Origin of the sequence: Shewanella sp. CAL98-MNA-CIBAN-0140 (assembly GCF_040309905.1) — a bacterium.
Lineage (GTDB): Bacteria > Pseudomonadota > Gammaproteobacteria > Enterobacterales > Shewanellaceae > Shewanella > Shewanella psychromarinicola.
Genome location: NZ_JBEOPI010000041.1, coordinates 1 through 40,489, shown reverse-complemented (window position 1 = coordinate 40,489; position 40,489 = coordinate 1). Strand labels below are relative to the sequence as shown.

General features: G+C 42.5%; 36 protein-coding genes and 1 pseudogene. 14 read left to right on the top strand and 23 right to left on the bottom strand.

The annotated features are described in order from the left end of the window. Positions 1-257: 257 nt before the first annotated feature. The 3 genes from rpmG to radC form a co-directional block, all read right to left on the bottom strand. Positions 258-431, bottom strand: a complete 174-nt coding sequence (gene rpmG, locus AAEY93_RS17490) for a 50S ribosomal protein L33 (protein ID WP_011494790.1) — start codon at positions 429-431, stop codon at positions 258-260. A gap of 6 nt (positions 432-437) precedes the next feature. Continuing rightward, positions 438-674 carry a 50S ribosomal protein L28 gene (gene rpmB / locus AAEY93_RS17485; RefSeq protein WP_101033266.1) on the bottom strand — a complete coding sequence of 79 codons (237 nt, stop codon included), beginning with the start codon at positions 672-674 and terminating at the stop codon, positions 438-440. Between the two features lie 121 nt (positions 675-795). Further along, positions 796-1,473 (bottom strand): RadC family protein, encoded by a 678-nt coding sequence (gene radC / locus AAEY93_RS17480; protein ID WP_101033267.1) that lies wholly within the window; start codon positions 1,471-1,473, stop codon positions 796-798. 215 nt (positions 1,474-1,688) lie between these two features. Between radC and coaBC the strand changes: the two genes are divergently transcribed. The 6 genes from coaBC to folE all read left to right on the top strand — a co-directional run bounded on the left by coaBC (position 1,689) and on the right by folE (position 9,163). Beyond that, positions 1,689-2,885: a bifunctional phosphopantothenoylcysteine decarboxylase/phosphopantothenate--cysteine ligase CoaBC gene (coaBC, locus tag AAEY93_RS17475; protein ID WP_124013006.1), complete on the top strand. Its 1,197-nt coding sequence runs from the start codon at positions 1,689-1,691 to the stop codon at positions 2,883-2,885. Beyond that, on the top strand, positions 2,882-3,340 hold the full coding sequence (gene dut, locus AAEY93_RS17470; RefSeq protein WP_124012793.1) for a dUTP diphosphatase: 459 nt from the start codon (positions 2,882-2,884) through the stop codon (positions 3,338-3,340). The genes coaBC and dut overlap by 4 nt, the downstream gene beginning before the upstream one ends. A gap of 35 nt (positions 3,341-3,375) precedes the next feature. Continuing rightward, a complete protein-coding gene (gene slmA / locus AAEY93_RS17465) occupies positions 3,376-3,969 on the top strand; it encodes a nucleoid occlusion factor SlmA (protein ID WP_124012794.1) in 594 nt (197 codons plus the stop codon). 200 nt (positions 3,970-4,169) lie between these two features. Beyond that, on the top strand, positions 4,170-6,122 hold the full coding sequence (locus tag AAEY93_RS17460) for an alpha/beta hydrolase family protein (RefSeq protein WP_351078688.1): 1,953 nt from the start codon (positions 4,170-4,172) through the stop codon (positions 6,120-6,122). A 260-nt stretch (positions 6,123-6,382) separates the two neighbouring features. Further along, positions 6,383-8,332 (top strand): alpha/beta hydrolase family protein, encoded by a 1,950-nt coding sequence (locus AAEY93_RS17455; protein WP_351078674.1) that lies wholly within the window; start codon positions 6,383-6,385, stop codon positions 8,330-8,332. A gap of 180 nt (positions 8,333-8,512) precedes the next feature. Then, a complete protein-coding gene (folE, locus tag AAEY93_RS17450; RefSeq protein ID WP_101033271.1) occupies positions 8,513-9,163 on the top strand; it encodes a GTP cyclohydrolase I FolE in 651 nt (216 codons plus the stop codon). A 107-nt stretch (positions 9,164-9,270) separates the two neighbouring features. Here folE and pyrE read toward each other — a convergent pair whose 3' ends face one another. Both pyrE and rph read right to left on the bottom strand, forming a co-directional pair. Next, the gene (pyrE, locus tag AAEY93_RS17445; RefSeq protein ID WP_351078671.1) at positions 9,271-9,912 is read right to left on the bottom strand and encodes an orotate phosphoribosyltransferase; all 642 of its coding nucleotides are present in this window, start codon (positions 9,910-9,912) and stop codon (positions 9,271-9,273) included. Positions 9,913-9,984: 72 nt separating this feature from the next. Beyond that, a complete protein-coding gene (rph, locus tag AAEY93_RS17440; RefSeq protein WP_101033273.1) occupies positions 9,985-10,698 on the bottom strand; it encodes a ribonuclease PH in 714 nt (237 codons plus the stop codon). A gap of 166 nt (positions 10,699-10,864) precedes the next feature. Here rph and AAEY93_RS17435 point away from each other — a divergent pair, with 166 nt between their 5' ends. Then, positions 10,865-11,728, top strand: a complete 864-nt coding sequence (locus AAEY93_RS17435) for a YicC/YloC family endoribonuclease (RefSeq protein ID WP_351078668.1) — start codon at positions 10,865-10,867, stop codon at positions 11,726-11,728. 318 nt (positions 11,729-12,046) lie between these two features. On the opposite strand, the gene AAEY93_RS17430 is transcribed toward AAEY93_RS17435, so the two are convergent. Genes AAEY93_RS17430 through AAEY93_RS17420 form a run of 3 tightly spaced genes read right to left on the bottom strand, consistent with a single transcriptional unit; the run spans position 12,047 to position 16,148 of the window. Further along, entirely contained in the window at positions 12,047-13,084 is a 1,038-nt protein-coding gene (locus AAEY93_RS17430) for an HlyD family secretion protein (protein ID WP_351078665.1), read from the bottom strand. Positions 13,085-13,113: 29 nt separating this feature from the next. Further along, positions 13,114-14,652 (bottom strand): MFS transporter, encoded by a 1,539-nt coding sequence (locus AAEY93_RS17425; protein ID WP_351078662.1) that lies wholly within the window; start codon positions 14,650-14,652, stop codon positions 13,114-13,116. Continuing rightward, positions 14,649-16,148 (bottom strand): efflux transporter outer membrane subunit, encoded by a 1,500-nt coding sequence (locus tag AAEY93_RS17420; protein ID WP_351078659.1) that lies wholly within the window; start codon positions 16,146-16,148, stop codon positions 14,649-14,651. The genes AAEY93_RS17425 and AAEY93_RS17420 overlap by 4 nt, the downstream gene beginning before the upstream one ends. Before the next feature lie 208 nt (positions 16,149-16,356). Here AAEY93_RS17420 and AAEY93_RS17415 point away from each other — a divergent pair, with 208 nt between their 5' ends. From AAEY93_RS17415 to AAEY93_RS17405, 3 genes are all read left to right on the top strand, one after another. After that, complete coding sequence (locus AAEY93_RS17415; RefSeq protein WP_351078656.1) at positions 16,357-16,995, top strand: TetR/AcrR family transcriptional regulator; 639 nt, start codon at positions 16,357-16,359, stop codon at positions 16,993-16,995. 177 nt (positions 16,996-17,172) lie between these two features. Further along, on the top strand, positions 17,173-18,396 hold the full coding sequence (locus tag AAEY93_RS17410) for a winged helix-turn-helix domain-containing protein (RefSeq protein ID WP_351078654.1): 1,224 nt from the start codon (positions 17,173-17,175) through the stop codon (positions 18,394-18,396). Positions 18,397-18,751: 355 nt separating this feature from the next. Then, entirely contained in the window at positions 18,752-20,068 is a 1,317-nt protein-coding gene (locus tag AAEY93_RS17405) for an anaerobic C4-dicarboxylate transporter (protein WP_351078651.1), read from the top strand. Positions 20,069-20,432: 364 nt separating this feature from the next. On the opposite strand, the gene AAEY93_RS17400 is transcribed toward AAEY93_RS17405, so the two are convergent. The 7 genes from AAEY93_RS17400 to AAEY93_RS17370 form a co-directional block, all read right to left on the bottom strand. After that, the gene (locus tag AAEY93_RS17400; protein WP_351078648.1) at positions 20,433-20,570 is read right to left on the bottom strand and encodes a hypothetical protein; all 138 of its coding nucleotides are present in this window, start codon (positions 20,568-20,570) and stop codon (positions 20,433-20,435) included. A 10-nt stretch (positions 20,571-20,580) separates the two neighbouring features. Continuing rightward, the gene (locus tag AAEY93_RS17395) at positions 20,581-20,715 is read right to left on the bottom strand and encodes a hypothetical protein (protein WP_351078645.1); all 135 of its coding nucleotides are present in this window, start codon (positions 20,713-20,715) and stop codon (positions 20,581-20,583) included. 50 nt (positions 20,716-20,765) lie between these two features. Continuing rightward, on the bottom strand, positions 20,766-20,969 hold the full coding sequence (locus AAEY93_RS17390; protein WP_351078642.1) for a hypothetical protein: 204 nt from the start codon (positions 20,967-20,969) through the stop codon (positions 20,766-20,768). Positions 20,970-21,038: 69 nt separating this feature from the next. After that, a complete protein-coding gene (locus AAEY93_RS17385) occupies positions 21,039-21,956 on the bottom strand; it encodes a viperin family antiviral radical SAM protein (protein ID WP_351078639.1) in 918 nt (305 codons plus the stop codon). Positions 21,957-22,032: 76 nt separating this feature from the next. Continuing rightward, positions 22,033-22,689, bottom strand: a complete 657-nt coding sequence (locus AAEY93_RS17380) for a hypothetical protein (RefSeq protein WP_351078636.1) — start codon at positions 22,687-22,689, stop codon at positions 22,033-22,035. Positions 22,690-22,693: 4 nt separating this feature from the next. Further along, entirely contained in the window at positions 22,694-23,083 is a 390-nt protein-coding gene (locus tag AAEY93_RS17375) for a hypothetical protein (RefSeq protein ID WP_351078633.1), read from the bottom strand. Further along, complete coding sequence (locus tag AAEY93_RS17370) at positions 23,073-23,624, bottom strand: hypothetical protein (RefSeq protein ID WP_351078630.1); 552 nt, start codon at positions 23,622-23,624, stop codon at positions 23,073-23,075. Before AAEY93_RS17370 ends, AAEY93_RS17375 begins: the two co-directional genes overlap by 11 nt. A 233-nt stretch (positions 23,625-23,857) precedes the next feature. Here AAEY93_RS17370 and AAEY93_RS17365 point away from each other — a divergent pair, with 233 nt between their 5' ends. Next, positions 23,858-24,064 (top strand): hypothetical protein, encoded by a 207-nt coding sequence (locus AAEY93_RS17365; RefSeq protein WP_351078627.1) that lies wholly within the window; start codon positions 23,858-23,860, stop codon positions 24,062-24,064. Here the strand turns inward: AAEY93_RS17365 and AAEY93_RS17360 are convergent. The 5 genes and pseudogenes from AAEY93_RS17360 to AAEY93_RS17340 all read right to left on the bottom strand — a co-directional run bounded on the left by AAEY93_RS17360 (position 24,061) and on the right by AAEY93_RS17340 (position 30,561). Then, complete coding sequence (locus AAEY93_RS17360) at positions 24,061-26,103, bottom strand: DUF2357 domain-containing protein (protein WP_351078685.1); 2,043 nt, start codon at positions 26,101-26,103, stop codon at positions 24,061-24,063. The genes AAEY93_RS17365 and AAEY93_RS17360 overlap by 4 nt on opposite strands. Positions 26,104-26,484: 381 nt before the next feature. Next, positions 26,485-28,362, bottom strand: coding sequence for an MrcB family domain-containing protein (locus AAEY93_RS17355; RefSeq protein ID WP_351078624.1), 1,878 nt, complete (start codon positions 28,360-28,362; stop codon positions 26,485-26,487). Positions 28,363-28,559: 197 nt separating this feature from the next. Beyond that, positions 28,560-28,988: pseudogene (locus AAEY93_RS17350) on the bottom strand (Fic family protein); the annotation flags it as partial. 20 nt (positions 28,989-29,008) lie between these two features. Continuing rightward, entirely contained in the window at positions 29,009-30,259 is a 1,251-nt protein-coding gene (locus AAEY93_RS17345; protein WP_351078621.1) for a type II toxin-antitoxin system HipA family toxin, read from the bottom strand. Then, positions 30,256-30,561 carry a helix-turn-helix domain-containing protein gene (locus AAEY93_RS17340; protein WP_124012805.1) on the bottom strand — a complete coding sequence of 102 codons (306 nt, stop codon included), beginning with the start codon at positions 30,559-30,561 and terminating at the stop codon, positions 30,256-30,258. Before AAEY93_RS17340 ends, AAEY93_RS17345 begins: the two co-directional genes overlap by 4 nt. 687 nt (positions 30,562-31,248) lie before the next feature. Between AAEY93_RS17340 and AAEY93_RS17335 the strand changes: the two genes are divergently transcribed. Next, on the top strand, positions 31,249-31,986 hold the full coding sequence (locus AAEY93_RS17335) for a sulfotransferase family protein (RefSeq protein ID WP_502959563.1): 738 nt from the start codon (positions 31,249-31,251) through the stop codon (positions 31,984-31,986). A gap of 86 nt (positions 31,987-32,072) precedes the next feature. Here AAEY93_RS17335 and AAEY93_RS17330 read toward each other — a convergent pair whose 3' ends face one another. Beyond that, a complete protein-coding gene (locus tag AAEY93_RS17330) occupies positions 32,073-33,503 on the bottom strand; it encodes an MFS transporter (RefSeq protein WP_351078618.1) in 1,431 nt (476 codons plus the stop codon). A gap of 431 nt (positions 33,504-33,934) precedes the next feature. Here AAEY93_RS17330 and AAEY93_RS17325 point away from each other — a divergent pair, with 431 nt between their 5' ends. Then, on the top strand, positions 33,935-34,822 hold the full coding sequence (locus AAEY93_RS17325) for a hypothetical protein (protein WP_124012807.1): 888 nt from the start codon (positions 33,935-33,937) through the stop codon (positions 34,820-34,822). Positions 34,823-35,017: 195 nt separating this feature from the next. Here AAEY93_RS17325 and AAEY93_RS17320 read toward each other — a convergent pair whose 3' ends face one another. Next, entirely contained in the window at positions 35,018-36,007 is a 990-nt protein-coding gene (locus AAEY93_RS17320) for an AraC family transcriptional regulator (RefSeq protein ID WP_350978380.1), read from the bottom strand. Between the two features lie 432 nt (positions 36,008-36,439). Between AAEY93_RS17320 and AAEY93_RS17315 the strand changes: the two genes are divergently transcribed. Next, complete coding sequence (locus tag AAEY93_RS17315) at positions 36,440-37,849, top strand: FAD-binding oxidoreductase (RefSeq protein ID WP_351078615.1); 1,410 nt, start codon at positions 36,440-36,442, stop codon at positions 37,847-37,849. Between the two features lie 393 nt (positions 37,850-38,242). Here the strand turns inward: AAEY93_RS17315 and mdoH are convergent, their stop codons facing one another. Next, positions 38,243-40,423: a glucans biosynthesis glucosyltransferase MdoH gene (mdoH, locus tag AAEY93_RS17310; protein WP_351078679.1), complete on the bottom strand. Its 2,181-nt coding sequence runs from the start codon at positions 40,421-40,423 to the stop codon at positions 38,243-38,245. Positions 40,424-40,489: the final 66 nt, after the last annotated feature.

Here is a 40,489-nt window from a genome sequence, read left to right as displayed (position 1 = left end):
AAATACCTAACAGATTGTTAAATTTGGCAATAATTCACACGCCAATACATTCTTACTGAGCCAACTGCATAGGCATGAAATAGAATGACTTTATGATGATCACATCAGATCCACGCTGTAAATTAGCACAACTTGGGATAATAAACGCTTATCAAACATTTTTGTGGCCAGTCTAAGGTGTTATTCAGTATAGACTATTTTTAAACGGCCATAAAAAAAGCCCCTATTAAGGGGCTTTTTTAAGAATCAAAAATCAATTACTTGATTTTAGCTTCTTTGTACATAACGTGCTGACGAATGACTGGATCAAATTTCTTGATTTCCATTTTTTCAGGCATGTTACGCTTGTTCTTTTCAGTAGTGTAGAAGTGACCAGTTTTAGCACTAGATACTAATTTGATCTTCTCACGATTACCTTTAGATTTAGCCATTTTCTATTATACCTTCTCGCCACTGGCACGAAGTTCAGCAACAACTACTTCAATACCTTTTTTGTCGATAATACGAATACCTTTAGTAGATACACGTAATTGCACGAAACGCTTTTCTTCTTCTAACCAAAAACGATGGTTTTGTAGGTTAGGTAAAAAACGACGACGAGTCGAATTTTTTGCGTGCGAACGGTTGTTACCAACCATTGGCTTCTTGCCAGTTACTTGGCATACTCTTGACATGTCAATCTTCTCCAAAACAATTTTTTAACGCTCGAGCATTAATGTGCCTCGTATGGCCGTCGCCCGAGGCACAAAGAGGGCGCATTTTATACACGATTGACCATATAAGATCAAGCAGTGTTTATACTATCCACCCTCGCTCAGCAAAGGAGACTATCTCCTGATCACCTACAACCATATGATCTAACAAAGAAACATCTATGGTTGCCAATGCATTTTTTATTCGCTCAGTTATTCGCCGATCAGCCTGACTTGGCTCTGCGATGCCAGACGGGTGATTGTGACACACTATTACTGCCGCTGCTTTTTTCTCCAAAACAAGGCTTACAACCTCGCGAGGATAAACAGAAGCGGAATCGATGGTGCCACGAAATAATTCTACAAATTGAATGACTCTATGTTGGGTATCCAACAATAGTAAGGCGAACACTTCATAGGATCGGTCGCCTAATTGTCTCATTAAATAGTCCCGAGTTAAATCAGGATTTGTCAAAATTTGCCCTCTTTGTAGATTTTCATGGGCAATTCGCTTAGAAATCTCGGCCGCGGCCTGTAATTGAGCGTATTTTACCGGTCCAACGCCAGCTAATTTACACACTTGGCTTTTCGATGCACTCAGCAAACTGCGCAAACCACCAAACTGACTGATCATCTCTCGGGCTAAATCCACCGCATTTTGCCCCGCCAGACCATTACGCAATAACACCGCAAGCAATTCTGCATCAGACAAATGTCCAGCGCCTTTGAGCAGTAACTTGTCTCGAGGTCCTTCTCCTTGAGGCCAATCTTTAATTCCCATGAATGTCCCTTATATTCAATGTGGCGATTTAATTGCACGCATTAACTCGACGCTATACCCGATGACCACACCCACAACGGCTGGTTATCTTTTTCAACAACAGAGTTCGAATTAATGACTACAGTATGGTTGATATTTTTGAGATTGGATCTGCGCCACTTGTCATAGGTTTGTGATATTGTTAGCCGTAATTAGATTTGAGTCGGATAATGTGCATCATGCTGACAAATAAAAAAGTATTACTCGGAATTGGTGGCGGCATTGCCGCCTATAAAAGCGCGGACCTTATTCGCCGTTTAAAAGAGCGTGGCGCGGATGTGCGAGTCATTATGACTCAAAGCGCCATGGCGTTTATCACCCCGTTAACCATACAAGCGCTTTCTGGCAACCCAGTGGCCTCTGACTTGCTTGATCCCGCAGCAGAAGCGGCTATGGGTCATATCGAACTCGCTCGTTGGGCTGAGGTGGTATTAATTGCTCCAGCAACAGCAAACATAATCGCGCGGATCAATGCCGGTATGGCTAATGACTTATTAACCACAACCTGCTTAGCCACCAGTGCGCCTGTCATTGTATGCCCAGCGATGAATCAACAGATGTACCAAAATATTGCCACCCAAGAGAACATGGCCAATTTAGTCCGTAAAGGCCTGATAATTTGGCACCCAGCATCGGGTAGCCAAGCCTGCGGTGAAGTCGGCCCCGGCAGAATGCAAGAGCCCGTGGTGATGGCAGAACAACTGGTACAATTTTTTGGTCCTAAAACACTTCAAGGTCATCAACTACTCATTACTGCCGGGCCAACGCGCGAAGCGATAGACCCTGTGCGTTATATTTCCAACCACAGCTCAGGGAAAATGGGTTTTGCCTTAGCCCAAGCCGCAGCAGAAATGGGCGCCAGCGTAACATTAGTGTCTGGTCCAGTTAACTTGGCAACCCCAGCAGGTGTGACTCGTATTAACGTTGATTCTGCACAGCAAATGCTTAACGCAGTGATGGAACAGGTTGAGCAGCATGATATTTTTATCGGCTGCGCCGCAGTAGCGGATTATCGAATTGCCGATATAGCAGAGCAGAAAATCAAAAAATCAGCCGACAAAATGCAGCTTGCACTAGTACGTAATCCTGATATCTTAGCCACGGTTGCCGAGCACACACCTCGACCTTTTACTGTCGGTTTTGCAGCAGAAACTAACGATGTGGAGCAATACGCTCGCGGTAAATTACAACGCAAAAAGCTCGATATGATTGCCGCTAACGATGTTTCTATTCAAGGCTTAGGCTTTAATGCCGATAGCAATGCACTACAGGTATTTTGGCAACACGGCAGCCAACAACTACCAGCAACAGACAAACTAACACTGGCGCGCCAATTACTCTCATTAATAGAAAAACAATTAAAAAAATCATGAAAACACCCATTGAACTAAAAATTCTCGACTCGCGTATTGGCAGTGAATTTCCATTGCCAGCCTACGCAACTCCCGGTAGCGCAGGCATGGACTTACGTGCCATGACCGACACCACTATGGTGATTGAACCTGGCCAAACGGTATTAATTCCAACGGGTATTGCCATTCATGTGGCCGACCCAAGCCTTGCCGCGGTTATCTTGCCACGCTCAGGTATGGGTCATAAACATGGCATCGTTTTGGGTAATTTAGTGGGCTTAATTGACTCCGATTACCAAGGACCATTAATGGTGTCATGTTGGAACCGAAGTGATAAACCATTCACGCTCGAAATAGGCGATCGTTTAGCCCAATTGATGTTTGTACCCGTGGTACAGGCAACATTTACCTTAGTGGATGAGTTTAATCGCTCAGATCGTGGAGAAGGCGGATTTGGTCACTCAGGAACCAAATAATCTTTTCTAGTCGTCACTGAGCCAAGGAACAGATAATGGCTGAAAGCCCTAAAATGAATCGTCGTGAGCATATTTTACAATGCTTAGCAAAAATGCTCGAAAGCAGCCCAGGCCAACGTATTACCACAGCTAAACTTGCTGCCGAAGTCGGTGTATCAGAAGCGGCACTGTATCGTCATTTCCCCAGTAAAGCGCGAATGTTCGAAGGCTTAATCGAGTTTATTGAAGACGCTATTTTGTCACGCCTCAATATCATCATGGACGAAGAAAAAGACACCATGGCCCGCTGCCAATTGGTACTGCAGCTGTTATTGGTGTTTTCTGAACGTAATCCTGGTATTTCACGCGTATTAAATGGCGATGCTCTGCTGGGTGAAAACGAACGTTTACGTAGCCGAATCGATGTGCTATTTGCCAAAATTGAAACCCAAATAAAACAAATTCTGCGCGAAAAGACCTTACGCGAAGGCGTAGGCTTTAACCTCGACGAAGCCGTTCTCGCCAATCTATTACTCGCTTTTGTAGAAGGCAGAATTTCACAGTTTGTCCGCAGCGAGTTTAAACAAAAACCAACGCTCCACTTTGATGAGCAATGGACCTTTATTCAGCAGCAATTATTAAGAAGTTAATATCGCATAGATAAAGGATCTAGTTCGGTCCTTTTTCGGCCAATGCTACTGACTCTTCCTTTACCCTTAAACCGTATCAAATCGAATATTTATACCACATAAAAACAAAGTAAGAACGAAGTAAGAACGAAGTAAGAACGAAGTAAGAACGAATGATTAAACAAGGATGTCTCATGATTTTCACCAAATACCTAACCATTATGTTACTTGTCTGTGGTGGCCTATTCACCCATGCATTTGCTGCAGAAAGTCTTTCTACTGCACAGCTATTTAGCCGAGGGGCTGAATTTAGCAATGTAAAAATATCTCCAACAGGCGAATATATTAGTGCAATAACCAAGCACGATGGCAAAGACAAACTACTGATATTAAATGCTAAAACAAAACAAATACATCACGCGATATTTTTCCCTAGCAATGCCCAAGTGGGTGATTACGCTTGGGTAAATAATGAACGAATCGTCTTGCAAAAAGAATACTTAAAAGGTTGGAGTGACGTACCGCTGTATTATGGTGAGCTAATGGCTGTTAATGCCGATGGATCAAGAGCAACTTACCTTTTTGGTTTTAATAGCGGCGAGCAACAAACTGGCTCACATCTGAAAAAAAATACCCCGATAAGAGCAACTGCTTTTATTTTAGATCCCCTCCCCGATGACGACCGCTATATGCTCGTCAATGCAATCCCATGGAATGAGTCGAATTCTTTAAACTATGAATTATCACAAACTGTATACCGTGTAAATTTATACAAAGGGTTCCGCAGAAAAGTCACCACTTCGCCTATAGGTTACTCTCGATTTTTAACCGATCATGATGGTGAAGTACGCTTTGTTGCAGGCGAAGATGAAAACAACATAACAAAAGTATTTTATCGTCAAGACCGCGAATGGCTTAACACCGATAAGCTCAAACTCAATTTAGATGATTTCTACCCAATATCTTTTGCCGAAAATAAAAACAGTATTTATGCAGCAGCTCGGGTAAAAGGCGAAACCTTAGGGATTTATGAAATAAATCTAGAAACAGGTGAAAAAACACAAATTATTAAAGATGACAAAAGTGATCCCAGTAATTACTGGATAAACCAAACGACCAAAAAACTCTATGCAGTTGAATTTGAAAATGGTTATCCGTCTTACGCTTTCGTCAATCCAGAAGACAGTCATTCAAAATTGCTAAAACAGTTGCTCGCATCATTACCTGGCCATCAAGTTCGTATCGTTAGCGAAACTCGTCATTCAGAAAAACTCATCGTGGTGGCATTTAACGATCGGAATCCTGGTGATTATTATATATTTGATACCGAGGCGCTCACACTCCAACACTTAGCCTCTGCCAAGAAATGGCTCGACCCAACGCGAATGTCAGAAGTGAAGCCAATTAGTTTTACCAGCCGAGACGGTAAAATAATTAACGGTTATTTAACATTACCTTATGGTAAAGAAGCGACAAACCTCCCTCTTGTGGTCAACCCCCATGGTGGTCCGCATGGAATAAGAGATGAATGGGGATTTAATACTCAAAACCAAATGCTAGCAAATCAAGGGATGGCGGTATTACAAGTCAATTTCCGTGGTTCAGGTGGTTTTGGACAAAATTTTGAACAAGCTGGATTCCAAAAATGGGGTTCAGAAGTACAATATGACATTCTCGACGCCACTCATTACGTCATTGAGCAAGGTTATGTAGATAAAAACCGTATCTGTATTTCTGGTGGTAGTTTTGGGGGTTATAGTGCATTGCAAAGCGCAATACTTGAACCAGATCTGTTCAAATGCGCTATCGGTTTTGCAGGGATTTATAATTTAGAGTTAATGTTCGATGAAGGAGATATTGCAAGTAGTGCTTCGGGAACTAGTTACCTTAAAAATGTTTTAGGTCAAAATAGTGAAGTACTAAGAGCGATGTCTCCCTCAGAGAATGTAGATAAGCTTAAAGCAAACTTGCTTCTAGTACATGGCGGTGACGATGAACGAGCGCCCATTGAACAGCTAGAATCATTAGAAAAAGCCCTTAAAGCACGTGATTATCCCTATGAAAAACTGGTGATGGATGATGAAGGCCATGGTTTCTACAATGATGACAATCGTGCCCAATATTATGAAAAAATGCTTCTATTCCTTAAAAAGAACCTAAACATTAAATCGTAATGAGCTAATAAATATTATTTCAACAAGCCGAGACTCAGTTAACGGGGGGTCGGCTTTTTTGTGCCTGTTTTATGACTTTCAAGCAAATTCTACTGCGCAAAGAGGCCAATAAAATGGGTATTAACATAAATTAAAAGTCGTAATACACGTTCATATTCTACCTCATTTCAATGAATAAATAGTGAGTACGTATTGCTCTGATCACTTGAATTAAATACAATACCGTTACACTTTTAACATTTATTACACGGATTGTAGTCATGCTGCGTATTTTATACCTCACTTGCTGTTTGCTTATTCTTTTTACCTCTCACACTTTTGCTAGTCCTCAGATCAAAGATTTTAGTGCTGATTCCGAATTCTCTGAAGTCAAAATATCACCCGATGGTAAACACCTTGGCGTTATTTTAATTGAAGATGAAAAGCGCACCCTATTAATCCTAAACCTTGAAACCATGAAGCCGACTAATGCAGTCAAATTTAGTGGTGATGAAGAAGTTGGTAGTTACTATTGGGTGAATGATGAGCGGATTGTATTACAAAAACTCTATAAGCACGCACAACGTGAGGTTTCTGATTATTACGGGGAGTTACTGGCGGTAAATTATGACGGCAGCAAATCTAAGTACCTGTTCGGTTATAATGGCGGTTCCTCAACTGGCACAAGCATTTCCAGTAATGAAACTATCCGAGCAAGCGCATTTGTTTTAGACACGTTAAAAGATGATGATAAATATATCTATGTTATGGCATATCCTTGGAATGGCCTTAACTATTCTTACACCCTTGTATACCGAGTCAATGTCTATTCCGGTAAACGCAAACGCCTTACCACGTCACCTATCGCCAATGCAGGTTTCCTTGTTGATAATAAAGAAGACGTTCGCTTTAGCTTTGCACGAGATAACAAAAACGATGATCAGCTCTTCTACTATGAAAATGGTGAATGGGTTGATGCTGAAAGAATAAAAGGCGGACTAACAGATTTCTACCCTATTTCGTTCACCGAAGACAACAAATCAATTTATGCTATTGCACACGGTGAAGGCGCTACTCAGGCGATTTATGAAGTAGAACTTGCAACGGCGAAACATAAAAAAATCATCCAACATGATGTTGTTGACCCATTTATGACTTGGATTAGCGGACAAACAAACACACTCTACGCGGTAGAGTTTGAAAACGGTTACCCAGAATACCAATTTGTCGATACCGAAAGTGCTAAAGCCAAAGCATTGCAGCAGCTTATGGCAGCAATTCCTGATCATCGTATTCGTATCGTAAGCGAAACCATCGACGGTAACACACTCATCGTTGCGGCAATGAATGATAAAAACTCGGGTGACTACTATCTGTTTGATCGTAAAAAACTCAAACTCAAATTCCTGTTTGCTGGAAATGCAGCACTTGACCCAAGCGAGATGTCTGAAGTACGCCCCATCAGTTTCACAAATCGTGACGGTGTAACGATCCATGGTTATTTAACCCTTCCAAGTGGCATTAAAGATCATAAAAATATGCCACTTGTAGTTAACCCTCATGGTGGCCCGCACGGTCCACGCGACTTATGGGTATTTAATCCAGAAAATCAATTACTCGCACAAAATGGAATAGCGGTATTACAAGTTAACTTCCGAGGTTCAGGTGGATACGGTAAAGCGTTTGAGGAGTCAGGCTACCTCGCATGGGGAAGTAAAATTCAATATGACATTATCGACGCAACTCAATATGTTATTGACCAAGGTTATGTAGATAAAGATAGAGTGTGTATTTCTGGTGGTAGTTTTGGCGGATATTCAGCACTAATCAGCCCGATGTTAGCACCCGATATGTTCAAATGCGCCATTGGTGTTGCCGGAGTATACGACTTAGAACAAATGTATAACACAGGCGATATTCCAGACTCTTATGGTGGGGAAGCATTTTTAAAAGAAGTGCTCGGTACAAATACCCAACAACTACAGACAATGTCGCCAACCCACAATGTCAGCAAGCTCAAGGCCAAAGTGTTATTAATTCATGGTGAAGAAGATGAACGTGCACCCATAGAGCAATTTGAAGCAATGGAAAAAGCCTTAAATCAAGCCAATTACCCATTCCAAAAAGAAATCTGGGAAAAAGAAGGTCATGGCTTCTACAATGCCGAAAATCGCGCTAAATATTATGAAATAATGCTTAAATTCATCAAAGAGAATCTAAACGTTAAATAGTCATAGCCAAAGCGTTTACACCTCAAAAAGCCGATACCCGACTAAAAGGGTCGGCTTTTTTATCGTCTACAGTGTTAATTTGCAACGAATCACGTTATTCTCCATTCCCCTTATGGCATAAGCGTCCTAAGGCTTTTTAAGATATACTTATCGCAGTATGACAGGGTTGTTGGAGGATATATGGCACTAAGTGAAGCCGCAATAAAAGTACAAGCCGCGCTGAAAGATCGTGGGCTAGAAACACCTATGTTGCCAAAAACCTCGACGCCAGAACAACGTAAGGTAAAAATTGAGCATCATATGAGAGAGATCCTGACATTAATGTCATTGGATTTATCAGATGACAGCTTAGTCGATACCCCTCGGCGTATTGCAAAAATGTATGTCGATGAAATATTCTCAGGCCTAGATTATGAAAACTTCCCCAAGATCACTGTTATCGAAAACAAAATGGGTGTCGATGAAATGGTGCGGGTGCAAGACATCAGTCTGACCAGCACCTGCGAGCATCACCTAGTGACCATTGATGGATTAGCCACAGTAGCCTACTTACCCCGCAGCAAAATTATTGGCTTATCGAAAATTAATCGTATCGTACGATTTTTTTCCCAACGCCCACAAGTGCAAGAGCGCTTAACCCAGCAAGTGTTAGTGGCACTGCAAACCCTACTTGAAACCAAAGACGTAGCGGTAAAAATGGATGCAGTACATTACTGCGTTAAATCACGTGGCGTGATGGATTCAACCAGCTCAACGACCACCACGGCATTGGGCGGCGTGTTTAAATCTAACCCTGCGACACGTGCCGAGTTTTTACATCTGGTAAAATAGGCTATGACTCAGTGTTATTGCCAATAAAAAAACGCAGCCGACTAACGCAGCCATCTAAGGCTGCGTTGTTGTTTAGGATGATAAATAGAAAAGATTAACAGAAAAGATTAAATCCCGTATTGCTCACGATAAGCGCTAACGGATGCTAACTCAGCTTCCATGCCCGGTTTTTCAGACAAGTAACAGATTAAATCAGCCAACTTAATAATCGACACAATTTGGCAGCCAAAGTCGCGCTCAACTTCTTGGATCGCCGACAACTCACCCGGGCCTTTTTCTTGACGATCTAATGCAATCAATACACCGGCAAGCTGTGCATTATGGGCATTAATAATCTCCATCGACTCACGAATAGCGGTACCTGCAGTGATCACATCATCCACCAGCATCACTTTGCCTTTGAGCTCGCTGCCCACCAAACTGCCACCTTCGCCGTGGGTTTTGGCTTCTTTGCGGTTGAAACAATAGGGAATGTCCACATCGTGATGATCGCACAAGGCAACTGCGGTGGTAGTCGCAATCGGAATACCTTTGTACGCAGGGCCAAATAACAAATCGAACTCAATACCCGAGTCCATTAACGCCGCGGCATAAAAACGGCCTAAACGTGCCAAGTCTTTACCCGTATTAAACAGTCCAGCATTAAAGAAGTACGGGCTAGTACGGCCAGATTTAAGGGTAAACTCACCAAAACGTAACACTTGGCGGGCTAAAGCAAACTCAATAAATTCGCGTTGATAGGCTTTCACGGTTAGTCCTCTATGATCAATTTTCAGGCTAAAAAAAAGGACCGTAATCGGTCCTCATTTTTCAACTGCATATTAACTTAATGCGGCTTTTTGCACATCGACAATTTCGCGAATACTGTTTTTAGCTAACACTAACAACTCAAGCAACTCTTCATGGCTGAATGGCTCGCCTTCTGCAGTACCTTGAATTTCAATAATTTTACCGGTTTCGGTCATCACTACGTTCATATCAGTTTCTGCAGCGCTGTCTTCAATGTATTCTAAATCACTGATCGTTTCGCCTTTATAAATACCCACGCTCACAGCGGCAATTAAAAACTTAAGCGGGTTAGCTTTAATAATGCCTTTGCCACGCGCCCAGTTAAGCGCATCAACCAATGCCACACACGCACCCGTAATGGCAGCAGTACGCGTACCACCATCAGCTTGAATCACATCACAATCGATAACGATAGTGTTTTCACCCAATAATTTCATATCAACCGCAGCACGTAATGCGCGGCCAATTAAACGTTGGATCTCTTGAGTACGGCCAGATTGCTTACCACGAGCGGCCTCACGGTCCATACGGCTATGAGTTGAACGCGGTAACATACCGTATTCAGCTGTTACCCAACCTTGACCCTGACCTTTAAGAAAACGCGGCACGCCTTCGGTAAAGCTCGCGGTACATAACACTTTTGTGTCGCCAAATTCGACTAAAACAGAGCCTTCAGCATGTGCAGTAAAAGAACGCGTAATAGTGATCGGGCGAGTTTGAGCAGGTGTACGGTTACTTGGGCGCATGAAAAGTCCTGTAGTCGATTTTAGATCATATTTGAGGGCGTATTATAGAGCTTCATGCCGTTAGATACTATGCCAAGCCAAAAATCTATCGACTAATCCTTTAACCTAGTCACCTAAAACGGCTATAATCAACCCACATTCGCGTAATAATATAACAGGACATTTCATGATCCAAAGCATGACAGCTTTCGCTCGTATCGAGCACAAAGCACAATGGGGTACCGCCTCATGGGAAATCCGCTCAGTCAACCAGCGCTACTTAGAAACCTACCTGCGCCTACCTGAGCAGTTTCGCAGCTTTGAACCTGTCTTACGCGATCGTCTACGTAAACGCCTAAACCGCGGCAAAGTAGAAGTTAATTTACGTTATGAACTCGTCGACAGCAGCAATAATGAATTGCAACTTAATCAAGACTTAGCCAAGCAATTGCTTAACGCTGCCAATTGGTTAAAACAAGAAGCCGGACAAGGCGAACTTAGCCTAACTGATGTGTTGCGTTGGCCTGGGGTTCTCTCCGCTGCTGAGCAAGATATGGACAGCATGGGTGCCGAGCTAATGACCGCGTTTGACAGCGCTGTCGATCAGTTTATCGAAGCCCGTGGCCGCGAAGGCGAAGCGATTAAAGACATGCTACTGACTCGCTTAGACGGCGTTATGAAGCAAGTGACGATTGTGCGTGAACACATGCCAACCGTGATGCAGTACCAACGCGAAAAACTCACTAATCGCTTAGCAGACATCGTCGGCGAATTAGACTCTACCCGTGTAGAACAGGAAATGGTACTGCTGGCGCAAAAACAAGATGTCGCCGAAGAAATGGACCGTCTTGAAGCCCACGTCACCGAAGCCCGCCGCATCCTCAAAAAGGGTGGCAGCGAAGGCCGTCGTTTAGACTTTATGATGCAAGAATTTAATCGCGAATCAAATACCTTAGCCTCAAAATCCATTAGCGCCGAAATCACCTCGGCCGCAGTAGAGTTAAAAGTATTGATTGAGCAAATGCGCGAGCAAATTCAAAACGTCGAATAACTTTTTTGGCTCCAACATTTGTAACGTAAAAACATTAAGCCCAGTATTTGCTGGGCTTAATGTTGTTAATGTTTTAAATAGGGATGAATTAAGCCAAGATATAAACGACCAATAATAACTAAGGTTGCCACCGTTAAATGACCACTAACACGCTATAGCGCGTAAAAAAAACGTCAATAATGGTCTGTCATACTCTCTTGCCAGCTCAAGCTAGATCCTAGTTATAAACTAATGTCGTGACCAAATGGCCAAGACTAAAACTCACACCCAAGTAGCAAAGATAAATATCGCTAAATCTGGCGGTTATTAATGCTAAATCTAGCCGTTATTAGTACTAATAGTGGGTACCACTGACATGCCGACACGTAGTTGAGCGGTATCAGCTTGCCCGTCATCAATGTTGATTTTAACCTGTAAACGCTGAACAATTTTGGTAAAGTTACCTGTCGCATTATGGGGTGCCACCGCAGAATAACTGACGCCACTGGCTGGTGCGATACTATCAACATGGCCTGTTAATACTGTACCCGGTAATGCATCTACCGCTATGTTCACCAATTGGCCTGCGGTTACATTCGCCAGTTGAGTTTCTCTAAAATTAGCATACACATAAACCTCATCAAGCGGCACCACAGCCAATAGCGGTACCCCAGGATTAACATAGCTGCCAACTCGTAGCGATTTTTTACCCACTATACCGTCAATTGGCGCACTAATTTGAGTATATGATAACGTCAAATTGGCCACATCTAATATCGAATTAGCTTGCTGTAGAACAGCCTTTGCTTTATCAATATCGGCATATTGAATATCTTTATCTTGCTTAGCCGCCAGTAAACCCGCCTCGTTTTTGCGTAAGTTAGCTTGCTGAATACTCACTTGCGCTTCAGCTTCTTGTCGCGCCTGCACAGTGCCAGAACCGTCTAACGCCAAGTTGCGATAACGCTCAAGATTAAAATTAGCCAATTTAAGCGCAAAAAAATTGGCATCTAACGTTGCCCGAGCTTGTTTAATGACCGATGCCTGATGGATAAGCTTAGCCTGCAGGCTGTTAATACTGGCTTGCGCACTAACCACTTGTGCGGCAGCGGTTTTCACTGCGGCAACAAAATCACGGTCGTCAATAATGGCAATAATATCGCCCTGCTTGACCACCTGATTGTCATCAACCAATACCTGGCTAATTTTACCGGCGATTTGGGGCGCCACTATGGTGAAATCGGCTTGAATATACGCGTCATCGGTCGATTGTGTTGCACTCGCTGACTCGGGTGTGTTTAGGTAAAAAATACCACCAATCGCGACCACTAATAAACTGGCTACTACGGTGACTTTCATTGATTTAGATAATGCCATTTGTAATTACTCACTTGAAAAATATAAACTTAAGATTTGCTAAGATCCGGTGCAGGCACATGAGTCATCATAAATGCCAACGGGATTAACATTAGTGCCAAAACACCCAGTACCCAATAAGCATCAATCACAGACAACACCATAGATTGCTGTGCCACTGCAGTGCCCAGTGCCGATACATCTAAGGCTTGTGGAATCGAACCATCCACAAGACCAGCATGATCAAGCAACATCTCGCTATGAAATCGACTGCGTACCGTCATTAATTGGCCAACCACCGCCCCACCAATAAGCGAACCAAATACCCTAAAGGTGTTAATAGCCCCAGAAAAATACGGGCCTTCACTGGCGTGTAAAACACTGGTCATTAAAAATAAAATCGACACCACGGCCATAGGCTGACCCAAGGCTTGGAGTAACTGAGTAAAAATAAATTGGTCGCGGTTCCACTGCGGTGTAAGCTGCGCGCCAGAAAAACAAGCCAGGGCAATAAGCACTAAACCCAACGCCAAAATAACCCGCGCATCGACCCACTTTTGATACAAAAGAAAAGCAACCACAGACCCTAACACTAACTGCGGCAGGGCAATTAATAACCCTATAGGCGCAATTTGCATCGCCCGGTAATCTTGTAACCCTGCCAAGTAGCTAGCGGGAAGTAACGATCCTGACATCAGTACTACAAGTAAAAAAGTTAACAAAATAGTGCCAATAAATAGGTTTCGACGGCCCATTAATTGAGGTTTAATAAACGGAGCATGATGATGCCACTCGGTGAACGTATAACTGCCAAACAATATAAGCCCGCCGATTAATGACACCACAATCAAAGGTGAATTAAACCAATCTAGGCGCACACCTTGATCTAGCGCGATAGTGAGCAATAACAACGATGCCACCCCGCAAACCATTCCCAACCAATTACCTTCAGAAAATCGATCATACTTGACCTTTTCATGTGGTAAGCCCCACCCGACAAATACCCCCGCCAAGGCGCACAAAGGAATGACCTGCCAATATATCCAGCGCCAGTCAGACAAACCGTCAGTCCACATACCGGTTAACCAAATCGAAAGATTAGGCGCAAAAGTCGCGGTCATCGCATACAGCGCCAAGCCATGTAAACGAATATGTGGCGGAAGAAACTTAAGTGCCGCCATCATCAGAATAGGGATCAAGGCACCACTACTAATGCCTTGTACAAAACGTAATGCAATCAGTAAATTTAGGTTTTGAATAAAAGGCAAAATGGCCGCAATTAGCGCACAAATAAACACCATCGACAGATGAAAACGCCTAACCGACAAGGTAATAGCAAACCAAGCCGCAAACGGCATAGCAATCAGTTCACCCATGGCATATGCGGTCGAAAGCCAAGAGCCATCGTCTGAGCTGACGCCCATCACACCACGCACATCAGCTAAACCGAGCGCACCAACCCGATTGTTTAAGCCCGACATCATGGCCGCAATAAAAATACCAATTAGCCCAGCAATAACCTGCTTTGGCACTCCGGCTTTGTGTGTAGGAGCTGCGGCGACTTGATCAGGAAGTACTGCAGAGTTCATTTAGCCTCCCCAAGTGCGGCGACAGATATGGCGCCATCGTGTGCTTGCATAAGGCTGTTATCCCAACCACCACCCAGTGCTTTATACAAAGTCACCACTGCCATTTCAGCTTGAGTTGTACTGTTATTAAGTTGAATCTGGCTATTGAACACATTGCTTTGTTGCTGCAACACACTTAAATAATCGCTGCTACCTTGTTGATAGTTTCGCTCAACCATACTCAGTGCTTGCTCAATGAAATGGTGGGCAATCGATAATCTTTGATGCTGACTCTGCTGTGCACGCCACGCATCAATCGAGTTATCAACCTCATGCCAAGCTCCAAGCACGGTTTGACGATAATTCAACGCCGAGCTTTTCTGTTGCTCTTTGGTTAATTCAAGTTGTTGAGTCAACTTACCACCGGAAAAAATGGGTAAATACACCTTAGGGCCAACAGAAAATGAGCGAGAATCCCACCCCAGTAAATCACTGCTATCAAAAGACTCAACCCCAAGGCTGCCAGACAAGGTAATACGAGGATAAAAATCAGCTTCTGCAACGTCAATGGCCGCTACCGACGCATGTAAACGTGCTTGCGCTTCAAGAATATCCGGACGACGTTGCGCTAAGTCCGATGGCCATTCAAGTGGCACGCCCCTGGGCAGTTGCATGCGATAATCCGAGGTTGCTAACAATTCGTCTAGCGCTCGCGGCTGTTCACCAAGTAACAATGCCAGAGCATTCATTAGTTTATTACTGCCCATGGTCAACTCAGGAAGCGTCGCCTCAAGTGTGGCTAGCTTTGTTTGCGCCGTAATGGTGTCAAAATGTGTGCCTACGCCATTGGTTTCGCGGCTTAATACCAATGCCAACGCACGCTTAGCTATCGATTGTTTTTCAAGGGTTATAGCTAATTGGGCTTGCGCATTACGCAGTAACAAATACGTTTTGGCCACTTCGGCAGATAAGCTGACACGCATCGCTTCACGTTGGTACATCGACGCCTCAAGTCTTGCGTTCGCGCCTTCGGTTGCACGCTGTGCTCGGCCCCATAAGTCAAGCTCCCAACTGGCATCAAAACCTGCAGTCCAATAATTAGTCGCCGCTGACGGTGCACCCAACCCCACCATTTTACCGTTTTCACTGTTACCTTCACGGGCATAACTCGCATTGGAAGCAACACGTATTTGCTGATCTGCCGCGGTAATACCTAATGCTGCACGGCTTTGTGCAATGCGGCTACCAGCCATTTGCAAATCCAAATTACCAGATTGAGCTTTCGACTCGAGCGACGTCAAAATGGGATCGTTAAACATTGCCCACCACTGCCAACCGACATCTTGACTGTTTTGAGACGGGTTTAAACCATAATCGGTTCTAGGCGTTAACGTCTGTGCAATTTCATGGTTTGGTATTTCAAAATCTGGCCCTACCGCACACCCTGACAGCATCGCCAACGACACCATCATGGTTATTGCATAACTTGAAGGACGAATATTTTTGCAATTAGACATCGTTTTTCACTCTCGTTAATCCACAATCAAAACTAAACTGTACCGCTCGGTTCAATGCAAAGGCAATAAAAAATCGTTGGTTAGCACTAAGGCATCACTCAACGAAACATTTAGCGTCTACTTCTTAAAATTGAATCAAGCAATTGAACTGTACCGTACGGTTTGATATGGTGTCAGTATCAGGCATTATTGTCAAGAGGACAAATCGATGAACGTTCCACAAACTGTCGCTCAACTAAATTTAGATCTGGGTCCCAAAGCACGTACCGTCATACATGCAGCCAGTAAGATTTTTTTAACCCATGGCTTTAATGGCGCTACAACCGATATGATCCAACGCGAAGCGGGGGTATCAAAGTCGACGGTATATGCTCATTTTGCCAATAAAGAAACGTTATTTTTGGCCGTCATTCAAAATGAATGCGCCATGTTTACAGCATCAATCCAAGACATTGAATTTACCCCAGGTAATATCAACCAAAGCCTACGACTGTTAGGTCACGCTTACCTCAACGTCATCTTGTCAGACTCCGCCCTAGCACTGTACCGCATCGTTGTCGCCGAAGCGCCCCGCTTTCCGTCGCTTGGCCACATGTTTTATCGGTCTGGCCCTAATGTTGTGAAATCCATGGTGGCTACCTGTTTATCTTACGCCAACAACGCCAATGAAATTAATTTAAACGATATTAACGAACAAGAAGCGGCAGAAGTATTTATTGCCTTGATGCGCAGTGAATTGCATTTGTATCGTTTAACTCACCCAGATAAGCCCGTAGAACCCAGCTTACAAGAACGTTGGACAGAAATTGCTATCATGACTTTTGTGCGCGCATATGGGGTGCATTAATTTATCAGATTGATAAGGCTCAAATACGTTAACATGACAAGCGTTACTGCCAAGTCGTCAAAAACGCCTCAAAAAATGCATCATGCAAGCAAACAAATGCACACCTTTGATACACTTATGTGTGCACTGCGGCCTAATGTCGACTATGTTATCGATTACTTATCAAAAAGGCATTTAATGACAAACCCCTACTCAGCTAAGCAGTGGCTCCAACTCAATATGCAGCAACAAGGGTTATTACAACCCGCCACCTCGTTAAGCGCATTACTGCAGCAATTAAGTTATGTGCAAATCGACTCGATTAATGTGGTCGAACGCGCGCATCATCATGTATTACACACTCGCCTGCCCGATTATTCGACCACCATGCTTGACCAGGCAATGCGCAATAAAACCGTATTTGAATATTGGTCACATGCGGCCGCATATCTGCCCATCGATGATTACCGTTTTAGCCTATATCGCAAGCAGCATTTACAACAAGGTGGCACACATTGGTTTGAACCCGAACATAAAGTCATGCGCGAAGTTAAAGCCCGTATTAGCAGCGAGGGTCCATTAAAATCCAGTCAGTTTACCCATAGATCAGATACCCCCAATGGCACTTGGTGGGACTGGAAACCGGCAAAAAAAGCCCTTGAGCAATTGTTTATGCAAGGCGAGTTAATGGTCGCTAGGCGCGACAAGTTTCAAAAGGTGTATGACTTAACCGAGCGAGTACTCCCCAAGCATATCGACACTACAGTACCTAGTGATACCGAATTTGCCCAACACTTGATCCACCGTTATTTATCCGCCCACGGCTTTGGTAATTTGCAGCAAATACAATATTTACGCAAAGGCCTTAAACCGCTACTCAGTAAAACATTGGCGCAAATGTGCGAGCAAGGTGATATCGCCAGCTTTACTGCATCCAGCTCCAACACACAACAAGTTTACTTTTACCAACCTCAGCATCAATTACCGATAAAGATACCCAATAAAGTCTGGCTGCTTAATCCGTTTGATAATTTAGTCATTCAACGCCAAAAGCTTAAGCAGTGGTTTGGGTTTAACTATCAAATCGAAGTGTATGTGCCTGAAGCAAAACGTCAATTTGGCTATTACTCACTGCCTATCCTCTGGCGCGACCGCTTTGTTGGCCGTGTTGATGTTAAAGCCGACCGTAAAAATCAGTGCTTGTTACTGCAACAAATCAGCTTTGAAGCAGATGCTTTTGATGATCACTCTACAGATATAAGCATGAGTGACACTACCGATAGAGAGGCGTTTATAGCCGCATTTGTCGATGCCATTGAACACTATGCAACATTCAACAACTGCCAGCGCTGGCAACTGGTGCAATGTAACGACGCAGCCATTCGTTATTTATTGGTTAAAGCCAGTAAGCATAGGCCGTGATTGACAGATAAAAACGGCTTGTGTGACTTATCAATCGTAATGAATCGTTGTTCAGTATTTAGCTTGTTTAACGAAAAACGTCCACTCTTACTGTAGATTTTGATTCAATCTACACGTTCCACATTGCCGTTAGATAGTGACTTTCGAATAACGTAAACCGATTAAATGCACTGCTCAAGACCTACGCGGATCGAGTACAAATAAAAGTACCCTAAGGTTTGTCATATCGTTCACATTTATAACCTTTGCAATAACATACAACTCAATTACTTGAATTAAATCACTAACGGAAAAATACATTGTGATATACCTTCTCAAGGCTAACTAATGCCTAAATCCATTGGGAGAGAACACAATGTTTTATATACACATGCTGCTGTTATTGGCGGTGATATTTGTTGGTATACGCCACGGCGGTATTGCCTTTGGTTTACTTGGTGGATTAGGCGTTTCGGTACTCGCATTTGTCTTTGGTATTGCACCAGGCACACCTCCGGTCAGCGTAATGTTAATTATTCTGGCGGTTGTAGCTGCCTCGGCGACATTAGAAGCCACCGGCGGTTTAAAGCTGTTGGTAACGTTTGCGGAAAAGCTGTTACGTAAACATCCTGAACATATCGTTTTTTTAGGCCCACTTTGTACTTATTCTTTAACAGTACTTGTTGGCACCGGCCATTCCGTTTATCCCCTTCTTCCTGTTATTTACGATGTGTCATACAAGAAAGGTATTCGACCTGAACGTCCATTAGCCATGGCAACCGTAGCTTCACAAATGGGTATTACTGCTAGCCCAATTGCAGCCGCAGCGGCTGTGGTGCTTGCCACTGCCGTTGATAATAATCTTGATATTAACTTAATTGATGTACTGATGGTGACCATTCCAGCTACCTTAACGGGTTTGCTATTGGCGTGTACTTGGAGTTTAAAGCGCGGTAAAGATTTAGATAAAGATGAACAGTTTCAGGCGCGCCTGACTGATGAAGAATTTCGTGAAGCATTAACAGATCCAACCACTGACGCAGAACAAACCCCACAAGCTAAGTCGACGGCAAAGAAAGGCTTAATCGTGTTCTTACTCGGTATTCTTGCCGTTATCATGGTGGCGATGTTTAGCAAGCAAGTGCTGCCAGATGGCGTAAAAATGTCGGTAGCCATTCAGTTTATGATGCTGTCCGTCGGTGGCTTGATATTACTGGCCACTAATATATCACCGAAAAAAATTGTCACCAGTAACGTGTTTACCGCCGGTATGACTGCAGTGATTATTATCTTCGGTATAGCCTGGATGAGTGACACCATCATCGAACACCATAAAACCTTTTTGGTTAGCGCGGTAAGCGACATTGTCAGTGTTTATCCATGGACATTTGCTATCGCGATGTTTGTGTCATCAATCTTCTTAAAAAGTCAGGCGGCAGTATTAACCATTATGTTGCCATTAGGGTTTTCATTAGGCATCCCAGCACCGGTATTAATTGGGGTACTGCCAGCGTGTTATGCCTACTTCTTCTTTCCGTTCTACCCAAGCGATTTAGCGGCGATTAGTTTTGATAGAACCGGTACCACTCATATTGGTAAATACGTACTCAACCATAGCTTTATTATTCCAGGCTTTATCGGTGTAGGTACTGCAACGGTTGTTGGTTACTTCCTATCGATGGCAATTAACTAATCTCAGCTTTGGTTTGAGCTTTGGCTTTAGCTTTGGCTTTAGCTTTGGAGAAAGTGATTCACTAGCATCAATAAAAATGGCAGCCAACATGGCTGCCATTTTTATTTTTAACCATTGAGAACCTAAACCCTCTAAGATCTAAAAAGCTAAATTATATAATGAGTTATCGACAGGTTTATTCGGTAATCCGCCCACCACATAGTCCTCTGCAACACGCCGTACACCCACCCATGGAGGCTTGACGAAAACATCCTGTTTTCAACAGCTGCCTATGCCTATATGGCAGGTTTCTGTAGTATTCATTTGTTTATAACAATGAGTAGTGCATTAACACTACTCATTGGTTCGCCATTACTTAAACAGACTAATCCTCCCCAACATAATCCTCATTATTTGGGTTATGGATATCAGCCCAATCATCCATATCCGCTTCATTATTCGGATTATTAATATCAGACCAATTGTCCAACTCTTCTTGCGACATTTCAGATGTATCTGGCATAAAAATTTCCTTATTTTTTGCCTTGATGGCGTGGGTTATTAGGGTTCAATTGCTGACTGCGATTATCCAACGCCTTTTGATAGGATTTGTTAGTTCCTGAAGAGCCTTTGTTTTCATTTGATTGATCTGCTTTATGGTTATTCATTTTTATATCCTTAAAAAGTAAGTTAATTTGATTACAGGAGGATTAGTTAGCTAATCCCCCTGTAATCGTCGTACATCACTTTTAAAGTTATTGAATGCCCTTACATCACTGGGGGTTCCAGGTACTGACAATTTACGCCCATTCGGAGCAATTAAGATAAGATGTCGCCCACGACGATACTCCTCCCATCCCTTACTTTTAATAATATGATAAACAAGGTTATTAATATTTTTATCACTGCTGTATTTTTTCATGGAGCATCCCTAAGTTTTAAAGACAGCAGCTGCATAGCTATTTCTGCAAGCTGCGTTTAAGCCGAATCTCTAAAAATTTTGGGAATACTCAAAACTAAGTGAAGGTTGGTAGCGATGAGAAAATGCTTCTGCATTAAAGCTTATCTGTTCAAATGCCGCTTTAACGCCAACAGCTAAAATGGGCTGGCTTTGGGTTAGCCCTGCACCATGGCTACTATTCTGATAAAAACAGCCATCTGGATTAATCATCAAATATGATTGCCACATCGCGTCGTTATCTTCCTCAACAATACAGTCCGACAATGACTGATGCCGAGTAACATAGGCCCGATATTGATAATCAGTAATCGTACAATTCTGATTATGCACAGGCAGGACTCTTAATAATTTCCACTTATCGGGTTTAATCTGTTGTACTGTATTTAATAGGTTTTCACGCCAGTTGAATGCATTAACAACAGTATTGAGTTTCAGCTTACCCAACGAATTCAAACCTCGATAAGTGCGACAAATGTCGATCAGTTTATCTGGTGACAACCAAGATCCTTTTCTATCAATACGCCCAATGCTATTCGCAATGAGATAATCTCCAGTGTCAAAGCTTATCCCCAGCATATCTATTGCCGATGAAATACGGGTTAACATCTGAGCATTCAAAAAATGCCCATTTGTAATTATCGAAGTATTAAACCCTAGTGATTTAGCATAAAGCAGCGCGTCGATAAATCGACTACCAAGCATAATAGGCTCACCACCAGCGAAATTAATTCGTACGGTGTGATAACCCATTCGATGTTTTAGAGGATTGTCATGAAGGAAATAAGCTGCCAAGTTATCGAGCAAGTGAATAACTTGGGTTGTATCGTGGTGTAATTCTGATGAGTGAACATGGTTATCCCATGTTGCATAGCAATAGTCGCAACGGTAGTTGCACGCCTCGGTCATGTGGAAGTTAATCACGAGTTCTTGAACTTTACTTGTTAGCATTTTGAATCTCCGTTTGTTGATAACAAACTCAGATTCATTCAGTGCAATGCACTAACAAGACATTATTTTAAACTTTTTAAAAATTTTTCATTTGATCAAGCAAATCATCAAAACCTCTAGCCTCTTCCAATTGTGAAGCGATTGATTGTTTGAGTTCTTTCATACCCAAAACAGAGTCATCTATATGCTCACATAATTGTTGAGCATTATCCCAATCAGATTGAAGATAAGCCATCAATATTGTATCAGTAGAGGCTAACGTTGAAGATTGAACCAACAGCGCATTTAAAATGCCAGTATTATCATCCATAGCTACCTGTGGAAGCTTAGAAAATGGATTAGGGAGCTTAATTTCGTAAAGGCTTGCTGCTGACGACAAAGTATCAACTAAATCCTGTACTAGCTTATTTTGAAGTGCTATCCCCATAACACTATTCATCCCAGTTAAAAGAGCCTTAATCGTCTGGGAACACTCATCCCGATAAGCTCTATCATCAAAAATTTTTTTCACATCTTTGGGGTCAAGGTAAATAGCATTGATAATTAAGGCATTATGTAAAACTGTTAATTGATCGCGATCGGCTAAATAAACAGTCGCGCGTTGGACATGCTTTTCTTGAACAGTTTTAATCAAACCGTTGCGGACCAAAGAATTAGCTTTATTCTTAAGAAACTGGCTGTCTTTCGCCACTTTAATACCAAATAATTTATAGATAGCATCCGGTATTGTCATTCCACTATCCATCACAATAAACCCTTTCTAATAAAGCAGATGATGAGGTCGCTGGATCAATCGCATTAGCACCAAAAGAGATGTTTGCGATTGATTCAGCTATTGGATACCAGTTACTTCTCAGGTAACGACTGTAACCACAAGACGAATTCTGCCTTATGTATTGCTGCAAAACACCAATACAATACCCAGCTCTTAGAGCCTCTGATGAAGATGTTCTTACCGCGGCCAATAATGCTTTTTCATCACGGCTCTTGTAAACACTAACGGCTTCTTGGCAAGCTTGTACTAAAAACTCTGCATCATCACTAAAAGGTAACGGCTTAGCATGTGCTGGCACAAAAATGTTCGCACAGAGCATCAAACTAATTAATGTTATTTGTTTAAATACCATTAGGTTTTAGCTCCAGATCAGAATCATTATCAACTTCTTTAGGAGTCTCAACCTGAGAGTCTTTTTTGTCATCTGCAGTGTTTACACGTTTTGGCTTAGCAGTAGGTATTAGCCCGTATAGCATGATTATCAAGACTATTGAGTCAAAAAAGTTGACCTCATCTTTAAAGCGCTCAAAATAGGCAGTAGTAAGACTTCCCTGTTCGTCAAGAAGGATGTACATGAAGCTAGCTTCTATTAAATTCAAAAATAACAAGCCTAAAGTGAGAACAATACATAGTTTTTTTATTGCTGCCCAGTAACTAAACCCTGCGGTTTTAGATTTTTTGACGAAGCGCCAGATCATAATAAAAAAGAGAGCGATTAAGAACGTTTCCAAAAAATCGAGATCTGCAAACCCTTCTGAATACTCAAGGAAAGTAAGCGGAATTGAAATAATTGCGGTTATACCAAGTAGAGCAACCAAAACATAACCTATCTTGTAAATTAGCCATGCCACTACATTGGTAAAAAATAAATCTATTTTGCTTATAACTGTCATAAACCGTCCTTGGATACAATCTATATTATTGAAATTAATTACTTTATCATTTTATACCCGTCCTATAGCCCCGTCTACGTTTACATATAAATACAATCCAAATTAGTGAATTTCCACACATTGCTAACCAAAAATCAATCTGTAGTGGTCAACAATCAATGTGACTCATAGTCCGTGGACTCACAATTGAATAATGCCGACAATAAAACATGTATTTTATTGGAGATAACACCATGTGTGGTGATTCATATACCGAAATAATTGAAGAGACTATTGATGGTTTTGATATTTATATTGAACCTAATCCCGACCATTACGGTGAAGGCTATATTTGGTCGGTTTCTAAGGATGATGAAGAGTTGAATTCTGGGTTGGTTTTTACTGTGGATGATGCTTTTAATGAGGCTACAGAAAACATAGTCTTACACCTGAATGTTTAAACGAGCGCTTCATCATAGACAGATTCAAGTTCACTGAATATTTTAGTTTTTTCCAACAAGTTTAATGTAGTCAGCTTCATTGACGCACGAAACGAGTTTTGGGGGATAGACCTTACTTCAAATTTTAACTTGAGTGGATTGCCTAATTCGAAAATAAAATACACTTCATCCGACTTACTTTGCTTACCTGTTTGGTCAATATTAAGTAAATTTCGCTTCATTCTTTTTACTGACCTTACTGGCCAAACTTTAGAAATTACAGCATCTTGGCCATCTTTAATCACTAACGCTAAGTAACAAATCTCTTTTAATACATGGTCTTTAAACTTTAATTTAAACGTTGCTTCTGGCATATGATAATGGCTAGCAGAATCGTTAATAAATCCATCATAATATTCTGGTGATCTCCCTTCCGAATGACCAAGCGCTATTGTCATAGTCAAATCCTGATACAGCATTTGCTTCATACCATAATAAGGAATACGCGCCGCCTCTTGTACATAAAGGCGCTCTTCTAGAGTGTTGCTACTGTAATGCACTTTTAAATTAGGCTTGTCACCAATTTGCTCACGCAAAAAATTTAATAACCAAAAGTGTCCGTTAATATTTTGCTCTTCTCCTGCCATGCTTGGCAACAAAGCAAATGCTCCTATCCCAATTTCTTTAATAGCATGATGGTAAGGGTTTACCTCATTTTCTTGACCAAAATAACCAGGATAAAGTGCAAAAGCTCCAAATACAGGACGACTTTTATTGCTATTCGTTGAATGTAAACCTTCAGTCACTTTAATTAATGCATCACGGTAACGATGCATCTGGTTAATAGCATCGTCAGGCACGTGATCTAACACATCAATATCGTCATGATCAAAACGATTGTTTTCAGTTTTAATACGATATTTAGCATCAAAAAGCCAAATGAAACTTTTATCGCTCGGCTTCGGAAAAGTCACCTCTAACAAAATATCTGGTTGCTGACTCACTAAATAGGTCCGTACCTTATCCGCATACTTCTTAAAAGGTGGTTCATGCGCAAGCCTGATTTTAACGCCATCACTTCTTTCAAATTCAAATGCTCCGGTAAAGCCATCTTTTAGCTGATATTCAAAAAAGTCCTTTAGCTTCAAACTTTTTTTCTTTGATACCTTTTCAATGAAACCCAGCTCGTCAATCAAAATACGACGCACCATCAAGAAACACCATACTTCATAAATCTCAGCAACCGATTTCATTGACACACTTGATTGATTCCCAAGTACATCTAAATAAAATTTAAGCTCTTGCCATACCTGGTATACCGCGCTGTACCCCGTTTTTTGTTGTAACACCAAAGATTCACTAGCTAAACCATTAAAGGGCCCTAGTTCTTTAAAAAAGCTCTGATTTTGAATATGTTGTAAAGGTAATTGCCAGCTTGCTAACTCCGCTAGAAAAGCATCTGAAATACGTTGTTTATCCGGGGCCCTATTATTTTTTCTTAGTTGAGTTTCAAACTTACCTAACTGCTTTTTACATTGTGTAACCACCATTTTAATAAAACGGTTCTCGGGAGTATCAACACTTAAATGTTTTTTTTCAACTCGATAGCGTTTATCAAATATGCCACTGACAAGGTCCTGTTTCACCCGAGTGACAAGTCGAGGTGATAAACGACCTTTTAAGCGATCAGCACGGACATGAGACACTTGAGGCTGTAAGCGACTATGAGGCGATTGCGAAATGATCTTTAGTCCTTGCTCTAATTTTTTCCTCAAAGTATTAAAGTGGGCAAGCCAAAATAATGGGAAAGGATCTCTTTGCTTACTTTTCGCAACTCCTTGCTCTGTTTTTTCAGCAAGACTAAAACGCCATAATGGATATATCTGATCTATGGTTTGATACATAGCGGGTAAATCACTGTGCAAATCCATTTTAGTGGGTAACACTTCAAACGAAAAACTGCACTCGAGCTTTATTCCTGCGCGTTGGTAACGTAAAGGTAACCGCATCCAACCAACATCATTTTGGGTGTTAATGGTACCGGTTAAACGAGCAGGCATTCGCCCTCTAGCTTTAGCAAAACGAAAACTATCGTTCACTGATTTAAGCCTATGACCTAATTCAGCATGAGTAACCTCATCTAAAAATATCCACTCAAATTGATACTGCACATTTTCAAAAAATAAAGCTCTATCTAACGTTAAACAATTCAAATTTTCAGCAGTTTGTACGACGAGCAACTCCAATACAGAAGCCTCAGTGATAAGCAAAGTAGGCGAGAAGTGAACCATAGCAGGCTGTTGATTAGCACAGATACCGCGTTTGTCCAAAGTCTGTTGATGAGTTTGCTGACGCTTAGAGATATCACTTGACCACACAGTAAATTCATAATGTTCGGTTTGGATTCGAAATAGCTCAGGCATAAACATTAACTCCTATAGTTACGGCCAAAAGCTTGTAAAGCCAGAACGCGCTAGACGAGTTTCCATCCACTCAATTTTAGCCTTGCTACGGCACGCCACACCAACAACCTTATCTTTTCCTTCTCTATTTTCACGATATAAATCTGGACGGGCCTTTACTGAGTTTTTATCCTCATTCCAAAATACAGTAAATTCTTGTTGCAGCAATATTGACAGTTGTTCTAATAAGCTCCTGTCAGCATTTTTACTCGCCAACTTATCACTATCTCCTTCAATGCGCGGTAGAACTTTACACATTAAAAAATCATCCCAAACGGCTTTTAATTGCAGTTCATCTGTTGGTTGAGTTGTTATCACGGCTAGTAATAACTCATTTAGCGCACGAAACGCTAACTTAAACGGAGTGTTATCCAACACTCTATTAATCTCGTTTAAAAAACCAATAGTCTTATTTCCATCACTATCAATAACAGGTAAATCATCAAGCTTTGCATGTGAATAAATCGGGTAACTTAAGGTTTTATGAGTAATCGTCGGAGCAAAGAAAGAGTCAAAGTCGTTCGGGAAAAATTCACCAAAATCGAAACTCAGGGCACGATCAATCACCTTACGTGAGAAACCATGGGTGGTTTCATCCATATTCACCGTACCAGCAACAATCAGGTTAAAAGGAACACCTAAACCATACTGACCAAACAGTGCCCAAACATCATCGTAAGCTGCGCCCACAAAACCTAATTCACTTCGTAGTTTTGCGTTATATATTAGATCAGGAGCACCATTAGCATCAAATTGTATGATGACATTCTTTTTTAATAGTGGGTCGCTTTGGTACGTAAAAGATTCTGCGTGCCAGCACCACTCACGAGTTTCAATCACCGACAAATAATCAGCAAAGTACTGTTCAACAGGCGCTAAATTCATCTCATCTAAACACAACCAATAAGGTAACACTCCATCTAATTGAGCTTTATCACCAGAGACCGTTAATACGTCACCTTGTTCATCAGCAGACTTTGCAGAGACAGTTAAACCAGCATCAACTATCGCACGCCATGCCTTAGCCATAAACTGCAGTACATCCGTAGTGACATATTCAGCTTGGCCACTTAAGCGTGAGATATAACCCAATAGATCACTCGGCTCATGCCAATCAGGACGAACAGGAGTTAAACAATACGTTTCAGTGAGATTACCTGTTATTTTTGCCTGTTCACGCACAAAACGGGTTTTACCGGTGCCAGAGATACCGGCGAGGAGTAGGAAGGGTTTTGAAAGTAAGAATGTCTGCGTGGATCGTTCTATTATCATTTCCCCATCAAGCTCCAATGTTACTACTTTAGAATATATGCTAAGAATCTCATTAATATCTTCATATAATATTTGATCATTTGGTATTGACTCAGATGAATAAAATTTAGCTCCAGCTGATGCCCATTCATACGATCGACCTAAAGGAGTATTCGAACGTAAATCAATTAAATCATTCCAATCATTCAATCTTGTATCAAAGGTACGAAGTCTATTCCTAAGCTCACCAGCTTTTATTCTTGCTTGTGCTATTCCAAAATCGTTACTAAGTTGTGTTGTGCCAAACCCTAAAGATAGATATATACCAGTACCATCTGCGCGAAATAAGAAAACAGGATATATACCTGACTGAGTTGTGGTTGTTAAAGACGGGTTTAAAATTGATAACCAGGGAACACTAGCCCAATTACCAGCCCCAGCACTTGACTTAACTATTAGCTCGGTATCATTGGGGTCGATAATACCCTCTATTTCATGCGCTAAATTATGCCTGATTAATGTAGCAATTGGATGGCCAGTAAAAAGCTCAGTAGTCGCTTGTTGCCAACCGTTCACTATTTGTTCTAATATTAATTTCAAACTCACTTTTAAAACCCCTAATATCAAAAACAATTAACTTTTTCACATTATCAAATTTAATACTTATTGATATATCTGATATTTAAAACAAAATTCATATTAACAGTTCATATATGAATAATCGTTAAAAAAAACGCTCATTTTCAACTCCGTTACCTCATCATATTATTTATCAATGAAATACTTACAGAAAACCGATTACATCACAGCACCAACACATATCTTGTACTTCTACCACCGGCGCCGGTTTTGACCAAACACTGTTGTTCGACTAGTTGAGCTAAATGGCGGGTTGCGGTTGCGCGGCTGACTTTAGCGACTTTTTGATATTGGCTACTGCTGACCCCATCACTAAAGTCACCCTCTAGCAGTCGGTTCAGTACCTTAACTTGTTCTGTTGTTAACGCAGGGGTGAGTGAGCGCCTACCGACACGAAGCCAGAATTGGGTTTTCGCGATGGTTTGTTCAATGTTATCGAGAGTGTGTTGAACAGCATCATTTAAGGTGTCTAAAAACCATAATAGCCAAGGTGTAATATCGAGGGACCCCTGTTGGGTAGACTCTAATATTGCGTAATAAGCTTTACGTCGCTCAAGTATGCTGACTGACATAGCGTAAAAATGAATCGAACGATGTTTTCCTCAAAAGCTTATCAAACATTAAAGGCTTCTTGCTTCATGGTTTGCTCTGCCCGACTGATCCCTAAACGCTGGGCAACTTGCTGCCACTGCCTAACTCCATTTAAAACCTCATCGTAAATTTGTGTTGCTTCGATTTGAGTTAGCCTAAAAAAATCGATTACATCAAATGCAAGCTGATAGTCCAACGCATTGTCTGATTCTGTAATGTTCAGGTGAAGTCCTTGTTTACCCACTATAGGGTTTAAATCGTAAGCGGGTGATAGCTTCCACCCCTTGCCTGTTAATAGAAAACCATGATTGCGAAGGTGATCGTCTGTATTAGACACTGCAATATTAAACACTATCCGTCGCCATAATTGGGCAAGATCGGTTTTCGTTTGTGATCCCTGGTTAGAAAGAAACTCAGCTATTTCAAGATAACTGGCACCGTGCGAATGCTCACCATCATAATACTGAAGTTGAGTCATTGCTGATGAAAAATGCAGACGTTTACCACCAATCCGATCAAAACGTTTGGTCAAAAAGGTATGGTGTTGCGTCGAAAATTTTCGGATCTCACTAGGGCACATTTCAACGCTGGCCGCTAACGCAAGTTCGTAGCACACCATCTCCCATGCGCCTACATCACAGGTATCATTTAAATTTGGAAATTTGGCAATCCACAGGTGATTTCTCTCGTCAGTGACGCAGGCCTTTGGCCTTGCTCCACCCAAAGAAGAGCCCGGAGAAATAAGCATTTTCAGCCAGTGATAATATTCGTCACTTTCTATATTGTCGTCTTTTTCGATTTGAATGGCGGCATGCTCTAACTCACGTAACGATGCCATTGGTGGCGCGGCAAAATCGGTGTTGTTATCCAAAAAATTATGGGAGCCTGATTTTTTAAAGCGAATACCACCCATTCGGTAGGAGTCATGCACACCGAGTAAATAATCCAGTTCAGTTAAACGATTGCTCGGTCTAATACCTTTACGACATTCAATAGCCGCTCTACGCTGCATAAGAATACGACCCCAGCGATCTGGGGATGAATCTACAAAGGCGCGAAAGTTTTTATCGACGTCATCATTGTATAACTCACCTGAATGCAGGGTAAGCAAGGGGTCAATTTGCAAACAGTATGGTGATGTTAAAAAGGCTTTATCGTAGGCAAAGCTAAAGATACCGCCTCGGCTTGAATCACTATATGCCAGCTGACCAATTAATATCGGCTTCTCGATTGGATACCAATCAGCATATACTTCTACCAATTCTCGGCTCATGCTGAACCTTCCAGTAGTTTAATGTTTTGCAGCTTAATGCCTAATTCGTCATGCGCAGCCAGTTCAGAAAAATTGTTTTCCATGCCCAGCACAGCCATAATTTTCAAATAGGTTCCTATAGCCACGCCCGGATCACCATCAAACACTTTGTTCACGGTTTTATGGTCAAACCCGGTTCGCTCGCAGAGCGTTTTTTTTGTCAATCCACGTCGCTTCATCGCTAGAAGCAAATCCTCACCAAAAAGAGTGAGAATTTTGCGCTGCTTTGGAAACAGCACACTATGTAAGTCTCGCCTTGCCATACAACCACCTAGAATAGGACTATATTCCCATTTTTAAACATATAGTGGGAATATAGTCCTACATTTAATAATTAGCAAATCGAAGATCGAAAAATAGGACTCTATTCCTATTTTTAATAGAATAATGGGAACATAGTCCAACTCGCTATGTTGAGGTATACGCTAACGGATCATTGTTTGGCTTCAGGTTCTATCGTCACATAAGACTCGATACTATAGAGTCTATTTTCAGCAAAAATAAGAATTTCGGATACTATAATATCAATTAGCTTAAGATTTCCCTTTCACTCAGAGTTAAGCTGTGAACCAGATAACTTGAGCCGATGATTCAAACTCTGCTCAATAATCCCTTTAAAATCGACTATTCCCTCCCCTAACAGCAGCACACTTTTCAGACTTTTTCAGGAAGAACAACACTATTCCCCAATGCCAACAACTAAAATGTAGTCAATGCCAAAGACTAGTGGTGGGCAAACAGATTTTTATAGTTACTTCTTCGTTAACTGAGTAGGTATGGCGATTTAAGCAAATAGCAAGTTATTCGCCTCACCAAATGAGGCGAATAGGATAGCTAATTGCCTCATGATTCTCATTAGCCAGCTCAATAACACCTTGGCTGGCATTTCGGTATAATCGATTACTGTCTCTATAACCTTCAATTTCTATAACCCAATGCGACTGTAATTAATGACATCCAAGCCGACTGAAGTATCAACATCACCACAAGCCGCTATGCCTAAACCGACTTTGGCAAATAAGCTGCCCCATAAAGTGTTTATTATCGGCTTGCCGCGAACGGGTACTACCAGCGTGAGTGTAGCCTTGCTTGAGCAAGGGTTAACCGTTGCCCACCAAGCCTTTACTAAGCAGGCGTTTATGTTGGCCGATGCGGTATCGGATGCGCCGTGCTTTAGTGATTATCAGCAGCTTGATGTGTTATTCCCCAAGGCAAAGTTTGTCTATTTAGATAGGCCGGTAGATAAGTGGCTGCCGTCGATGCAAATGTTACTCAGCAGAATGTTAGTGCATTTAGATAAACACAATGGCCGCTTTCATCCGCTGATGAAGCGCAGTTTTAACCATTGCTTTGATATATGGCAGGTTGAAGATGTGTTTGATGACAAGCATTTAACGGCCTGTTATCAACGCCACCAGCAACAAGTATTCAGTTATTTTGCTGGCCGCGATAACTTTATGGCGATTGATATTAGTGTTGCTGGCAGCTTTGCCGCGCTATTGCAGTTTATCGGCTTGCCTCAGCCAAATGAGGTTAAATTTCCGCTACTTCAATTTCCACAACTGAATTTTCCGCAGCTAAATATGGGCCGCAATGTCGCTAGCTGGGATGAATATAAGCACCCCAACAAAATTAGCGCCAATGCCTCAGGGCCCGATAAACGCAAGTTTTTTGATTACCAACTGTAACGATCTCAATTTGGAATGAGCGAGTGAATGCAGCACTCGTCGCGCGACAACCGCGGCTTGATAACCGTTGATATGTCACATTGAAGTTACTTATCTTTATCGCGCTTTTTCTTAGCGACGGTTAACCAATCTAAACTGACACCCGATATGGCATTAAAACCACGGATCCGGAAAATAAGTGTCAGTAATTGCGGCCTTGGGCGCGCTTTGGGTTCAACTAAGCGCGGAATAAACCACAATGCCACCAGCGATCGCATGGTGGTCGATACCATAAACACCAAAAATATTGGGTTGGATAACCAAGCGTTTAAACCTGTCCAGATTAAAAACGCTGCTGCATACGAGGCAATTATTCCTCCCACCATCGCGCCAACAAACACAAAACTCGCACTCAATGCAGCCTGTAATGCGGCATAAATAGCAAAGTCACTGCGAAAGGGTCGAATATCGTAAAGGTAATTGGCGGTACTTAAGGTAAAGCCGCTCCAACCAAAACCGGCAAAAGCTTGAATGGCGAGAATGTATAAATAATTATCTGAGAATAACCATAATAATGGCAAACTTGGAATTAAACAGCTGGTGATGATCATCACTAACCTATTACCGTATAGATCGCTAAATCGGCCCCAAAATCGCAAAGTAATAAACTGAGTAACAATAGAAGCCACGCTAGAAAGGACAAATTCAAAATAGCTAAAATGCAGATTTTCAAGCATGTATACCGCAAAAAATGGTGCCGAAATGGCGACCATGCACTGCATACTAGCAACAAATAAGCTGTAATGGCGGAAGGTTTTATCTTTCCAAGCTTCGCGGAAATTACCAAATGTTTGTTTAAACACCCCAGGTGCTTTCGCCACTCTCGGTTCAGGGTCGTGCATTTGCAACAATAACCAAGCCGATACAAACCGGCCCATTGCCGCAATCGAAAACAGTAAACTAAAACCCAACCACGCCATTTGCACTGAGTCGGTTAGCGTTAATATGCCACCGCCGACAAAGAACACACTCAGCGAGGCCATCATGGTTAAACGGGTGCGTGAAGCAAAAAAGGCGCCACGACGACGCTGCGGTACTATCATGCCCATCCATGCACGCCAATGTGGCTGAATGAGATTGATAAACCCTTGATATAGCGCCGCCAAACCAATAAATATCCACACAGCATTATCTGGCCTAAACGCCGCTAGCGCGCCCATTGCCAATACAACAACAGCCTGCAATACCGCACATGCAACAATGAACTGCCGACGGCTAAAATGACTCGCCAACCAAACAGATAACAGTTGTGCCATAGCACCAAACAGCTGAGGTAAGCCTGTTACCCAGCCCATCTGACCAAGGCTTGCTCCTAAAAAGATCGCATAGGCATTAAAAAAATTATCACTGGTGGCGGTCATGGTAGACGACGCCACCGCCTCTTGTTGGCTACGTCGCAGGGTACATCTAAGCCACGACAGTCTATCGCGACTGCGTGAACAAAGGTTATTGATGTCTGATGAATGCGCTGCAGCCATAAAATATTTTAATGCATGTTTTTGATAAATTATTGATTAAAATTATGACTGATAAATGTTTAGCTCACAATCTATAACGATTACATAATCACCTATTGTTATTGTAAGATTAAGTAACCACCTTAATGTGGTAATTATTACGATTAACAAGCTATAACCTAATGGCTTAGCCAACAATAAGTGATATCGAAATGAATAATCACCTTGACTAAAATGAAACAAAAAAACTACATTAGTAAAACAAGATGAGTGCTATGGAAAGTGCTTCACCAACTAACATAATATTGTTAAGGCCTATTCACATAGGCAATGTTGGCCCTTCTGCTTTCTGCAACCCATTGGTAAAACTCAATCTAGGTAAATACGTCGCACGCTTTGTCTTTTAGAGTGTGTTTATTCATGTTGTCACCTTAATATAAAAGTAAAAAAATATGAAATTACCCTTAATTATCAGTTGTTTTGTTTTAGTAGGATGCCAGTCGACGCCTTACGCCATGATTGATGGTAGTCAAAGTAAGATATCAGATGCTGACAATTATAATGTTGAGATTATCGCCATTGATGGTGCTTTTCAAAGCGGTAAGCTGACAAAAAATATTAAACCGGGATATCACACTGTACACCTAAGCACCACAGGACCACTACGCAGCAAAAAAGCCTCTTCGACATTAGTTTATCCGCTATTAGCCAAAGAGTGCATGCGTTACGTCGTATCCGCACAGCATGGACCTAGCAATAAAGATGACTGGGAAATAAAAGTATTAGATGAAAGGCTTATTCCGGCGTGCACGCCGTCTCCAGCAGAACCTGAAGTCGCGGTGGTGATCCCTGATTACGCTAAACCACCTAGTGAAGTAAACTGCTTAATGCCTAGCCAATTGAATAATCACACAACACCTGTTGTGCTGTTTCATTCTGTTGCTGCTTGTATACAATCACAAGACTATAACGCGGCAATTAACGGCTATTTTTTAGCCGGCGCATATGTGTATTTTGATACTCTACGGGTCACCCACAAGCCATCACACGCAGTGGTAGAGTTAATTAAAAAAAACTCTATTTGGAAGCTATCAGCTCTTGAACAACAACATTTTGAGCAAAAGCTTGCGGAGTTTCTTGCGTCAGAACAAAAAAAAACAGCTTGTGAATGGGTCGCCACGGTGGCTGAACCAGATTACTCACCTGATTATATGCTACAACATTTACCCAAAGCAGGTGCCACTTCAAATAGCGCAACAGATCTATCGGTAGACATAAAAGCCACCTTATTTAACGCAACACTAAAAGACTATCTTGGGTGCCCGTCACCAAAAGCATAATGCTGTTGTAACGTGGTCAATGGTAAAAAGCTCTGGCGACATTAACCGACAGGGCTTTTTTACTGCAGTGATTTTGGTTAAATCAAAACGACACAATAAAAATAAACTAGGCCGTACGGCCTTCATCCGCATCAAAGCGCCTACCCATAACGATATGATCTACATGATGCAATAACTTAACTGGCGTTTTGTCATTTAACTATTTGTCAGCATTTTTTGTTGTTTGGCTCGCCATTCGCCAGCAGTCAGGCCAACATAACGTTTAAAGGCTTTTTGAAAGGCCGATTCTGAACTATAACCCACGTGCTCAGCAACGCACACAATACTCATGCCATCAGATAATAGCTTTGAAGCCAGTTGCATTCTCCAGCGATTGATATATTGCATCGGTGGTTGTCCAACATAATGATTAAATCGCTCCGCCAGTGATGAGCGGGACATGCCACACTCAATAGCGAGTATTGCTAGGTTCCATTTTTTAAACGGCTCTTGATGGATCAATATCAGCGCCCGGCTTATGTGCTCATCTTTCATGGCCGCGAGCCAACTTTGGCCCTGCGTGTCCGCAAGATTTTCCATGTGTTGCCTTAAGGCCTGAGTAAAAATTAATTCACTTAACTTAGTGACAATATTGCGCGCCCCCTCACTGGACTTGCGCATTTCACTTAAGGTAGAAACGAGTAATTGCTTCATCACCCCCTCACTACCCACATGCTCTTTGACCACCAGCATGTCTGGTAAGGTCTTTAACAGCGGATTTAAGGGCTGGGCATTAAAACCGATATAGCCGCAAATAAGTTTTGAGCGCTCACCTTCTTCACCAATTTTTACTAATGTAAACGGTTGTTTTTTTGCAGCAGTTTGTTGATAAAAACGGGCATCCGCTGCTATTCCCTGCCAATTATTGATGTTGGATGTCAAGGAATGGCTTGAACCCTTAGGAAACATAACGACGTCGCCAGATTCAAGTCTTGATGGTGCCATCAGCTTATTGTCAGATTTTACCCAGCCGTTGCCGTCCAACATAATATGAAAAGGAATAACATGTTCTACTTCGGTCAACATAAAAGAACCAATTAAATTCATCGTTGGATTAACTAATACCCATGGCTCTGCCGCTTCCACTTCAAAATAGAGCGCACCTTTTATATGTATGGTATCGAGTACTTTTGACAATATATCCATATCAATCATCCTTTAATTTATGCAAAAGCTAGCTTTGCACAATTCTTGTTTGTTCAATTTGGTTTTATTGAGAGCTTCATTACTCAATTTTTTTACTCGCGTTCAAAGTTTAGGTTAATAAATGGACGATTGGACATTAATTAAAGCGCAATGGCTATTCACTATTCGCGGTATACCACCCAAGATAAACTATGCTTTTTACATGGCGGGCAGATAACCGTGCTCACTGCTGATTATCAAAGCCTTGCCCCGTAAAAATCAGTATTCAAGGTCAATTCAATAAAATTCAATGACCTACTGGATTGGGTGGTTTTGATCTCGGCATCATTATGCAATGACTGGGTAAACACTGATGTTTATAGCTTATTCAAAACCTCGAATATAGAACGATAATCTTGAAGTAGAGCAGTAATGGATAGGAGTAATAAGCATATGAATACAATACGTTTTAAAAAAATGGATGGCACGGCTGTAGCCTTAAAGAAAAGCGACATTAACAGCTCTCTATCGGGAGAGATCATCATGCCTGACTCAGAAAAATATGATGACGCCCGCGCCCTATGGAATGGCATGATAGATAAAAAACCGAGTTTATTTGTTCGCGTTAGCGATGAACAAGCGGTAGTCAAAGCTGTCAATTTCGCCCGTACCCATGGCATTTTGTTAGCGATAAAATCGGGCGGCCATAATATCGCCGGTAAGGCATTAGCGGACGGTGGACTGGTAATTGATTTTCAAGCGATGACAGATGTTATCGTTAACCAACAACAGCAAACCGTCAAAGTCAGTCCCGGCGCAACCTTAGCGGATGTAGACAAGGCGACGCAACAATATGGTCTGCTGGTGCCAACTGGGATCAATTCAACCACGGGGATTGCGGGGTTGACCCTAGGTGGTGGTTTTGGCTGGACAACCCGAAAATTTGGTTTAACCATCGATAGTCTGCGCTCGGCTAAGCTGGTTATCGCAACAGGCGAACTACTCGAGGTTAATGCTAATCAACATGCCGATCTCTTTTGGGCAATACGGGGTGGTAGCAGTAATTTTGGTGTGGTCACTGAATTTGAATTTAATTTGCATCTAGCTGGCCCAGAGGTATTAGCCGGCATGGTAGTGCACCCCTTTAATGATGTGAAAAACGTGCTGCAACAGTATCAAGCCGCCATCGATAAGGCTCCTGAAGAACTCAGTTGTTGGGTGGTGATGCGCAAAGCACCACCTTTACCGTTTTTACCGGAAGAGTGGCATGGTAAAGAAGTGGTAGTATTGGCTATGTGTTATGTGGGCGATATTGCCCAAGGTCAGGCTGCCACAGCAGAAATTAGAAAAATTGGCCAACCCATTGCCGACGTGGTGGGGCCGATGCCGTTTGTTGATTGGCAAGCCGCATTTGATCCCTTGTTAGCCGAAGGCGCCAGAAATTATTGGAAAAGTCTTGATATGGCGCAGCTCAACACTGAAACCGTGACCGAAATAGCACACGCCATCCAAACCTTACCCAGCGATGAGTGTGAAATTTTTATTGCTCACCTTGGCGGGGCGATGACAAAGGTGGCGCCGCACGCAACGCCCTGGCTCAATCGTGATGCACACTTCACCATGAATATTCACACCCGCTGGCAACATGCACAAGACGACGATCTTTGTCGACAATGGGCGCGGCAGTTACATGCAAAGTTAACTCAATATTCAATGGGCAGTATTTACGTGAATTTTATCCCAGAAGGCGATGACAACAGTATTGGCGAAGCCTATGGCTCGAACTTTGCTCGGCTCAAAAGCATAAAACAGCAATTCGACCCCGCCAATCTATTTAGGATTAATCAAAATATTGTCCCCTAAATATAGTCCCCTAAATTAGCAAGCAATAGCGTCAGCCGAACAATATTTTCGGCTTACGCTAATTAAGCTTTCAAAGGGGGGCGTTGATGAATAAAAGCAAGGTCAACGGCATTAGCACGACAAAGTGTGTTAACTAACCTGTTGGTAAAATAGATTTTTTATCAGCTTAATCGACAAAGCGTCGCTGGGTCGTTCACATCTAGGCCGAGGCGGATTAAACAATCGTTTCTACGTGCCAGAACGCCTTGTCCAACCTTGTTTAACAAAAAGGTCAGTTTAAGGGGGTGCGACGACACGTTACCACCAATGTAGCGCCTAAATGGTGAATTGAATCCACCATCTTATTTTGTAGGTCATTGATTATCCGAGCAGGATAATCCGCCCAAAAATCAGCTAACAAAAAGACACTAAGCCCTCGATAACAAACTCCTCAGGGAGCTTTTGTAATTGTTTTAACAATAAAGGGTTACCCAGTAAATAGGCCAATTCTTGACGCGTAAAAAGGTTGGCAATGTTGTGTTGGCATTGTGCCTCTTGCACTTTAACGCGAGTAATCGCTTCGAGCGACTCAACCGCAGAACCTGGTAAGCGATGAGGTTTTTTATCAATAATGGCTAAATGAAGCTCCATTAACTCTGGGTCTTGCAGCAGTGTTGATAAGGTCCACGGCTGAGCAATGGCGTTAATATAATCTTCACGGCGAGATAACGAGTCTAGGCTGAGCTTTGGCGCACACATTTCTTCCGGTGTGGCCAAAATTTGCAGACGCTTGACCCACAACCCCAAACGCTCTGATCCTGTCATGCCAGAAAGCGGCACCGCCAGCCACAAACCAATTAATGCCGGACTCATCCAAGCCAGTAAGGTAAGTGAATCCAGCACCGCAGCGTAACCTAATAGCGCACCAACCAACATGTGCCAACGATGGCGGTAAATCAGGGTTAACCAGGGTAAGCTGCCGTCGTCACGTCGTTGTGGCGACCAACCGCTATCGCGTCCTGCTAAAATCGATAGTACTGCACCGCAATGGATTAGCATCATGATTGGCGCAATGAGTGCCGACAAAATCACCTCAACCACCACGCTAATCATGGCTTTGCCTCTGCCACCTAATTGCTTACTCATGGTGCTATTTTTCAGTAATAACACTATCCCCAGAATTTTAGGACCGAACAATATCCCCATGGTGATATAGAACAACCGCAGGGCACGGTCTGAGTCCATAACAGGCCAGGTCGGAAACAATGAGAATTGATCGGTGAAATATTCTGGGCGAATAAAATGCGCCTGTAACGCCAGCATTAACCCCGACAAGATCAGCATTAACCAAAATGGCGATGACAAATAGGCCATAATTCCGGTGAGTAAATGTAAGCGACTAACCCAATGCAACCCTTTAGTAAACAACACTCGAGTGTGCTGTAAATTACCTTGGCACCAACGTCGATCGCGCACGGCTAAATCGACAATCGAAGGCGGGCATTCTTCATAAGAGCCTGGCAGGTCTGCGGCAATTACCACACTCCAACCCGCACGGCGGATCAAGGCTGCTTCAACAAAGTCGTGGCTCATAATATGGCCACCAAAAGGCGGTTTACCTGCAAGGTTGGGCAAGCCTGCGGCGCTCATAAATGCCTCAGTACGAATGATGGCATTATGACCCCAAAAGTTGCCTTCTTTGTGCGCCCACCAGGATAGCCCCGTACCAATAACAGGACCATAAATTCGCGCAGCAAATTGCTGTAACCGCGCCATTAAGGTATTACCATTGATTAAATACGGAATGGTTTGGATAAGTCCGGCGTCTGGATCGGCCTGCATGCGCTGAGCAAGGCTAACGATAGTATGGGTTTCCATTAAACTATCTGCGTCTAGCACCAAAAGGTGATCGTATCTGGCGCCCCAACGTTTACAAAAGTCGGCCACGTTACCGGCTTTACGGGCATCATTTTTACGACGACGTCGGTAATAAACCCGCGCATCTTTGCTCACTTGATGACGCAAAATCAAAAAAGCCTGCTCTTCAGCCAACGCAATATCGGGATCGGTAGTGTCACTTAATATAAACCAGTCAAAAGCATGTGCTTCGCCCGACGCCGCCAGCGCCATGGCCATCACTTCAACCGCGGCAAAAACGCGATCGGGTGATTCGTTATAAGTCGGCATTAATATCGCGGTTCGGGTATGCAGCGCTACGGTTGCCGTAGGTACAGATGAGGTGCTTTTCAATAGAATAACAAAGCCTGCTATGCCACCACTAAATGCCAACGCTATCCAACAAAAGTTAACCGCAAACAAGACTAAAACGATGTATTCAAGCGGCGTAATACCGCCGACATTAAATACCGACACCATTTCATAAATCGCCATCACCGAGATAATAAAAGCACTCCCAACCACCCAAAATCGACGTAAGCCGTCAGACTTTACCCCATTGGCAATGGTGCTTTTACGCGGCATGCCTTCAGACAGCACGCGTAAACTCTGCGGCGCCATTGGGCTTGGTCGCTCTAGTGGCATCACTGCGCCGCCGACCAAGTTGATTTCGGTGTCGCTTATCCTAGTGTCGCTTATCCTAGTGTCGCTTATCCTAGTGTCGCTTATCCTAGTGTCGCTTATCCTAGTGTCGCTTATCCTAGT

Excerpts from the sequence above, each read along its gene's own strand:
- AAEY93_RS17415 (WP_351078656.1), top strand. The coding sequence starts at position 16,357 with ATGAACGTTCCACAAACTGTCGCTCAACTAAATTTAGATCTGGGTCCC.
- AAEY93_RS17425 (WP_351078662.1), bottom strand. The coding sequence starts at position 14,652 with ATGAACTCTGCAGTACTTCCTGATCAAGTCGCCGCAGCTCCTACACAC.
- AAEY93_RS17370 (WP_351078630.1), bottom strand. The coding sequence starts at position 23,624 with ATGACAGTTATAAGCAAAATAGATTTATTTTTTACCAATGTAGTGGCA.
- radC (WP_101033267.1), bottom strand. The coding sequence starts at position 1,473 with ATGGGAATTAAAGATTGGCCTCAAGGAGAAGGACCTCGAGACAAGTTA.
- dut (WP_124012793.1), top strand. The coding sequence starts at position 2,882 with ATGAAAACACCCATTGAACTAAAAATTCTCGACTCGCGTATTGGCAGT.
- AAEY93_RS17460 (WP_351078688.1), top strand. The coding sequence starts at position 4,170 with ATGTTACTTGTCTGTGGTGGCCTATTCACCCATGCATTTGCTGCAGAA.
- AAEY93_RS17405 (WP_351078651.1), top strand. The coding sequence starts at position 18,752 with ATGTTTTATATACACATGCTGCTGTTATTGGCGGTGATATTTGTTGGT.
- AAEY93_RS17395 (WP_351078645.1), bottom strand. The coding sequence starts at position 20,715 with ATGAATAACCATAAAGCAGATCAATCAAATGAAAACAAAGGCTCTTCA.
- AAEY93_RS17410 (WP_351078654.1), top strand. The coding sequence starts at position 17,173 with ATGACAAACCCCTACTCAGCTAAGCAGTGGCTCCAACTCAATATGCAG.
- AAEY93_RS17430 (WP_351078665.1), bottom strand. The coding sequence starts at position 13,084 with ATGGCATTATCTAAATCAATGAAAGTCACCGTAGTAGCCAGTTTATTA.
- rpmG (WP_011494790.1), bottom strand. The coding sequence starts at position 431 with ATGGCTAAATCTAAAGGTAATCGTGAGAAGATCAAATTAGTATCTAGT.
- AAEY93_RS17360 (WP_351078685.1), bottom strand. The coding sequence starts at position 26,103 with ATGCCTGCTCGTTTAACCGGTACCATTAACACCCAAAATGATGTTGGT.
- AAEY93_RS17325 (WP_124012807.1), top strand. The coding sequence starts at position 33,935 with ATGAAATTACCCTTAATTATCAGTTGTTTTGTTTTAGTAGGATGCCAG.
- rph (WP_101033273.1), bottom strand. The coding sequence starts at position 10,698 with ATGCGCCCAAGTAACCGTACACCTGCTCAAACTCGCCCGATCACTATT.
- AAEY93_RS17335 (WP_502959563.1), top strand. The coding sequence starts at position 31,249 with ATGACATCCAAGCCGACTGAAGTATCAACATCACCACAAGCCGCTATG.
- AAEY93_RS17340 (WP_124012805.1), bottom strand. The coding sequence starts at position 30,561 with ATGGCAAGGCGAGACTTACATAGTGTGCTGTTTCCAAAGCAGCGCAAA.
- AAEY93_RS17315 (WP_351078615.1), top strand. The coding sequence starts at position 36,440 with ATGAATACAATACGTTTTAAAAAAATGGATGGCACGGCTGTAGCCTTA.
- AAEY93_RS17375 (WP_351078633.1), bottom strand. The coding sequence starts at position 23,083 with ATGGTATTTAAACAAATAACATTAATTAGTTTGATGCTCTGTGCGAAC.
- AAEY93_RS17455 (WP_351078674.1), top strand. The coding sequence starts at position 6,383 with ATGCTGCGTATTTTATACCTCACTTGCTGTTTGCTTATTCTTTTTACC.
- folE (WP_101033271.1), top strand. The coding sequence starts at position 8,513 with ATGGCACTAAGTGAAGCCGCAATAAAAGTACAAGCCGCGCTGAAAGAT.
- AAEY93_RS17320 (WP_350978380.1), bottom strand. The coding sequence starts at position 36,007 with ATGGATATATTGTCAAAAGTACTCGATACCATACATATAAAAGGTGCG.
- AAEY93_RS17435 (WP_351078668.1), top strand. The coding sequence starts at position 10,865 with ATGATCCAAAGCATGACAGCTTTCGCTCGTATCGAGCACAAAGCACAA.
- AAEY93_RS17390 (WP_351078642.1), bottom strand. The coding sequence starts at position 20,969 with ATGAAAAAATACAGCAGTGATAAAAATATTAATAACCTTGTTTATCAT.
- slmA (WP_124012794.1), top strand. The coding sequence starts at position 3,376 with ATGGCTGAAAGCCCTAAAATGAATCGTCGTGAGCATATTTTACAATGC.
- AAEY93_RS17345 (WP_351078621.1), bottom strand. The coding sequence starts at position 30,259 with ATGAGCCGAGAATTGGTAGAAGTATATGCTGATTGGTATCCAATCGAG.
- AAEY93_RS17420 (WP_351078659.1), bottom strand. The coding sequence starts at position 16,148 with ATGTCTAATTGCAAAAATATTCGTCCTTCAAGTTATGCAATAACCATG.
- AAEY93_RS17380 (WP_351078636.1), bottom strand. The coding sequence starts at position 22,689 with ATGACAATACCGGATGCTATCTATAAATTATTTGGTATTAAAGTGGCG.
- rpmB (WP_101033266.1), bottom strand. The coding sequence starts at position 674 with ATGTCAAGAGTATGCCAAGTAACTGGCAAGAAGCCAATGGTTGGTAAC.
- AAEY93_RS17330 (WP_351078618.1), bottom strand. The coding sequence starts at position 33,503 with ATGGCTGCAGCGCATTCATCAGACATCAATAACCTTTGTTCACGCAGT.
- AAEY93_RS17365 (WP_351078627.1), top strand. The coding sequence starts at position 23,858 with ATGTGTGGTGATTCATATACCGAAATAATTGAAGAGACTATTGATGGT.
- AAEY93_RS17385 (WP_351078639.1), bottom strand. The coding sequence starts at position 21,956 with ATGCTAACAAGTAAAGTTCAAGAACTCGTGATTAACTTCCACATGACC.
- AAEY93_RS17400 (WP_351078648.1), bottom strand. The coding sequence starts at position 20,570 with ATGCCAGATACATCTGAAATGTCGCAAGAAGAGTTGGACAATTGGTCT.